Annotated in this window: 55 protein-coding genes (2 of these 55 only partly in view); 30 read left to right on the forward strand and 25 right to left on the reverse strand. The window is 59.4% G+C overall.

The window, feature by feature from the left end; translation table 11 throughout:
* Window positions 1-189 carry the 3' end of a LysR family transcriptional regulator gene (locus KB892_RS14610; RefSeq protein WP_002901720.1) on the forward strand. The gene continues 720 nt to the left of window position 1, outside the view, so only the last 189 of its 909 coding nucleotides appear in the window; its start codon lies beyond the left edge, outside the window; the stop codon is at window positions 187-189.
* A 42-nt stretch (window positions 190-231) separates the two neighbouring features.
* Here KB892_RS14610 and KB892_RS14615 read toward each other — a convergent pair whose 3' ends face one another.
* Complete coding sequence (locus tag KB892_RS14615; protein ID WP_002901718.1) at window positions 232-690, reverse strand: MarR family winged helix-turn-helix transcriptional regulator; 459 nt, start codon at window positions 688-690, stop codon at window positions 232-234.
* 74 nt (window positions 691-764) lie between these two features.
* Here KB892_RS14615 and KB892_RS14620 point away from each other — a divergent pair, with 74 nt between their 5' ends.
* Entirely contained in the window at window positions 765-1,712 is a 948-nt protein-coding gene (locus KB892_RS14620) for a quinone oxidoreductase family protein (protein WP_211778015.1), read from the forward strand.
* Between the two features lie 108 nt (window positions 1,713-1,820).
* Here KB892_RS14620 and KB892_RS14625 read toward each other — a convergent pair whose 3' ends face one another.
* Window positions 1,821-2,021 (reverse strand): hypothetical protein, encoded by a 201-nt coding sequence (locus KB892_RS14625; protein ID WP_004151911.1) that lies wholly within the window; start codon window positions 2,019-2,021, stop codon window positions 1,821-1,823.
* A gap of 118 nt (window positions 2,022-2,139) precedes the next feature.
* Here KB892_RS14625 and KB892_RS14630 point away from each other — a divergent pair, with 118 nt between their 5' ends.
* The 3 genes from KB892_RS14630 to ybiX all read left to right on the forward strand — a co-directional run bounded on the left by KB892_RS14630 (window position 2,140) and on the right by ybiX (window position 6,168).
* Window positions 2,140-2,847, forward strand: a complete 708-nt coding sequence (locus tag KB892_RS14630) for an SDR family NAD(P)-dependent oxidoreductase (protein WP_004151912.1) — start codon at window positions 2,140-2,142, stop codon at window positions 2,845-2,847.
* A 309-nt stretch (window positions 2,848-3,156) separates the two neighbouring features.
* A complete protein-coding gene (locus tag KB892_RS14635) occupies window positions 3,157-5,442 on the forward strand; it encodes a catecholate siderophore receptor Fiu (protein WP_004151913.1) in 2,286 nt (761 codons plus the stop codon).
* A 48-nt stretch (window positions 5,443-5,490) separates the two neighbouring features.
* The gene (ybiX, locus tag KB892_RS14640) at window positions 5,491-6,168 is read left to right on the forward strand and encodes a PKHD-type hydroxylase YbiX (protein WP_004151914.1); all 678 of its coding nucleotides are present in this window, start codon (window positions 5,491-5,493) and stop codon (window positions 6,166-6,168) included.
* An 84-nt stretch (window positions 6,169-6,252) separates the two neighbouring features.
* On the opposite strand, the gene ompW is transcribed toward ybiX, so the two are convergent.
* Complete coding sequence (gene ompW, locus KB892_RS14645; RefSeq protein WP_002901634.1) at window positions 6,253-6,891, reverse strand: outer membrane protein OmpW; 639 nt, start codon at window positions 6,889-6,891, stop codon at window positions 6,253-6,255.
* Between the two features lie 269 nt (window positions 6,892-7,160).
* Here ompW and KB892_RS14650 point away from each other — a divergent pair, with 269 nt between their 5' ends.
* The 5 genes from KB892_RS14650 to yciA all read left to right on the forward strand — a co-directional run bounded on the left by KB892_RS14650 (window position 7,161) and on the right by yciA (window position 11,890).
* A complete protein-coding gene (locus tag KB892_RS14650; protein ID WP_002901633.1) occupies window positions 7,161-7,574 on the forward strand; it encodes a YkgJ family cysteine cluster protein in 414 nt (137 codons plus the stop codon).
* Between the two features lie 25 nt (window positions 7,575-7,599).
* A complete protein-coding gene (locus tag KB892_RS14655; protein WP_002901632.1) occupies window positions 7,600-8,343 on the forward strand; it encodes a YciC family protein in 744 nt (247 codons plus the stop codon).
* Window positions 8,344-8,397: 54 nt separating this feature from the next.
* Window positions 8,398-8,937 (forward strand): septation protein A, encoded by a 540-nt coding sequence (locus KB892_RS14660; RefSeq protein WP_062955098.1) that lies wholly within the window; start codon window positions 8,398-8,400, stop codon window positions 8,935-8,937.
* A gap of 271 nt (window positions 8,938-9,208) precedes the next feature.
* Window positions 9,209-11,392, forward strand: coding sequence for a TonB-dependent siderophore receptor (locus KB892_RS14665; RefSeq protein WP_002901630.1), 2,184 nt, complete (start codon window positions 9,209-9,211; stop codon window positions 11,390-11,392).
* Between the two features lie 99 nt (window positions 11,393-11,491).
* The gene (gene yciA / locus KB892_RS14670; protein WP_002901629.1) at window positions 11,492-11,890 is read left to right on the forward strand and encodes an acyl-CoA thioester hydrolase YciA; all 399 of its coding nucleotides are present in this window, start codon (window positions 11,492-11,494) and stop codon (window positions 11,888-11,890) included.
* Between the two features lie 29 nt (window positions 11,891-11,919).
* Here yciA and KB892_RS14675 read toward each other — a convergent pair whose 3' ends face one another.
* Window positions 11,920-12,456, reverse strand: coding sequence for a YniB family protein (locus KB892_RS14675; RefSeq protein ID WP_002901627.1), 537 nt, complete (start codon window positions 12,454-12,456; stop codon window positions 11,920-11,922).
* Window positions 12,457-12,644: 188 nt separating this feature from the next.
* On the opposite strand from KB892_RS14675, the gene hxpB reads away from it, so the two are divergent.
* From hxpB to KB892_RS14695, 4 genes are all read left to right on the forward strand, one after another.
* Window positions 12,645-13,313, forward strand: coding sequence for a hexitol phosphatase HxpB (gene hxpB, locus KB892_RS14680; RefSeq protein WP_004140335.1), 669 nt, complete (start codon window positions 12,645-12,647; stop codon window positions 13,311-13,313).
* A 149-nt stretch (window positions 13,314-13,462) separates the two neighbouring features.
* A complete protein-coding gene (gene kduD, locus KB892_RS14685; RefSeq protein WP_002901621.1) occupies window positions 13,463-14,224 on the forward strand; it encodes a 2-dehydro-3-deoxy-D-gluconate 5-dehydrogenase KduD in 762 nt (253 codons plus the stop codon).
* A 91-nt stretch (window positions 14,225-14,315) separates the two neighbouring features.
* Entirely contained in the window at window positions 14,316-14,906 is a 591-nt protein-coding gene (locus tag KB892_RS14690) for a metal-dependent hydrolase (protein ID WP_002901611.1), read from the forward strand.
* A 135-nt stretch (window positions 14,907-15,041) separates the two neighbouring features.
* Window positions 15,042-16,433, forward strand: a complete 1,392-nt coding sequence (locus KB892_RS14695) for an L-cystine transporter (protein ID WP_004151918.1) — start codon at window positions 15,042-15,044, stop codon at window positions 16,431-16,433.
* A 59-nt stretch (window positions 16,434-16,492) separates the two neighbouring features.
* Here KB892_RS14695 and cedA read toward each other — a convergent pair whose 3' ends face one another.
* Entirely contained in the window at window positions 16,493-16,732 is a 240-nt protein-coding gene (gene cedA, locus KB892_RS14700) for a cell division activator CedA (protein ID WP_004151919.1), read from the reverse strand.
* A gap of 205 nt (window positions 16,733-16,937) precedes the next feature.
* On the opposite strand from cedA, the gene katE reads away from it, so the two are divergent.
* Entirely contained in the window at window positions 16,938-19,196 is a 2,259-nt protein-coding gene (gene katE, locus KB892_RS14705) for a catalase HPII (protein ID WP_002901554.1), read from the forward strand.
* Between the two features lie 57 nt (window positions 19,197-19,253).
* Here the strand turns inward: katE and chbG are convergent, their stop codons facing one another.
* From chbG to osmE, 8 genes are all read right to left on the reverse strand, one after another.
* The gene (chbG, locus tag KB892_RS14710) at window positions 19,254-20,012 is read right to left on the reverse strand and encodes a chitin disaccharide deacetylase (RefSeq protein WP_004151920.1); all 759 of its coding nucleotides are present in this window, start codon (window positions 20,010-20,012) and stop codon (window positions 19,254-19,256) included.
* 12 nt (window positions 20,013-20,024) lie between these two features.
* Window positions 20,025-21,371 (reverse strand): 6-phospho-beta-glucosidase, encoded by a 1,347-nt coding sequence (locus KB892_RS14715; RefSeq protein WP_004148093.1) that lies wholly within the window; start codon window positions 21,369-21,371, stop codon window positions 20,025-20,027.
* A 110-nt stretch (window positions 21,372-21,481) separates the two neighbouring features.
* The gene (chbR, locus tag KB892_RS14720; RefSeq protein ID WP_002901552.1) at window positions 21,482-22,306 is read right to left on the reverse strand and encodes a transcriptional regulator ChbR; all 825 of its coding nucleotides are present in this window, start codon (window positions 22,304-22,306) and stop codon (window positions 21,482-21,484) included.
* Between the two features lie 27 nt (window positions 22,307-22,333).
* Window positions 22,334-22,681 (reverse strand): PTS N,N'-diacetylchitobiose transporter subunit IIA, encoded by a 348-nt coding sequence (chbA, locus tag KB892_RS14725; RefSeq protein WP_002901550.1) that lies wholly within the window; start codon window positions 22,679-22,681, stop codon window positions 22,334-22,336.
* 53 nt (window positions 22,682-22,734) lie between these two features.
* Window positions 22,735-24,093 (reverse strand): PTS N,N'-diacetylchitobiose transporter subunit IIC, encoded by a 1,359-nt coding sequence (gene chbC / locus KB892_RS14730; RefSeq protein ID WP_004148091.1) that lies wholly within the window; start codon window positions 24,091-24,093, stop codon window positions 22,735-22,737.
* Window positions 24,094-24,104: 11 nt separating this feature from the next.
* Window positions 24,105-24,221 (reverse strand): hypothetical protein, encoded by a 117-nt coding sequence (locus KB892_RS14735; RefSeq protein ID WP_004217133.1) that lies wholly within the window; start codon window positions 24,219-24,221, stop codon window positions 24,105-24,107.
* 19 nt (window positions 24,222-24,240) lie between these two features.
* The gene (chbB, locus tag KB892_RS14740; RefSeq protein ID WP_002901547.1) at window positions 24,241-24,561 is read right to left on the reverse strand and encodes a PTS N,N'-diacetylchitobiose transporter subunit IIB; all 321 of its coding nucleotides are present in this window, start codon (window positions 24,559-24,561) and stop codon (window positions 24,241-24,243) included.
* 278 nt (window positions 24,562-24,839) lie between these two features.
* Window positions 24,840-25,178 carry an osmotically-inducible lipoprotein OsmE gene (osmE, locus tag KB892_RS14745; protein WP_002901544.1) on the reverse strand — a complete coding sequence of 113 codons (339 nt, stop codon included), beginning with the start codon at window positions 25,176-25,178 and terminating at the stop codon, window positions 24,840-24,842.
* A gap of 282 nt (window positions 25,179-25,460) precedes the next feature.
* Between osmE and nadE the strand changes: the two genes are divergently transcribed.
* Both nadE and cho read left to right on the forward strand, forming a co-directional pair.
* On the forward strand, window positions 25,461-26,288 hold the full coding sequence (nadE, locus tag KB892_RS14750; RefSeq protein ID WP_004151921.1) for an ammonia-dependent NAD(+) synthetase: 828 nt from the start codon (window positions 25,461-25,463) through the stop codon (window positions 26,286-26,288).
* Window positions 26,289-26,388: 100 nt separating this feature from the next.
* Complete coding sequence (cho, locus tag KB892_RS14755) at window positions 26,389-27,252, forward strand: excinuclease Cho (protein WP_002901541.1); 864 nt, start codon at window positions 26,389-26,391, stop codon at window positions 27,250-27,252.
* An 87-nt stretch (window positions 27,253-27,339) separates the two neighbouring features.
* On the opposite strand, the gene spy is transcribed toward cho, so the two are convergent.
* The 6 genes from spy to KB892_RS14785 form a co-directional block, all read right to left on the reverse strand.
* Window positions 27,340-27,825, reverse strand: coding sequence for an ATP-independent periplasmic protein-refolding chaperone Spy (gene spy, locus KB892_RS14760; RefSeq protein WP_004217130.1), 486 nt, complete (start codon window positions 27,823-27,825; stop codon window positions 27,340-27,342).
* A gap of 343 nt (window positions 27,826-28,168) precedes the next feature.
* On the reverse strand, window positions 28,169-29,134 hold the full coding sequence (gene astE / locus KB892_RS14765) for a succinylglutamate desuccinylase (protein WP_002901538.1): 966 nt from the start codon (window positions 29,132-29,134) through the stop codon (window positions 28,169-28,171).
* Between the two features lie 9 nt (window positions 29,135-29,143).
* Entirely contained in the window at window positions 29,144-30,469 is a 1,326-nt protein-coding gene (gene astB, locus KB892_RS14770) for an N-succinylarginine dihydrolase (RefSeq protein ID WP_002901534.1), read from the reverse strand.
* Window positions 30,466-31,944: a succinylglutamate-semialdehyde dehydrogenase gene (astD, locus tag KB892_RS14775; protein ID WP_004151922.1), complete on the reverse strand. Its 1,479-nt coding sequence runs from the start codon at window positions 31,942-31,944 to the stop codon at window positions 30,466-30,468. Before astD ends, astB begins: the two co-directional genes overlap by 4 nt.
* On the reverse strand, window positions 31,941-32,975 hold the full coding sequence (gene astA / locus KB892_RS14780; protein WP_002901491.1) for an arginine N-succinyltransferase: 1,035 nt from the start codon (window positions 32,973-32,975) through the stop codon (window positions 31,941-31,943). Before astA ends, astD begins: the two co-directional genes overlap by 4 nt.
* Complete coding sequence (locus KB892_RS14785) at window positions 32,972-34,192, reverse strand: succinylornithine/acetylornithine transaminase (protein WP_002901489.1); 1,221 nt, start codon at window positions 34,190-34,192, stop codon at window positions 32,972-32,974. The genes astA and KB892_RS14785 overlap by 4 nt, the downstream gene beginning before the upstream one ends.
* 438 nt (window positions 34,193-34,630) lie before the next feature.
* Between KB892_RS14785 and xthA the strand changes: the two genes are divergently transcribed.
* From xthA to KB892_RS14825, 8 genes are all read left to right on the forward strand, one after another.
* Entirely contained in the window at window positions 34,631-35,437 is an 807-nt protein-coding gene (gene xthA / locus KB892_RS14790; RefSeq protein WP_002901486.1) for an exodeoxyribonuclease III, read from the forward strand.
* A 213-nt stretch (window positions 35,438-35,650) separates the two neighbouring features.
* Window positions 35,651-36,307: a TVP38/TMEM64 family protein gene (locus KB892_RS14795; RefSeq protein ID WP_004140389.1), complete on the forward strand. Its 657-nt coding sequence runs from the start codon at window positions 35,651-35,653 to the stop codon at window positions 36,305-36,307.
* Window positions 36,294-37,004 carry a TVP38/TMEM64 family protein gene (locus KB892_RS14800; RefSeq protein WP_004151923.1) on the forward strand — a complete coding sequence of 237 codons (711 nt, stop codon included), beginning with the start codon at window positions 36,294-36,296 and terminating at the stop codon, window positions 37,002-37,004. The genes KB892_RS14795 and KB892_RS14800 overlap by 14 nt, the downstream gene beginning before the upstream one ends.
* Window positions 37,001-37,561: a carboxymuconolactone decarboxylase family protein gene (locus tag KB892_RS14805; RefSeq protein WP_002901475.1), complete on the forward strand. Its 561-nt coding sequence runs from the start codon at window positions 37,001-37,003 to the stop codon at window positions 37,559-37,561. Before KB892_RS14800 ends, KB892_RS14805 begins: the two co-directional genes overlap by 4 nt.
* Window positions 37,562-37,563: 2 nt before the next feature.
* A complete protein-coding gene (locus KB892_RS14810) occupies window positions 37,564-38,742 on the forward strand; it encodes an ABC transporter substrate-binding protein (protein ID WP_004151924.1) in 1,179 nt (392 codons plus the stop codon).
* Window positions 38,715-40,250, forward strand: a complete 1,536-nt coding sequence (locus KB892_RS14815) for an ABC transporter permease subunit (protein WP_004151925.1) — start codon at window positions 38,715-38,717, stop codon at window positions 40,248-40,250. Before KB892_RS14810 ends, KB892_RS14815 begins: the two co-directional genes overlap by 28 nt.
* Window positions 40,250-40,882: an ATP-binding cassette domain-containing protein gene (locus KB892_RS14820; protein WP_004151926.1), complete on the forward strand. Its 633-nt coding sequence runs from the start codon at window positions 40,250-40,252 to the stop codon at window positions 40,880-40,882. Before KB892_RS14815 ends, KB892_RS14820 begins: the two co-directional genes overlap by 1 nt.
* A gap of 93 nt (window positions 40,883-40,975) precedes the next feature.
* Window positions 40,976-42,283, forward strand: coding sequence for a sulfurtransferase (locus tag KB892_RS14825; RefSeq protein WP_004199787.1), 1,308 nt, complete (start codon window positions 40,976-40,978; stop codon window positions 42,281-42,283).
* 51 nt (window positions 42,284-42,334) lie between these two features.
* On the opposite strand, the gene KB892_RS14830 is transcribed toward KB892_RS14825, so the two are convergent.
* On the reverse strand, window positions 42,335-42,958 hold the full coding sequence (locus tag KB892_RS14830) for a CDP-alcohol phosphatidyltransferase family protein (protein ID WP_002901398.1): 624 nt from the start codon (window positions 42,956-42,958) through the stop codon (window positions 42,335-42,337).
* 86 nt (window positions 42,959-43,044) lie between these two features.
* On the opposite strand from KB892_RS14830, the gene KB892_RS14835 reads away from it, so the two are divergent.
* Both KB892_RS14835 and gdhA read left to right on the forward strand, forming a co-directional pair.
* Complete coding sequence (locus KB892_RS14835) at window positions 43,045-43,455, forward strand: pyrimidine (deoxy)nucleoside triphosphate diphosphatase (protein ID WP_002901395.1); 411 nt, start codon at window positions 43,045-43,047, stop codon at window positions 43,453-43,455.
* Window positions 43,456-43,637: 182 nt separating this feature from the next.
* Window positions 43,638-44,981: an NADP-specific glutamate dehydrogenase gene (gene gdhA / locus KB892_RS14840; RefSeq protein WP_002901393.1), complete on the forward strand. Its 1,344-nt coding sequence runs from the start codon at window positions 43,638-43,640 to the stop codon at window positions 44,979-44,981.
* 43 nt (window positions 44,982-45,024) lie between these two features.
* Here the strand turns inward: gdhA and KB892_RS14845 are convergent, their stop codons facing one another.
* The 3 genes from KB892_RS14845 to selD all read right to left on the reverse strand — a co-directional run bounded on the left by KB892_RS14845 (window position 45,025) and on the right by selD (window position 49,179).
* Window positions 45,025-46,005: an NAD(P)H-quinone oxidoreductase gene (locus KB892_RS14845; protein ID WP_004140406.1), complete on the reverse strand. Its 981-nt coding sequence runs from the start codon at window positions 46,003-46,005 to the stop codon at window positions 45,025-45,027.
* A 179-nt stretch (window positions 46,006-46,184) separates the two neighbouring features.
* Window positions 46,185-48,131, reverse strand: coding sequence for a DNA topoisomerase III (locus KB892_RS14850; protein WP_002901390.1), 1,947 nt, complete (start codon window positions 48,129-48,131; stop codon window positions 46,185-46,187).
* Between the two features lie 4 nt (window positions 48,132-48,135).
* Window positions 48,136-49,179 carry a selenide, water dikinase SelD gene (gene selD / locus KB892_RS14855; RefSeq protein WP_002901388.1) on the reverse strand — a complete coding sequence of 348 codons (1,044 nt, stop codon included), beginning with the start codon at window positions 49,177-49,179 and terminating at the stop codon, window positions 48,136-48,138.
* Between the two features lie 225 nt (window positions 49,180-49,404).
* Here selD and phoC point away from each other — a divergent pair, with 225 nt between their 5' ends.
* The gene (phoC, locus tag KB892_RS14860; RefSeq protein ID WP_002901387.1) at window positions 49,405-50,151 is read left to right on the forward strand and encodes an acid phosphatase PhoC; all 747 of its coding nucleotides are present in this window, start codon (window positions 49,405-49,407) and stop codon (window positions 50,149-50,151) included.
* Window positions 50,152-50,834: 683 nt separating this feature from the next.
* Here the strand turns inward: phoC and KB892_RS14865 are convergent.
* Window positions 50,835-52,198, reverse strand: a protein-coding gene (locus tag KB892_RS14865) for an IS3-like element ISKpn1 family transposase (RefSeq protein WP_085955203.1) whose coding sequence is annotated in 2 segments (ribosomal slippage) — window positions 50,835-51,730 and window positions 51,730-52,198 — 1,365 coding nt in all. Because the reading frame shifts where the segments join, the coding sequence is not laid out codon by codon here.
* A 136-nt stretch (window positions 52,199-52,334) separates the two neighbouring features.
* A complete protein-coding gene (locus KB892_RS14870; RefSeq protein ID WP_004152372.1) occupies window positions 52,335-52,886 on the reverse strand; it encodes an NAD(P)H nitroreductase in 552 nt (183 codons plus the stop codon).
* Window positions 52,887-53,051: 165 nt separating this feature from the next.
* Here KB892_RS14870 and sppA point away from each other — a divergent pair, with 165 nt between their 5' ends.
* Together sppA and ansA are read left to right on the forward strand one after the other, a co-directional pair.
* Entirely contained in the window at window positions 53,052-54,905 is a 1,854-nt protein-coding gene (gene sppA / locus KB892_RS14875) for a signal peptide peptidase SppA (RefSeq protein ID WP_004140411.1), read from the forward strand.
* A gap of 138 nt (window positions 54,906-55,043) precedes the next feature.
* Window positions 55,044-55,860 carry the 5' portion of an asparaginase gene (ansA, locus tag KB892_RS14880; protein WP_002901285.1) on the forward strand. It continues 203 nt past the right edge of the window, so 817 of the gene's 1,020 nt are visible here — the first part of the coding sequence; it begins with the start codon at window positions 55,044-55,046; its stop codon lies beyond the right edge, outside the window.

A 55,860-nucleotide genomic window follows, 5' to 3' on the forward strand; every position in this document is an offset into this window, starting at 1 on the left:
GCTCTGGTGCCAGCGTCCTATAAAGACATGAATGCCGACGGCGTGAAATACCTTGCGCTCACGCCGAAAAAGCATGTCGAAGGGCTCCCCCTCAGCGCGATGTGGCATCAGGGAAACAACACTCTCTATGTGAGATCCCTGCTGGAGATACTTTCCGACAACATCGACGAACTGACCCGTGAGTTGTGACGCAAAAGCTGATTGTTGCGCCAGGCGGCAACACACGAGAATTTAGCCTGGTTGCTGCAAACTGTCGGCGTATTTGCGCGTTAAGCGAAACAGCGCCTGCACTTCATCTTCCGGCCACTGCGCCAGCACCTGATTCATTAACCGCCGCCGCGCTACCGCAATACTGTCGATCATCTGTTGTCCGCTGGCGCTAAGCGTCACTTCGCTGATCCGTCGATCATGACGGTTCGGTTGCTTACAGGCGAGTCCCTGGGCTTCCAGTTTTTTCACCTGGCGGCTGACGGTGGTGTAATCGCGCCCTAAATGATCCGCCAGCTCAACCACCCCCACCGGGCCATGGCGCCCTACTGCCACAAGCAGCGGAAACAGCATCTGTTCCAGCTGGATGCCGGCTGCCTGCAGGATCTGCTCATCGCGCAGCGGCTGGTTCATTACGCTGATGATATCCAGCAGCGCGCCGTGAAAGTCGGTAATGTCGTAGTCATTATGTGCATCTTGCATATATTAATTTTCCGCGTATAGTGCTGCAAAACAATATGTGTATTTTACACATAATTCCCGACAGGAGATAATTTATGAAAGCAGCCGTGGTTTTTAATCTCGCAGAAGGCCCGGTTTGGGCCGATTTTATCGACCCGCAGCCCGCGCCCGGCCAGACGCTCATTGACGTCCGCGCCGCCGCGATAAGCCATGTGGTTAAGGCCCGGGCATCCGGACGCCATTACAGCTTCGACGGCAATCTGCCCTTTGTGCCCGGTATCGATGGCGTCGGCACCACACCTCAGGGCCAGCGCGTCTACTTCGCCTTCCCCACCGCCCCCTTCGGCAGTATGGCGCAGCGGGCGCCGGTCGCCCTGCAGAATTGTCTGCCGCTGCCGGATGCGCTCGATGATATCCAGGCGGCGGCGATGGCCAACCCCGGTATGTCCGCGTGGGCATCGCTGGTGACACGCGCCCAGCTTCAGGCCGGCGAAACGGTGCTGATTAACGGCGCCACCGGCAGCGCCGGTCAGTTGGCGGTGCAGATTGCCCGCTATCTGGGGGCGAAAAAAATCATTGCAACCGGGCGCAATGCGCAGTCGCTGGCGGCGCTGGACGCCGATGAGTGTATTCAGTTAACCGCTGATGATAAAAACTTGAGCGGGCAATTTTCAGCGGTCAGCGCCGCGCAGATCGATGTGGTCATCGATTACCTGTGGGGACACAGCGCGGAATTATTATTGCCGGCACTGGCGAAATATACCCCTGCCGGCAGTCCGGTGCGCTATGTGCAGGTGGGTTCCCTGGCTGGCGCCGATATCGCGTTAAATGGCGCAGTGCTGCGTTCCGCCCCGCTCCTGCTGATGGGCAGCGGGATCGGTAGCCTGTCGGTATCGCAGCTGCTGGCGGCGACCGGTGAAATGCTGCAGGCGGCGGTGCCGGGGAAATTGACCATCGCCACCACCCCGCGGCCACTGCAGGAGATCGCGGCGGCCTGGCCGCAGGACGACAGCCAGAAGCGCACGGTTTTCACCCTCGGATAAAAAATCGCTTCCGCACAAAAGATGGGGTTGATATCTTAAATGAGAAATATTATCTTTCTCATCACTGAATAGTTGAGTAAATCACTCAGGTATTCAGTACGACATTGCTCACATTGCTTCCAGTATTTTTGCCCGCACTTGTGCGGGCTTTTTTTTACTCGCGACACACCTCACGCACCCGCTGCCGCAGCCAGCGGTGGCCGGGGCCTGCTCCAGACGCGGATGCCACGCCTGCGAAACCGTAATCACCTCGGTACTGACCGGCAGCGGATCGAGAGCCGCCAGCAAATTAAAATCGGGATCGTTCATTATCGCTCCAGTCGCCAGACAGGGCGTTTGCTGCAAGATATGAGTGCACTGGCGGCGTCTTCCGCCCGATCTCGGGCCTGATTATAGTGAAGACCTCCTTTCTGCAGCGAGAGACATCATGAAATCCGATCAGCACAACACTATCCTCATCGTCGGCGCCTCGCGCGGCCTTGGCCATGCTATGGCGGCGACGTTCCTCCAGCACGGCTGGGAGGTCATCGGCACCGTGCGCGATTTATCATCCCACACGCCGCTCCACGACCTGGCCAAGACGCATCCCCTGCGGCTACGCCTGGCGACGCTCGACATTCGCGATGAAGCCCAGCTGGCCGCGCTGCAGGCGACGCTTCCCCCGGCAAGCCTCGATATGCTGTTTGTCAATGCTGGCACCACCAATCGTGACCCATCGCAGACCATTGGCGACGTCTCCACCGAGGAGTTTTACCAGGTGATGCTCACCAATGCCCTGGCGCCGATGCGGGTTATCGAGCGCCTGCAGCAGGCCGTTAAACCGCAGGGGCTGCTCGGCGTGATGTCCTCCGGCCAGGGGAGCGTGACCAATAACCTTACCGGCCAGCGGGAACTCTACCGCGGGAGTAAAGCTGCGCTGAATATGTTCATGCGCAGCTTCGCCGCTCGCCCCTCCTCGGCCTCCCATCCGCTGGTGGTGATGGCCCCGGGATGGATCCGCACCGAGCTCGGCGGGGCAGATGCCCCGCTGACCATCGAAGAGACGATCCCACGCCTGGTGAACGTCCTGCTCGACAAACGGCAACGTCCGGGACTGGAGTATCTGGATTACCAGGGCCGTACCGTGCCCTGGTGATCCGTGCCGGAACAACCATCATATGGCCGCCCGGAAGTTAACCCCGCCCGGCGCGGCTTGCTACCGACCTTATTCTGCAGCACTTTCCCTATATTCCCGCTTTATCGTTCAAAAAATGTGAATTATGTAAATCGAAGTGAAGAAAGTTGTTTTAAGGTTAACTTTTCTATGTAAATATTAAGGCAAATGATAACTATTCTTTTTATCATTTATAGAATCACACCGGGTCAGCGCAAGCCAGACGACGAATAACGTCGCTTTTGCGCGGTGTGATATGTGCTCATAACAAAAAATAAGCCTGCATTTATCATGGAAAAAAACGCTTCTCTGCCTTTCGGCAGTTTCAACTCATTGGCATTGTTTACAGGTCTGTGTCTGGGAGCCTCGCCGGCAGCAGGCATCACAGCGGAAAATTCGGTCAAAAATAGTGAAGAGACGCTGGTAGTGGAAGCCGCTCCGCCTTCACTCTACTCCCCCGGCGCTTCCGCCGATCCCAAGTTCAATAAACCGCTGGTCGATACCACCCGCACCATCACCGTGATCCCGGAACAGGTGATTAAAGATCAGGGCGTCACCAACCTGACTGACGCCCTCAAAAACGTTCCCGGCGTCGGGGCGTTTTATGCCGGGGAGAATGGCAGCTCAACCACCGGGGATGCCATCTTTATGCGCGGCGTGGATACCTCTAACAGCATCTATGTGGACGGCATTCGCGACATCGGCAGCGTGACGCGCGATACCTTCAATACCCAGCAGGTGGAAGTCATCAAAGGGCCCGCCGGCACGGACTATGGCCGCAGCGCGCCCTCCGGCTCGATCAATATGATCAGCAAGCAGCCGCGCCTTGACTCCGGGATCGACGGCTCGGCCAGCATCGGCAGCGCCTGGTCGCGCCGGGGCACTCTCGACCTGAACCAGGCGTTTAGCGACAACGCTGCGTTCCGTCTGAACCTGATGGGGGAAAAAACCCATGACGCTGGTCGGGACCGCATTGAAAACGAACGCTATGGCATCGCACCGTCGCTAGCCTTCGGCCTTGATACCCCAACTCGTCTGTATCTGAACTATCTGCACGTCCGGCAGAACAACACCCCGGATGGCGGGATCCCTACCGTCGGCCTGCCGGGCTATTCGGCGCCTTCGCCGAAGTATGCCGCACTCAACTCCACCGGGAAGGTCGATACCAGCAATTTCTATGGCACCGACTCCGATTACGATAAATCTACTACCGACAGCGGTACCCTGCGCTTCGAACACGATCTGACGGAGAATACCACCGTGCGCAATACCACCCGCTGGTCGCGAGTGAAACAGGAGTATCTTTTGACCGCGGTGATGGGCGGCGCGAACAATATCACCGCCCCCGATATCAATGACGTCAACACCTGGAGCTGGTCGCGTCTGGTTAATACCAAAGATGTCAGCAACCGCATTCTGACCAACCAGACCAATATCACCTCGACCTTCGATACTGGCTCGATAGGCCATGACGTCAGCGCCGGCGTGGAGTTTACCCGGGAAAACCAGACCAACTATGGCGTTAACGCCAGGACCGCGCCGGCGGTGAATCTCTACCATCCGGTGAGCAACCTGTCGATTGGCGGGCTGGACAGAAACGGGGCGAACGCCAACGGCCAGACCGATACCTTCGGGATTTATGCCTTTGATACGCTGACGCTGACCGAGCGGATTGAGATCAACGGCGGGCTGCGTCTCGACAATTACCATACCAAATATGACAGCGCCACCGCCTGCGGCGGCAGCGGACGCGGGGCTATCGCCTGCCCGCCCGGACAGTCGACCGGCAGCCCGGTCACCACTGTCGATACCGCTAAATCCGGCAATCTGGTTAACTGGAAAGCCGGGGCGCTGTACCGCTTAACCGAGCAGGGCAATGTCTACGTCAACTACGCCATCTCACAGCAGCCGCCGGGAGGCAGCAGCTTCGCCCTGGCCGCCAGCGGCAGCGGCAACAGCGCTAACCGAACCGACTTTAAGCCGCAGAAGGCAAAATCCAGCGAGCTGGGCACCAAGTGGCAAATCTTCGACAACCGTCTGCTGCTCAGCGCGGCATTATTCCGCACCGATATTGAAAACGAAGTGGCCGCCAACGATGACGGAACCTGGTCGCAGTACGGCAAAAAGCGCGTGGAGGGGTATGAACTCTCCGCGACCGGAAACCTGACCCCGGACTGGACGATTATCGCCGGCTACACTCAGCAGCATGCGACAGTGACGGAGGGACAGAACGTTGCACAGGATGGATCTTCCGCCCTGGCCTACACCCCGAAACATGCCTTTACGCTGTGGACGCAGTATCAGGCCACCAGCGATCTGTCCGTCGGCGGCGGTGTGCGCTATGTCGGAAGCCTGCGCCGGGGCAGCGATGGTGCGGTCGGTACCCCGGATCACACCGAGGGCTACTGGGTTGCCGACGCCAAACTGGGCTATCGGGTCAACAGAAACCTCGATCTGCAGCTCAATATGTATAACCTGTTTGATACCGATTACGTGGCCTCCATCAACAAGAGCGGCTATCGCTATCATCCGGGCGAACCCCGGACCTTTATGCTGACGGCGAACGTCCATTTCTGAGTCTGCGCGTGGGGCCGTTGCGCCCCACCTTTTAGAGAGAACACCGCGATGATGTATCACATTCCTGACGTGCTATCGACAGACCAGGTGGCGGAATTTACCCGGCAGCTGGCGCAGGCCGAGTGGGTCGACGGGCGGGTTACGGTGGGTAGCCAGGGGGCGGCCGTCAAACAGAACCAGCAGATCGATACCCGAACGCCGCTGTATGCCCGCCTGCAGGCCACTGTGCTCGATATGCTGCGCGGCCATCCGCAGTTTTTTTCCGCCGCGCTGCCGCGGACGATTTCCGCGCCGTTGTTTAACCGCTATGGGCCAGGGGAGACCTATGGTTTTCACGTCGATGGCGCCGTTCGCCAGAACGGCGAGGCTGGCTGGATGCGCACTGATCTGTCAGCGACGCTGTTCCTTTGCGATCCGGAGAGCTATGAGGGTGGCGAACTGGTGATTGAAGACACCTATGGCCAACATCGGGTGAAGCTCCCGGCCGGGCATCTGGTGCTCTATCCCGCCAGCAGCCTGCACTGCGTCACCCCGGTCACCCGCGGCGTCCGCCAGGCCTCTTTCCTGTGGATCCAGTCGATGGTCCGCGACGATAAGCAGCGTGCGATGCTTTACGACCTGGACCGCACCATCCAGTCTCTGAAGGCCCGCTTTGGCGACGGAGAAGAGGTCCTCTCCCTGCTCAACATGTATCACAACCTGCTGCGCCAGTGGACGGAAGTGTGATCCGCTGTTGATGACAGAGGCTTGCGGCAGACAGGTGTGACGAGACAATGAACTGGCCATCCGTTGGCCAGTTTACAGAAGAATTTAGAACCGATAGCCTGCGGAGAACATAAACACCCACGGATCCAGACGGGTGCTGACTTTCTGGTCCACACCGCCGGCTTTGAATTTCACATCGGTATCGATATCCATGTACCACACCGACATATTCAGCAGCCAGTCGCGGTTAATCAGATAATCGAGGCCGACCTGCCCCGCCGCGCCCCAGGAGTCCTTCAGGCTCAGATCGGAAAGCCCGGCCGCCTTGCCGGTGTCGTTAAAGTCTTCATTAAAGAAGGTGGTGTAGTTGATACCGGCCCCCACGTACGGGCGCACCTTGCTTTGCGCATCGCCAAAGTACCACTGCGCCATCAGGGTGGGCGGCAGCTGATGGACGGTGGCGATAGTCCCGGTTGGCCCGGTGCCGACCTTATGGCGGAACGGCGTCGCGGCAAGCAACTCCACGCCAATGTTATCGGTCGCCATATAGGTAAAGGTTAAACCCAGCTGGGTATTGTTACTGACGTTGAAACTGCCAAGGCTGCCTAACACATTGTCAGAGCCCTCCGTCGGTCGGACGGTGGCGGTCCCGGCACGAATGAAAAACTCCCCCGCCTCATGCGCCCAGACGCTGCCGGTAGAAAGCGTGCCAAGAATCAATGCCGCCGCTGCTAACTTCTTCATATCCACTTCCTCATTATGGTTTTTCAGCGCGGCCAAATATACCTATAACGAGTTACGTTTGATCTGTTTTAGATCACACTAAGTCCTCAGATTTAACATTTATTGATCCAGATTAATTTTTGCTACCGATCGCAATGCCTTGAATTGTTCGCACATCAATTTTCACTTTTCGCGCAAAAATTTATTTCTGCCCCTCTTGCCGTCGCTGAGGCGGCTGGATAAGTTAACTGCCGACAATCTGTGTTGATGCGTTTTTTTCAGGTGTAATTATGAGTGAAATCAACCCGTGCATGACGTGCGGTGCCTGTTGTGCGTATTTTCGAGTCTCTTTCTACTGGGCGGAAGCCGACGATGCAGGCGGCCTGGTGCCCTCCGCGCTGACCGAACCGCTGACCCCTTTCCTGCGCTGCATGAGCGGCACCAATCAGCGCCAGAGCCGCTGCGCGGCCCTGTCTGGCGATATCGGCGACGCCGTTCACTGCACTATTTATGAAAACCGGCCTTCGCCGTGTCGCGAATTCGCCATGTCCGGGGAAAATGGCGAGGAAAACGATGCCTGCAACCGGGCGCGGGCGCGCTACGGCCTGCCACCATTGCGGCCTCTTTACAAAGATATACCTGCCCTGACCGGCGCAGAGAGTGCTACGACGGAACGATTTGCGGTACAATCGCCGGCTAGTTAACACCTGCGACACTCAAGGAGAATGCATGTCTATCACGGCGAAGTCCGTCTACCGTGACACCGGGAATTTTTTTCGTAATCAGTTCATTACTATTTTACTGATTGCGCTGTTGTGCGCGTTTATTACGGTAGTACTTGGCCATGCCTTTTCACCCAGCGACGAGCAGCTGTCGATACTCAGCGAAGGCGATAACCTCGCCGGTAGCGCCGGGCTGTTCGAGCTGGTGCAGAACATGACGCCGGAGCAGCAGCAGGTTCTGCTGCGCGCCTCGGCGGCATCAACCTTCTCGGGTCTGGTAGGTAATGCGATCCTCGTCGGCGGCGTCCTGCTGCTGATCCAGCTGGTCTCCGCCGGTCATCGCGTTAGCGCCCTACGCGCCATCGGCGCCTCGGCGCCGGTGCTGCCCAAGCTGCTGCTGCTGATCCTGTTCACCACCTTCCTGGTGCAGATGGGGATGATGCTGGTGCTGGTGCCCGGCGTGCTGCTGGCCATCGTGCTGGCCTTTGCGCCGATCATGCTGGTACAGGACAAAATGGGCATCCTCGGCGCCATGCGCAGCAGCATGCGCCTGGCGTGGGCCAATCTGCGGCTGGTGGCGCCGGCTATTATCGGTTGGCTGGTGGCGAAAACCCTGCTGTTACTGTTTGCTTCCAGCTTTGCCGCCCTGACGCCAAACGTCGGCGCGGTGGTGATTAATACCATCAGCAACCTGATTTCCGCCCTGTTGCTGATCTATTTATTTCGCGTGTATATGCTTATCCGCAGCTAATTTTAACCAGGACCGGGGCCTTCCCCGGTCCGTCCTGAAAGACGGGATCGATGTATGAAGCAGTTTCTGGATTTTTTACCGCTGGTGGTCTTCTTTGCCTTTTATAAGCTTTACGATATCTACGCCGCCACCACGGCGCTGATTGTGGCGACCGCCGTCGTGCTGATCTACAGCTGGGTGCGCTACCGGAAAGTGGAAAAAATGGCGCTGATCACCTTCGTGCTGGTGGCCGTCTTCGGCGGGTTAACCATCTTCTTCCATAATGATGAGTTTATTAAATGGAAGGTGACGGTGATCTATGCCCTGTTCGCCGGCGCGCTGCTGTTCAGCCAGTGGGTGATGAAAAAGCCGCTGATCCAGCGCATGCTGGGTAAAGAGCTGAGCCTGCCGCAGCAGGTCTGGTCGCGACTTAACCTGGCCTGGGCGGTGTTCTTTATTCTCTGCGGGCTGGCCAATATCTATATCGCCTTCTGGCTGCCGCAGAATATCTGGGTTAACTTTAAGGTCTTTGGTTTAACCGCCCTCACGCTGGTCTTTACCTTGCTGAGCGGGATCTACATCTACCGTCATATGCCGCAGGACGACTACCACTAACCCCTCCGCCGGCGCGCCATCGCGCGCCGCGCTCGCCCCCTATAAGCTTACTGCACTGGCAAACATTCCCTGCAACCACACAACCTCAGCGCATACGCTGACAGCTTCCCGGCCACACTGTGCAGGCTCTCTTCACGATTTCTCTCAACTGCATAAAAAGTTGCGGTAATTGTGAGGATTTTATGGAGATTCATCTCGTTACATTGTAATGATAATTGTTATCATTAATATTCTCGATCTCATTTTGCATTGTTTTGAAAAGGATATTTACATGAGATCGCCGCAATATTCTGTGCCCACGACCCTGGCGCTGGTCATATCCAGTCTCCTCGCCCCTAACGCCTTTGCTGAAGAATCAGAACAAGATACCGAAACGATGATTGTGCGCAGTACGGCGGAAGAGGCGCTTAAGCAACAGCCCGGGGTGTCGATTATCACGGCTGAGGATATTGCTAAGCAGTCGCCGGTCAACGATCTCTCAGACATCATCCGTAAAATGCCCGGGGTGAACTTGACCGGCAACAGCGCCAGCGGCAGTCGGGGCAACAACCGCCAGATTGATATCCGCGGCATGGGGCCGGAGAACACCCTGATCCTGATAGATGGGGTACCGGTCACGTCACGTAACGCGGTTCGCTATAGCTGGCGCGGCGAACGCGATACCCGGGGCGACAGCAACTGGGTACCTGCCGAAATGGTCGAACGGATTGAAGTTCTCCGCGGTCCGGCAGCCGCGCGCTATGGTTCCGGCGCGGCGGGCGGAGTGGTCAATATCATTACCAAACGTCCGACCAACACCTGGCACGGTTCGCTGTCTTTCTTCACCAACCAGCCGGAAAACAACAAAGAAGGCACGACCAATCGCGCTAACTTCAATCTCAGCGGCCCACTGGCCGGCGAGGCGCTGACGATGCGCCTGTATGGCAATATCAATAAAACGGAACCCGACGCCTGGGATATTAACCATGCGCAAAACGGCTCTTACGCTGCGGGACGCGAAGGGGTCCGCAATAAAGATATTAACACCTTGCTGTCATGGAAAATGACCCCGCAACAGATCCTCGATTTCAGCTACGCCTATAGCCGTCAGGGGAATATCTATGCTGGTGATACCCAGTACAGCAACGGCAATCTTAGCCCGAGCGGGCTGGTGGACTCCCTGTACGGCCACGAAACTAATCGCCTCTATCGCCAGTCCTGGGGACTCACCTACAACGGTCTATGGGATTGGGGCCAGTCCAAAGCCGGTGTTTACTACGAGAAAACCAACAATACCCGCCTGCAGGAAGGCTCTACCGGCCGCGTCGAAGGCATGATCAACAGTGAAGATTATGCCACCAGCCGTCTGGAATCCTGGCGTACTACCTCGGAATTAAATGTGCCTTTCTTCTGGCTGGCGGACCAGACGCTGACGCTGGGAATGGAATGGAACCATGATCAGCTTGACGACCCGGCATCAATGCAGGCCACTAACAGCAACGGCGAGACTATCCCTGGGACCTCGGGCGACCCTACGCAACGCAGTACCAAAAACAGCGCCACCCTCACCGGTATCTATCTGGAAGATAATATCGAAGCCGTGCCCGGCACCAACCTGATCCCCGGCATTCGCTTCGATTATCATAATCAGTTTGGCAGTAACTGGAGCCCCAGCCTCAATCTGTCTCAGGAGCTCGGCGATATGTTCACGCTGAAGGCCGGTATCGCGCGCGTGTTTAAAGCGCCAAACCTCTATCAATCCAGTAAAGGCTATTTGCTCTCCACCCGCGGCAACGGTTGTCCAAACACGATCGCTGAAGGCAGCTGCTACCTGCTGGGTAACCCTGACCTCGACCCGGAGATCAGTATCAACAAAGAGATCGGTATCGAATTTAACCTTAATGGTTACGCTGCCGGAGTCACCTGGTTTCGCAACGATTACAAAAACAAAATCGTCTCCGGAACAGAGGTACTGGGCTATACCTCCAGCGGCAATAATATTTTGCAATGGCAGAACGGCGGCAAAGCCGTGGTCGAGGGGCTGGAAGGAAATCTGCTGATCCCGGTGCTGAGAGATGTCCTCAGCTGGCGGACCAATGCCACCTGGATGCTCAAATCTGAAAGTAAAGAGACTGGCAACCCGCTGTCGGTTATCCCGAAATATACCGTTAACACGATGCTCGACTGGCAGGTAAACGACGCCCTGTCTGCGAATGTGAACTGGACGCTTTATGGCCGTCAGAAGCCGCGTCAGTATGCGGAGATCCGCAACGAAACCGGGACCCTTGCCACCACCGAGGTTGGCGCCTATTCCATCGTGGGTATTGGTACTCAGTATCAGCTAAACCGGGATATTCGCCTGAATGCCGGAATAAGTAATCTATTTGATAAACAACTGTATCGCGAAAATGCCGGCGCCTCGACCTACAATGAGCCTGGCCGCGCGTATTACGCCGGCGTTACCCTCTCCTTCTGAACCACCGCGCCCGCGCCAGCGGGCGTATTCCCCTATTCTCACTGCGCTATTTTCATAGTAGCATCCCGCTGATCGTCTTTGACCACAACAGAGTAGAGCATGACAACAACAGATCTCGCCCCAAAGGGCGAAATGGTTTTACGCACCCTGGCAATGCCGGCGGATACCAATGCCAACGGGGATATTTTTGGCGGCTGGCTGATGTCGCAGATGGATATTGGCGGCGCCATTATGGCCAAAGAGATCGCCCAGGGTCGCGTGGTGACCGTGCGGGTGGATGGGATGACCTTTTTACGCCCGGTCGCCGTTGGCGACGTGGTGTGCTGCTACGCCCGCTGCGTGAAGCGCGGCAACACCTCGGTGACAATCAATATCGAAGTGTGGGTGAAAAAAGTTTCTTCAGAACCGATTGGCCAGCGCTACAAGGCGACGGAAGCGCTGTTTATCTACGTTGCCGTTGATAATCAGGGAAAACCACGTCCTCTGCCAGCGGAATAAGAAGGTGCCCGGCTTGCCGGGCACCTGACTTACAGAAAGCCCAGCAGCGAAAAGAAGAAGTAACCGATGACAATCACGATCACCGGCAGCACGTACAGTGGGAAATACTGCACCAGGATCGTATGGCGCGGTACCACAATGCGTTCAGCGAGCTGCTCGCGGGTTAACCCATCTGCGCCTTTGGCCTGTTCGAGGATCAGCTGATCCTCAATCCCCTCGCGGAGAAATTTCGCCTGCCGCGCCATTCGCGCGCCGGAAGCCTGCAGGGCCATGCCGACGAACACCAGAATGAAGATGATCCAGAAGCCGATGTTCAGGCTATGGTGAAAATCCGGCAGCGGCGAGTTGTACCAGAAAAAGTTCAGGAACGGCGTGTTAAAGCGCATCATCTCAATCATCACGTGCGCAAAATCCATCATTACCGCATCAATGCCGGGTTTCTTTTCACTGTGCTCATACATAAATTTGAGCACAGAAATCAGCGTCGACAGCACGGCGGGAATAAAGATAACCCATCCTAAAATGCGTTTGATAACCGCTATGCGTCCAGCTTGTTGGTACGTCATGAGTTCCCCTTGTTAAAGACGCGTTGGTGGTTCGCCTGCTGCCTGTTGCGTGGCGCTGGCTTCCCTCGCTCCCCCGAGTATGTCGGGTATAAGTCTATCTGCCACGGCGAATTTCGCCCAATAATGCGCGGTATGATATACCATGATTGCCGATTCGTTTATCTGATTACGCAACAGGAGAAGGACATATGTCAGCGAAGCGCCGCATTGAGGCCGCGATATTTGATATGGACGGGTTGCTGATTGACTCGGAGCCGCTCTGGGATCAGGCGGAGGTCGAGGTCATGGAGAGCCTGGGAGTGGATACCCGTCGCCGCGATGAACTGCCCGACCTGCTCGGTCTGCGAATCGACCTGGTGGTGGATCTGTGGTACGCGCAGCAGCCGTGGCACGGCGTAGACCGGGCGGAAGCTACCGCGCGCATTATTCGTCGCGCCATTGAGCTGGTGGAAGCCTCACGCCCGCTGCTGCCGGGCGTACGCGAGGCAGTGGCCCTGTGTAAAGCTCAGGGCTTAAAGGTGGGCCTGGCCTCGGCCTCGCCGCTGATGATGCTGGAGAAAGTGCTCGATATGTTTGAACTGCGCGACCAGTTTGATGCTCTCGCCTCCGCGGAGCATTTACCCTGGAGCAAACCGCACCCGCAGGTCTACCTCAACTGCGCCGCTGCCCTGGGAGTCGACCCGCAGCGCTGCGTCGCGCTGGAGGATTCGGTCAACGGCATGATCGCCAGCAAAGCCGCGCGCATGCGGTCTATCGTGGTGCCGGAAGCGGAGAACAGCCGCGACCCGCGCTTTGCGCTGGCGGACGTCAAGCTTCCGTCACTGCTGGCACTCACTGCTGAGAACTTGCTCGGCTAAGACCGCTGGCGGGTGCAACAATCGCTGTCACGCCGCCAGCAACAAAATCAAAACATTGTTTCATTTTAATTGTAATTTTGTTTTCCTCCCTCTATGCTGGTCACAGGTGGCGTCATCGTACGCCAGTAGATCAGCTGACAGAGGTGAATATGGTACTGAACGCCTTCGACCTGACGGGTAAGGTCGCCATCGTGACCGGTTGCGATACCGGCCTGGGACAGGGAATGACGCTGGGCCTGGCGCAGGCCGGGTGCGATATCGTCGGCATCAACCGTAAAATTCCCCATGATACGGCCGCCCAGGTGCTGGCGCTGGGCCGCCGCTTTCACGCCATTCAGGCGGATCTCAGCCAAGAGAATGATATGAGCGGTCTGGTCGACCAGGCGGTGGCAGCGATGGGCCGGGTCGATATTCTGGTCAACAACGCCGGAATTATACGCCGCCATGATGCCCTGACCTTCACGGAAAGCGACTGGGACGCGGTGATCGACCTGAATCTCAAAGCGGTTTTCTTTCTCAGCCAGGCGGTCGCCAGGCAGTTCATTCGCCAGGGGGAAGGCGGGAAAATCATTAACATCGCCTCGATGCTGTCGTTTCAGGGCGGGATCCGCGTCCCCTCCTACACCGCCTCGAAAAGCGGCGTGCTGGGTTTGACCCGTCTGCTGGCCAACGAATGGGCTGGCCAGGGTATCAACGTCAACGCCATAGCGCCCGGGTATATGGCCACCAACAACACCCAGGCGCTGCGCGAAGATGAAGAGCGTAACCAGGCGATCCTCGAGCGCATTCCCGCTGGTCGCTGGGGAGTGCCGAAAGACCTGCAGGGGCCGGTGGTGTTTCTCGCCTCATCAGCGGCCGACTATATTAACGGCTATACGCTGGCCGTCGATGGCGGATGGCTGGCGCGCTGAGAGTTTGTGACAAAGAGTTACACCGTCACCTCTTCCGTACACTGTATAAAAACCCTATACTGTATGAATCGACAGTTTAGGGTGTGTTATCATGACGGCGGAAGGCCATCTCTTCTTTTCAATCGCCTGCGCAGTATTTGCCAAAAACGCAGAGTTAACGCCGGTGCTGGCGCAGGGCGACTGGTGGCATATTGTGCCCTCGGCGGTATTGACCTGCCTGCTGCCGGACATCGATCACCCAAAGTCGTTTCTTGGCCAACGGCTGAGCTGGATCTCAAAGCCCGTGGCGCGGGCCTTTGGCCACCGCGGCTTCACCCACAGCCTGCTGGCCGTCTTTGGCGCGCTGACGCTGTTCTATCTGAAAGTGCCTGACAGCTGGATTGTCCCGGCAGACGCTCTCCAGGGCCTGGTGCTGGGCTATCTCAGCCACATTCTCGCCGATATGCTCACCCCCGCCGGTGTGCCGCTGCTGTGGCCCTGTCGCTGGCGCTTCCGGCTGCCGATCCTTGCGCCGCGCAAGGGCAATCAGCTCGAACGCGCCTTGTGTATGGCGCTGTTCGTCTATGCCGTCTGGATGCCGCAGACGCTGGCGGACAACAGCGCGATACGCTGGTCATCCGGGGTGATCAATTCCCTGCAGATCACCTTCAATCGCTTTATAAGTCACCAGAGTGGGCGATAAAGCGGCGGAAAACGCCATTTGGTTATAACCCATTCCATTTGAATATAAGTCCTTGATAACGCCTTCTGCTAACCTTGCCGTCATAAGAGCTGGTTATCCACCAGCCCAGGTTATAAAAATATCAGGAGAACGGGGATGAACTTTCCATTAATAGCGAACGTAGTCGTGTTCGCCGTATTACTGTTTGCGCTGGGGCAAACACGTCATAAACAGTGGAGCCTGGCCAGAAAAGTGCTGGTCGGTCTGGCGACTGGCGTGGTCTTTGGTCTGGCGCTGCAGCTAATCTACGGGTCTGACAGCCAGGTGCTGAAGGATTCCATCCAGTGGTTCAATATCGTCGGCAACGGTTACGTCCAGCTGCTGCAAATGATTGTTATGCCGCTGGTCTTCGCCTCCATCCTTAGCGCGGTGGCCCGCCTGCACAATGCCTCGCAGCTGGGGAAAATTAGCTTCCTGAGCATCGGTACTCTGTTGTTCACCACCCTGATCGCCGCCCTGGTTGGCGTGCTGGTGACCAATATGTTCGGCCTCACCGCCGAGGGTCTGGTCCAGGGCAGCGCGGAGACCGCCCGTTTGAACGCCATCCAGAGCAACTATGTGGGGAAAGTAGCGGATCTCAGCGTCCCGCAGCTGATCCTTTCCTTCGTGCCGAAGAACCCGTTTGCTGACCTGACCGGGGCTAACCCAACCTCCATCATCAGCATCGTCATTTTCTCGGCGTTCCTCGGCGTCGCAGCGCTTAAGTTGCTGAAAGAGGATGTGGAAAAAGGCCAGCGCGTGCTGACCGCGATCGATACCCTGCAGGGCTGGGTAATGAAGCTGGTTCGTCTGGTCATGCAGCTGACCCCTTACGGTGTGCTGGCCCTGATGACCAAAGTGGTTGCCGGGTCGAATTTGCAGGACATCATCAAGCTTGGCGGCTTCGTGGTAGCCTCGTACATTGCGCTGGGTATTATGTTTGTCGTCCACGGCCTGCTGCTGGCGATTAACGGCGTCAGCCCGCTGAAGTACTTCCGTAAAGTCTGGCCGGTGATCACCTTCGCCTTTACCAGCCGCTCCAGCGCCGCCTCCATTCCGCTGAACGTTGAGGCGCAAACCCGTCGTCTCGGCGTACCGGAGTCGATTGCCAGCTTCTCCGCCTCCTTTGGTGCCACCATCGGCCAGAACGGCTGCGCCGGTATCTATCCGGCAATGTTGGCGGTGATGGTCGCGCCGACCGTGGGCATCAACCCGCTGGATCCGATGTGGATTGCCACCCTCGTGGGCATCGTCACCGTCAGCTCGGCGGGCGTCGCCGGGGTGGGCGGCGGCGCGACCTTCGCCGCGCTGATCGTCCTGCCGGCGATGGGCCTGCCGGTGACCCTGGTAGCCCTGCTCATCTCCGTCGAACCGCTGATCGATATGGGGCGTACCGCGCTGAACGTTAACGGCTCAATGACCGCCGGGACGCTGACCAGCCAGTGGCTGCGCCAGACCGACAAGTCGATCTTCGATAGCGAGGAAGAAGCCGAACTGGCGCATCGCTAAACGGCAAGCACAAAAAAAACCGCTGATCATTCAGCGGTTTTTTTATTTCTGCAGCCGACTCAGGCTTCAATCTCACCTTCCTGACGCACCTGGTTAGCCCAGCGCTGCGCCGACTCCGGCACGCTGAATGCCGGTGAGCGACGGAAATGCTCCCCCATCAGCAGAAAAGCGACATACTTCCCGCGCAAAATCCAGACATCGCGAAAATGGTCCATTTTCACGGCATGTTCCGGGGGCGCAGGCTCCACGCGCGGCACGTAGCTAATGACAGGGCGATTTTGTTGGCGCAATGGTTTCATAACAAATGGATTCACTAAACATAGCGGGAAACAGAAACCTCTATCATAGCCGATTGTGGCCCCGTTCGTCGCCCCTTCGCCGCCGATGCGCATTTTAGGATAACTCCCTGCCCCCTCGCCGGGCGCAGACAGCGTAATGTTCTATAGTTAGAAGGGTTTTGGTCTATCAACGACCACTTTTAGCAATGAAAGCAGGAGACGAGTAATGTCTGATAAGCACCCGAACCCTCACCAACAGCAGGCACCGGTCCACGACAGCGAGGAAGCGCAGCCGGGTCTCGATTCGCTGGCGCCGGACGATCGGGAGTGGCGCCCCACGCCGAAACCTACCGCTCCGGGCGTCGAACCCACCGCCCCAGGCAGCCTGAAAGCGCCCGATACTCATAACAGCAAACTGGATTCCCTGGAGGCGCAACGCAAAGGGGGGGAAGATTTTCCGCTGACCACCAACCAGGGCGTGCGCATTGCTGACGATCAGAATTCGCTGCGCGCCGGTAGCCGCGGCCCAACGCTGCTGGAAGATTTTATCCTGCGGGAGAAGATCACCCACTTTGACCACGAGCGTATTCCGGAGCGTATCGTTCATGCCCGCGGCTCTGCCGCCCACGGCTACTTCCAGCCCTACAAAAGCCTGGCTGCGTTGACTAAAGCCGATTTTCTTTCGTCAGCCGATAAAATCACCCCGGTGTTTGTACGCTTTTCCACCGTGCAGGGCGGCGCGGGGTCGGCGGACACCGTCCGCGATATTCGCGGCTTCGCTACCAAGTTTTACACTGACGAAGGGATTTTTGACCTGGTGGGCAACAACACACCGGTCTTCTTCATCCAGGACGCGATGAAGTTCCCCGACTTTGTCCACGCCGTGAAGCCTGAACCCCACTGGGCCATCCCACAAGGGCAGAGCGCCCACGATACTTTCTGGGACTATGTTTCCCTGCAGCCGGAAACGCTGCACAACGTGATGTGGGCGATGTCGGATCGCGGCATCCCGCGCAGCTATCGCACCATGGAAGGCTTCGGGATCCACACCTTCCGTCTGATTAATGCCGAGGGCAAAGCCACCTTCGTTCGTTTTCACTGGAAACCGGTCGCCGGCAAGGCGTCGCTGGTGTGGGATGAAGCGCAGAAGCTGACCGGCCGCGACCCCGATTTTCATCGCCGCGATCTATGGGAGGCCATCGAAGCCGGGGACTACCCGGAATTTGAGCTTGGCCTGCAATTGATCCCCGAAGAGAATGAATTTGCTTTTGACTTCGACCTGCTCGATCCCACCAAGCTGATCCCCGAGGCGCTGGTGCCGGTGCAGCGGGTTGGCAGAATGGTCCTCAACCGCAACCCGGATAACTTCTTTGCCGAAAATGAACAGGCGGCCTTCCATCCCGGACATATCGTCCCGGGCATTGATTTCAGCAACGATCCGCTGCTGCAGGGGCGTCTCTTCTCTTACACCGATACGCAAATTAGCCGCCTGGGTGGGCCGAACTTCCATGAAATCCCCATCAACCGTCCGACCTGCCCGTATCATAATTTCCAGCGTGACGGGATGCACCGGATGGACATTGACACCAATCCGGCCAACTACGAGCCCAACTCGATTAACGACAACTGGCCGCGCGAGACGCCGCCTGCCGCCAAACGCGGTGGCTTTGAGTCCCTCGCCGAGCGCGTCGACGGCGAAAAAATCCGCCAGCGCAGCCCTTCGTTCGGCGAATATTACGCCCAGCCGCGTCTGTTCTGGCTGAGCCAGACGCCGATTGAACAGCAGCATATTATCGATGGTTTCAGCTTCGAACTCAGCAAAGTGGTCCGCACCTGGATCCGCGAGCGGGTGGTCGATCATCTGGCCCACATTGATACTAAGCTTGCGGAAGCGGTTGGGGCGAACTTAGGCATCGAACTGAGCGACGATCAGCGCAACATTACCCTGCCCGCCCCGGTCAATGGCGTGGAGAAAGATCCCAGCCTCAGCCTCTACGCCGACGCCGAAGGAGATGTGAAAGGTCGCGTGGTGGCAGTCCTGCTCAACGAACGCACCTCAGCGCAGGATCTGGTTCAGCTCCTGCAGGCGCTGCAGGCCCAGGGCGTGCACAGCAAGCTGCTCTACTCGCGAATGGGCGAAGTCATTGCCGACGATGGTTCTCCGCTGCCGATCGCCGGCACCTTCGCCGGTTCCCCGTCGCTGACGGTGGATGCGGTGGTGGTGCCCGGCGGCGACCTCAGCGCCCTGAGTCAGAGCGGTGACGCGCGCTATTACCTGCTGGAAGCCTATAAACATCTGAAGCCGATCCTGCTGGCAGGGGATGCGCGGCAGCTGACGTCCGTTCTGCATGTTCCGACCCAGGGTGAAGAGGGGGTCATCGTCACCGATGCGCTCGACACGCCAGCGGCGGACAAACTGCTCGCCCTGATGACGGCCCACCGCGTGTGGTCGAGAAGCCCGAAAATCGCCGCTATTCCGGCGTAGTAAAAAGCCCGGCACGCTGTGCCGGGCTTGATTCACTTTCCCTTTCCCCCGTCGGGCTTACACGTCGCGGTAGGTTCCCAGACGATAACCCCGGTCGGCCACCGCCGCTTTCAGCGAGGCAGATGTCAGCACATCAAGCTCATCCAGTCGCGGATAGCAGTAGGCGCTGCCCATAATGATCCGATCGACATAAGCCGGATGACACATCACCTCCAGGGAGCGCTCCCCGCGGGCGATGGAGGCATCCAGCGTCTGCAGAAACAGTTCCTCAGAGACCGCTTCGCCGTAAAACTCGCTGCTGAAGCCGGCGCTGCTGCGCGCCGCCTGCTGGTCGAGCCCACTCTGCGCCGCCACCTGGCGGTCAATGCGTAACGCAATGCCCTTCTCGCGGGCAAAGGCCGCGACGATGGGATAAATCTGGGCGAACATATGCACATGGTGATGGCTGTCGATATGCGTCGGCTCGTGGCCGAAGAGTTCGACAAAACGACGGTACTGACACGCCAGCTCGTGGGCGATCTCTTCCAGCGGCAGGATATCTTCTTCCGCCTGCTGCCAGATCCATTTGCCCAGCCGGCCATCGCGGGTTAATCCCGGCATGGCCGACAGCGGCTCGCCCAGCGTCAGTACAAAGTGCATACCGACCGCCAGCTCCGGAGTACTGCGGCTCAGCTGGGCGGCGTGGTCAATGGCTGCGCCGTTGACCAGCGCGGTGGTCGATGTCACCACGCCGTTGCGACAGGCCTCGATAATGCCGTAGTTCTGCCCTTTACTGAGGCCGAAGTCGTCGGCATTGACGATCAATACGCGTTCCATTTGCTACTCCCGTTACGATTTTAGTTTTTCGATCGTCGCCGCAAAGTTCGGCAGCCATTTTTCATGCGCCAGAATCATCTCCCGCGCCAGCTGTTCGGCGTCACGATCGGAATGGATCAGCGGGCTTAAGTTCAGCGCCAACAGGACATCGTTCAGCTCACCGCTGATCGCCGCCTGGCTGGCCGCCACTTCGAACCCCTTGATGGTGTAGATAAGCCCTAACACCTTCTCATCGAAATGAGTAATGCGCGGCGTCGGCTTCGCGCCGTCGCGGCCTAAGGTGCAGCTCATCTCTACCGCCCAGTCCGCCGGGATATTATCGACATGACCATGATGCGGGATATTCACATAGTGCTCAGTCTGCTTGTCGTTATAGATGGCATTGATTACTTCGCAAGCGGCATCAGAGTAATAGGCCCCGCCGCGCTGCTCCAGCTCCTTCGGCTTAACGTTAAGATCCGGGTTTTTATACAGCTCGAACAGCTGTTTCTCCACCTTCTGCACCACCTGGGCGCGCGCACCGCCTTTGTAGTACTCGCCCATCTCAATCGCCAGCATCTCTTTTGGCTTAAAGTAGTAGAGCAGGTAAGAGCATGGGATCAGGCGCAGGGAGCGGATCAGCCCTTCGCTAAACGGCAGGTCGAAGATGTTTTTCACCGAGTTCGCGGTCAGACGGCCGGAGGCCACGCCGTCCAGCAGTTCATCGAAGCGCGAGACGCCGTTAACCAGCACGTCGCGGACGAACACCAGGTGGTTCAGACCAAACAGGTCGATATTCAGCTCATCGCTCGGGCTCAGCTGCAGCACGTCGGTGATGAACATCTTCATGCCGATAGGAATGTTGCACACCCCGATAAAGCGTTTGAAATTGGTGTGGCGATAGACCGCCTCGGTGACCATGCCCGCCGGGTTGGTAAAGTTGATGATCCATGCGTCGGGGCAAATTTCCTGCACATCTTTCACGATGTCGAAAATCACCGGGATGGTGCGCAGTCCTTTAAACAACCCGCCCGCCCCGTTGGTCTCCTGGCCCAGGTAGCCGTGACTCAGCGGGATGCGCTCATCTTTTTCACGCGCCTTCAGCTGGCCCACGCGCAGCTGGGTGGTGACGAAATCTGCGCCCTGCAGCGCTGCGCGGCGATCCAGCGTTTTATAGACTTTCATCGGCACGCCGGCTTTTTCCACCATCCGCTGGCACAGCGCGTGGATAATATCGAGCTTCTCCTGTCCCTCTTCGACGTCTACCAACCACAGTTCGCTTACCGGCAGTTCATGATAACGTTTCAGAAATCCTTCCAGTAATTCCGGGGTATAGCTGCTGCCGCCGCCAATAGTGACTACTTTTAATTTCTGGCTCATCTTTTTCTCCCTTAGGCGCTGCGCCTGGACGCAGGCCGCTCTCCGCAACAATGCGGACAGTTAACTTGAATGATTTTCGGTATAAACCTGGCGGCGAACGCCGCGCGGGTTTAATTAATACTGGTCAAATGTTTGCGATAACTGCTCGGCGTAAACGACGTCAGTTTTTTAAAGGTTTTAATAAACAAGCTCGGGCTGCTGTAACCTGATTCATACGCAATATCCGTCACCGAATAATTGGTAATTTCCAGCTGTTTTTTGGCAAAGTTGATACGGATATCATTAATTATCTGCATCGGCGTTTTACCATAATAGCGCTGGGTCGCCCGGGTTAAATATTCCTGCGTTTTTCCGGATAAGCGAACCATATTTTCAAGAGCGCCTTCACCGAATTTCAGCTTATCATGCATGGCTTCCACGGTATTTTTTAACCATTGCGGCGTCACGTCGGCAACCGGCTCTTCACGATAGTGGCGTAAACGGTTAATGACATAAAAGGAGACCAGCTCGATAAATTCGTCAAATTCCGTTTCGCGAAAATTGAGTGAGGCGATGACCGACTCAACGTAGCCGAGAAAAGCGCTCTGCACGGCGTAGACTTGCGAAGCCACCAGACCAAACGGCAGCAGCGGCAGGTAGTGTTTCTCAAAGAAGCGTCTGCTGATGCCGACGTTAAGGATGCGCGTCGCCCCGAACTCGTAAAAGCTCTGGTGGTGCGAGCCCATCGGGATAAAGACGAAATCCCCGCGCTCCAGCAGCACCCGTTTGCCATTGATCTCCTGGTAATAGCGCCCGGTTAACACCACGGTAAATTCGTAGTAATCATGCTGGTGAAGCCCGCTCACGCTTTCCGTTTTGTTATAGATGACCACATGAAAGTTCTTCCCGTTGAACAGCTGTTGTTCTCTGGCGGTACTGATCTCGGTGGTCATCATTCTGGGCTGCCTCATCGTCGCGATGGCCTATTGTACCTTCTCGTGCAGCTCAATCAATTCGGCCACCAGCTCACGAGCCAGCATGGAGGTCATCAGATGGTCCTGGGCATGCACCAGCACCAGGCTGACCTTCATTTTCCCTTCGCCCTCGTCGCTTTCGATAAGCTGGGTCTGCACGCGATGCGCCTCGCTCAGCGCCTGGCGCGACTGCTCCATCATCGCTTTCGCTGCGGCAAAGTCGCCCTGCTTCGCCTGCTTCAGCGCGGCATAGGCCAGGCTGCGGGCTTGTCCGGAGTTGATAATCAGCCCCATCACTACCTCTTCGAGGTCATTTTCCGGGGTCTCTACCGCGTTGATGTTGTCCAGATCAAACATAATATTTCCCTCATTTATCAGGCGGTACGGGACGCTGCCCGTACCGCGCGGTATCAGAATTTCAGTGCGTTAGCGATGTCTTCTTCGCTCTCTTCCTGCTCGATAACGGTCTGCGCTTTATTCGACAGCACCACAAACGGCAGGTAGACCAGGGTAGCGACGCCAAGGTTGAACAGGGCCACCAGCAGGGCGGCAACGCTGCCGTTACTGTTAAAGAACGCTCCCAAACCGGTCGGCATAGTCCACGGCGCCAGGTTGGTCACCGGTGGGATAATCCCCAGGCTGTAGGCCGCCAGCGTAATGGCCGCCAGAATCGGCTGAACCAGCACGAACGGGATGAACATCACCGGGTTCATGATGATCGGCAGACCAAACAGAATCGGTTCGTTAATCTGGAAGATGCCTGACGGCAGCGCCAGCTTAGCAACCTGACGATGGTCAGCGCGGCGAGAAGCGATAAAGATGGCGATAATCAGACCCAGCGTCGCCCCGGAGCCACCCAGCAGGATGTAGGAGTCGAGCATCGGCTTAGCCCAGAAGTGGAACTGTTTGCCCGCTTCGATGGCCGCATCAACAGAGCCGTACTGGTTGTACAGCGCGATGTTTTCCAGCGCCCACGGCGTCATGATGCCGTTATCCAGGGCGGTAAGCGCCAGAGAACCGTGCACACCGAAGAACCACAGCAGAGAGTTAAAAATAACGTATGCCCAGCCAACCACGCTGCCCATCGCCGCCAGCGGCGTCGAGATAGAGTCCATGATGATCTGGTGGAAGTTGCTGCCATAGCTCGCCAGGGCCCACGAGATAATGCCGAAGATGGAGAGGATCAAGAAGCCCGGGATCAGCGCTGAGAAAGAGCGTGATACCGACCCCGGCACGCTGTCCGGCAGTCTAATCACCCAGTTGCGACGGATCACGAAGGTGAACAGTTCCGCAACGACCAGACCGATAATCATCCCGGAGATGATGTTCTGCCCGCCCAACCAGTTGGCGCCCACCGCATAGGCTTCGCCCACGCTATACGGGGTCACGGTCATGAAGGCCGCCACCGCCAGCAGGCCAGCTGCCATCGGGTCAACTTTGCGCTCTTCCGCCAGCGCGGAGCCGATAAAGAACGGCGCCATTAGCGACATAATCCCGAGGGTGCCGTTATAGACGTTTCCGCCGATAGCCTTAAAGCCGTTTAAGGTTTCAATGGTGGAGGCATCCAGGCGAATGCCCATGGAATAAAAGAAAGAGCCTTCGCCGAAGCTCAGAAAAACGTTGTTAATTAACACAAACATGGCCCCGGCGAGGGTCAACGGCATTAATTTAATAAATCCATTTTTTATTGCATTAATATGCGGCTGCTTTCCTATTTTCACTGCAAAAGGAAGGAGTACCTTTTCAAGCGAATCGATCACTTTACTCATAGTCAATACCCTTAAAAGCCGCAATAAACTATTACGGCGATGATGTATGAAATTACTCTTTGACGGGAAAATAAACTCATTATTTTTTGACGTCCGGCAACAGTCAGCCGCCAGGCGTCAAAATACATCGAGTTTTAAAAGTTAAAATTATTGTGCTGCAGCTTTCTTAATAGCCGCGACGGCGGCTTTCAATACCCCTAAACCATCAACTTTGCCATAGAGAAGGGAGTCGATAACTTCAACCGGTTTATTCGGCAGCAGGCGCTGAATTTCCGGTAACATATACGCAATTTGTGGCCCTAATAATACTACGTCGGCTTCCGGCCCTTTTTCGCCCGCGAGGGTTTCGGGATAGGCTTCAATAATGACCGGGACTTCATATTTTTCCGCCTGCGCCCGCATTTTGGAGACCAGCAGTGACGTGGACATGCCTGCCGAGCAGAAGAGATAAATGTGTTTCTTTTCCATGAACGCTTCCTCAATGTGTGAGACCAGGGCCTTCAGTAACCGCTGAGAGCCGGTAAGACTGGTAACATCCGGTTAATTCTGTTTATGAGTTGAGTATACGGCAAGCTGAGCCGCCAGGATAATTCGCTGTTGAACAGAATTGTCTCTCATTGACCTCCGGTTTTGACTACCCTCACATTTTCATCCAAATAATTCGCGCAATTAAATAAGCATCATTACTCACAAAAAAGCCCGACCAGTGGTCGGGCTTACGTAGAAGTCAGTAAACAGTAGGAAGCTTACCTGGCGTTGCGCGGGTCGGTATCATACTCGGCGCAGGTCTGGTAGCCGGAGTTCATGACGTGACCCGTTTCGTCGAGGGCCACAAAGTAGGTTTCAACTTTACCATCTCGTTGACCGAGGATATAGGTCTGGCAGGTGCCGCGGGCATGGACCATGGTGACTTCCGTTGAAGGTTTGCCGGCGATCTGCATCACCTGCTGACGCGACATCCCTTTCTTCACATCTTTCACCACCGGCTGGGTAAACTGGTCTTTGGTACGATCGTAAGCGGTACAGCCCGCCAGTAAGGTTAACGCGACGGTGACGCCCAGTATTCCTGCTAAGCTTTTGTTCATTTTGGTTCCTCTTTTCTACTGTGTAACGATAAGCCTGGAATAAATAGTGTTATTTTTCAAGCCGAACAGCGAAATCATGTCAGGTTATGTTATTGCGTAAACAGGATTGATCTGCCGACGTCGGACGGCGGCGCAATGCGCGGTACAGCATCTATAATGAAAACCTATGTCATTGATTGCCTTCTTTTCCGGCAGTCAAAACCACGGTCCTTGTCGTTTCAGCGGCAAAGAGGTAGCTTTAAGCCAACAGCTTGCCAAACAGATTCACTTTCGGAGGGCGCGATGACGCTACAACAAGAGATTATTCAGGCGCTGGGCGCAAAGCCGCAGATTGATGTCGCAGGCGAGATCCGCCGCAGCGTCGATTTCCTGAAGTCATACCTGCAGACCTACCCGTTTATTAAATCGCTGGTGCTGGGTATCAGCGGCGGTCAGGACTCCACCCTGACGGGAAAACTGTGCCAGATAGCGATAAACGAACTGCGTGCCGAAACCGGCGACAGTAGCCTGCAGTTTATCGCCGTCCGTTTACCCTATGGCGTGCAGGCTGATGAGCAGGACTGCCAGGACGCCATCGCATTTATCCAGCCTGACCGGGTGTTGACAGTCAATATTAAAGCTGCGGTGCTGGCCAGCGAACAGGCGCTGCGCGAAGCAGGCATCGAACTGAGCGACTTCGTTCGCGGAAATGAAAAAGCCCGTGAGCGAATGAAGGCCCAGTACAGCATCGCCGGAATGACCAAAGGAGTTGTGGTCGGTACCGACCATGCGGCGGAAGCGATTACCGGCTTTTTCACCAAATATGGCGACGGCGGCACCGACATCAACCCAATTTTCCGCCTGAACAAACGTCAGGGCAAACAGCTGCTGGCCCATCTCGGCTGCCCGGAACATCTGTATAAGAAGCTGCCCACCGCCGACCTGGAAGACGATCGCCCCTCCCTGCCGGATGAAGTGGCCCTGGGTGTCACCTACGAGAACATCGACGATTATCTGGAAGGCAAAACGCTGGACCCGAGCATCGCCAAAACGATCGAGGGCTGGTATCTGAAAACCGAACACAAGCGTCGGCCGCCGATCACCGTCTTTGACGATTTCTGGAAAAAATAGTCTCTCCCCCCGCCCCGGCCTGCGCCGGGGTTATTTTTTGTCCTTTTCGCCGCAAAAATGGCCTGCTATACTGGATGGATAGACAGTACCAGGAGTTATTGTGGCCAGAAAGCAATCAGCCCCGCGTCTCGAGTTTGAGGCGGCGGCGATCTATGAATATCCCGAACATCTTCGCCCGTGGCTGGAGGCGCTGCCGAAGCTGCCGGGCGTCTATCAGTTTCACGGCGACAGCGACACGATGCCGCTCTATATCGGTAAGAGCGTCAACCTCCGCAGCCGGGTGTTATCCCACCTGCGCACCCCTGAAGAGGCCGCGATGCTGCGTCAGTCGCGGCGTATCACCTGGCAGCGCACCGCTGGCGAGCTGGGAGCGCTGCTGCTGGAGGCGCGGTTGATTAAAGAGCAGCAGCCGCTGTTTAACAAGCGGCTACGGCGTAACAAGCAGCTCTGCGCCTGGCTACTTGCGGACGACCGGCCGCAGATTGTCTATGCCCGTGAGGTTGATTTCTCGCACCAGCAGCATCTCTATGGCCTGTTCGCCAACCGGCGGGCGGCGCTGCAGATGCTGCAGAGCCTCGCTGACGAACAGCGCCTCTGTTATGGCCTGCTTGGTCTGGAACCGCTCAGCCGCGGCCGCGCCTGCTTTCGCTCCGCGCTGGGCCGCTGCGCCGGGGCCTGCTGTGGAAAGGAGAGCGTGGAGGCGCACAAAGAGCGCCTGCTGGCGCAGATGAGCAGACTGCAGCTGGTGTGCTGGCCGTGGGCGGGGCCCGTGGCGCTGGAGGAGCGCGGCCCGGACATGACGCAGTATCACGTCATTCATAACTGGCTGTGGCTGGGCGCCGTTGAATCGCTCGACCAGGCGGCGGAGTTGACCCGTCTGCCCGCCGGATTTGACCAGGATGGTTACAAGATCCTCTGTAAGCCTTTGCTCAGCGGAGACTATCCGCTGCATCCGCTTGGCTGAGAAGCCACCAATAAAAAACCGCCGGCCCTGCCCAACGCCTGATGGCATTATTGGGCAAGACCGGCGGTCTTGATTCAGTGCGCTACATTATTCAGCAGGTGCAGGCATTTTACCTGCCGGCGCGTTGCGTTCTGTCAGATGCTTCTCAAAATTAGCATTGAACTGTTTTTTCTGCTCTGGGGTCAGAATGTTGTAGATCTTGTTCTGCGTTTCCAGGCGGGACAGCGCCATCGCTTTATGCTGCGCTTCCATCTTATCGATCTGCGCTTCCGCCTTCGCCTTATCGAAGGTGTCGCTGGCGATCAGATCGTGCATCGCGCGGCGTTCTTCAAGGGACGGACGTTTCATATTTTCGCGCTGGCTCTTCATGATGTCGCGGATCTGCTGCTTCTGCGCATCGGTCAGGTTCAGGCCTTTAAACATCATGTCATGCTGACCCGGGCCGCCTTTATGATGCATCATCATCGGCTTGCTGTCGCTCGGCGCGGTGGTGGTATCGGCGGCGTGTGCCAGGTTAGCCGCGCCCAGAGCCAGAGTAGAGGCAACAAACAGTGCAGTGAGTTTCTTCATCATTCAATCCTTACTTTACGTTATTCTTACGGCGCGTTGCCGTGTTGACGAGATTAACTTTACGACGTTAATCGTCAATTAGTCAGAGCAAGAGTAAAACAATGAAAGTGTAAAAAACAGTTTCTCGCCAATTATGGAGAAAATAAGGAATTTAGCCGAAGAATTGCAATAAAAAATAAATAAATTACTGTTTTGCAGAGAAATTATGGAGAGTATAAAGGAGGGGAGATTAAAAACAAAGCATTTTACCAGGAATAATCTGCAAATTTATACTGGGGCACGAAAAAATAAGATGGCGAAAAAAGACGCGCGAAATAAAGCAGGCCGCCCGGCGGACGGCTTGCCCTCAGGATAATTTCTCCAGCATCAGGCCGGCGCGCAGTCCTTTCGCCACCGTCGGGTTAGGAAACAGAACATACTCCGTCTCAGGCCCCACCACATACCGCCTCTCGCCCTCCTCCGCCAGCAGCGTGCCGGGTTCGAAGGGGGTGAAGTTCAGCGTCTGATCCGCCATATGCAAGCGGAAATCATCACTATGGCGGGTTAGCTGCTGTACCACCCGGTAGCGCAGCGGCGCTGGGGCGTCGGCAATGGCCAGATCCCCCACCAGCAGCCGGGAGAGCGCCCGCTGGACGGCGGCAAACTGCGTCAGATCGTTTTCCCCCAACGGCAGAGCTTTGCCCAGCTCAAGGGTGCAGGCCAGCGCCGCGAACCGTTCGCAGCTGAAGTGGGTGAAGGTCCCGCCGGGCTGGCGATGAAACACCAGTGCCTCCAGCCCGGCGCCGCCCAGCCAGTGAAGAAAATCCTCCTCCCACGGCGTATCGCGGGCCGGGAGCACGCCGAAGCGCGGATGTAGCGACCCGCGGATCGCGGTATGCAGATCGAGGTGCCAGCGCGGGCCATCGTGGTCGCGATAAAAGCGGGCCACCGCCTGCTCCAGCCGCTGCGCCCGCTGCGTCTCCTCACTGAGCGGAAACTGCCGCCAGCGCTCGCCAAACATGCGGTTCATATCGCTGTGCAGATAGCGCTTATTCGCCCGCAGCGCTGGTGGGTTGCCGACGATCACCAGCAGCCGCCAGCGCAGCGGGAGCGCCTCCCGGACCAGTCGCTGCACCAGCTGGTCGACTATCTCCACCGGCGCCGTTTCGTTGCCATGAATGGCGCAGGAAAGTACCAGCCCGCGCTCGCAGCGCGCATGCGGCGTCAGCTCAAGGATCCCTTCCCCGAGCCAGTGCCAGCGGGAATGAGCCGTCTCGCCGTGAAAGTGATGGGGCAATCGCCCCGCCAGGGTTAATGCCAGAAAATGTTCCACCGCGCCCCCTTATTGCTGAAATGGATAAACCGAACCGAGCTGCAGGATCTGGGTCAACCGATCCAGCGCGTCGCGCCCTTCCCGCAGCAGCTGCGGGTCGGCGAGGTCGGTCTGGGTGAGACGATCGCGATAGTAGCGATCCACCCAGTCATTGAGGGTGGCAAACAGCGTATCGTTCATCAGGACGTGCGGATTGACCGCCTGATACTCCTCGGCCGTCAACACCACCCGCAGGCGCAGGCACGCCGGACCGCCGCCGTTGGCCATGCTCTCGCGCAGATCGAACACCCGCAGGTCGGCGATAGGGTTATCCCCGGCCAGCAGCTCATTGAGGTATTCCCAGACGCCGGCATGCTCCTGCGCTTCCTGAGGCAGGATAAGCGCCATGCTGCCATCCGCCCGGCTCAACAGCTGGCTGTTGAACAGATAGGTGGCAACCGCCTCTGCCACCAAGACCCGGCTGGCGGGAACCACCAGCGGCGTAAAACCCGGCACCCGCTGCGCCAGCTGCTGGAGAAGCGCGGTCTGGTCGGCAAAGGCCTGCTCATGGCAGAACAGGACCTGACGGTTGCTCACCGCGATGACGTCGTTATGAAAAACCCCCGTGTCGATCGCCGCCGGATGCTGGCGGGCGAAGATCAGCTGGCGGGGATTGACCTGATTGAGGCGCGCTACCGCCTGGCTGGCCTCAAGGGTTTGCCGCGCCGGATAGCGACGCGGCGCCTCCTCGCTCCCCCGGCGGCGGCCATAGACAAAGAGCTGGACGCCGGGAGCGCCATACTCGCCGCCGAGACGATTATGGTTCGCCGCCCCTTCGTCGCCAAACCAGGCCGAGGCGGGCAGCGCCGGGTGGATAGCAAATCGCGTGCGGTCGGGGAAAATCGCCTGCAGCAGCGCCTCTGTAGTCGGTGCTTCGCTGGCGCGGTGGAATTTATCCTGCAGATTCGCCACCGTCAGATGCACCAGGCCATCCAGCGAATCGGCGGAGGGACACACCGTCGCCGCGTTCGCCACCCACATCGCCGAGGCCGAACTCACCGCCGACAGCAGATCCGGCTCCTGCTGCGCCACCCGGGCCACCACCTGCTCATCGCTGCCGCTAAAGCCCAGCTGGCGCAGAAGCGGCACGTTGGGACGCTCCTGCGGCGGGATCACCGCCTGCGGGTAGCCAGCGTCGGCGAGGGCTTTCATTTTTTTCAGCCCCTGCTTTGCCGCCAGCTGCGGGTTAGACACCCGATAGCGATGCCGGGTGGAAGCCTCATTGCCAAAGGAGAGTCCGGCGTAGTGATGGGTCAGCCCGGGCAGACCGTCAAAGTTGACTTCGCGGGCGGTCATGACGCCTCCCCCGCCAGAAAGTCGAGCCCCGGGCTCAGGCTGGCGGGCAGCGTCAGGGTCGGCGATTCAAGGCTGGCCATCGGCCAGGCGCAATAATCGGCGGCATACCAGGCCCCCGGACGATGGTTACCGGACGCCCCGGTGCCGCCGAACGGCGCGGTACTCGCCGCCCCGGTCAGCGGTTTGTTCCAGTTAACTATCCCTGCCCGCGCCTCAAGCAGCAGTCGATCGAACTTCTCCCGTTCCGGGGAGATTAACCCACAGGAGAGGCCGAAGCGGGTAGCGTTGGCTAAGGCAATCGCCTCCTCGAACGTGTCGTAGCGCCAGACCCCAAGCAGCGGGCCAAACACCTCTTCATCCTCGACATTGGCCACGTCGCTCATGTCGACAATCCCCGGCGTTAGCAGCGACGTCCCGGCCTGCAATAACCGCGGCTCCAGCAGGGTGACCGCGCCAGCGGCGACCCGCTGCAGCCAGGCCTGATGCACTTTCTGCGCGGCTTGTTCAGAGATAAGCCCGCCGAGAAACGGCTGCGGCTCGGCGTCCCACGCCGCCGGGATCAGCCGCTGGCTCACCGTCACCAGCCGGGAGAGGAAGGCATCGCCCGCCTCGCCGCGCCGGACCAGCAGACGGCGGGCGCAGGTGCAGCGCTGGCCGGCGGTAATAAAGGCGGACTGGATGGTCAGATGCACCGCGGCATCCACGTCCCTCGGATCGTCGACGATCAGCGGGTTATTGCCGCCCATCTCCAGCGCGAGGATCTTCTGCGGCTGCCCGGCCAGCTGGCGATGCAGATGAAAACCGGTGGTTGAGCTGCCGGTAAACAGCAGTCCGTCGATATCCGCCTGGCCGCTAAGCGCCTCGCCGGTTTCCCGACCGCCCTGCACCAGGTTGAGCACCCCGGCGGGCAGGCCGGCCTGCTGCCATAGTTTCACCACCGCTTCGCCGCTGCGCGGGGTGAGTTCGCTGGGTTTAAAAACCACGGTATTGCCCGCCAGCAGCGCCGGCACGATGTGCCCGTTCGGCAGATGGCCGGGAAAGTTATAGGGGCCAAACACCGCCAGTACGCCGTGCGGCCGGTGACGCAGCGTGGCGGCGCCGTCGGGCAGGTCGCTGTGCTGTTCGCCGGTGCGGACGTGGTAGGCCTTCACCGAGATCGCCACCTTGTTGATCATCGCCGTCACTTCCCCGGCCGCCTCCCAGCGCGGCTTTCCGGTCTCGGCGCCGATAACCGCCGTCAGCTCCGCCTTACTGGCTTCCAGCAGAGCGGCAAACTTTTCAACGATCGCCTGACGGGCGGCAAACGGCAGCCGCGCCCAGGACGGGAACGCCTGGCGGGCAGCCGCCACCGCCTCGGCAACCTGCCCGGCATCCGCCGCCTCGCCCTGCCAGACAACCTTCAGGTTAACCGGATCCTGTTTACTGAAACCTGGCCCACGGCCGGGCCGCCACTCGCCGTTAATCCACAGACTCATGCAGTTTTCTCCTCAGGGATCAGGCGCACCATGCGCACCTGGTCGCCGGCATGACACTTCAGCATATCCAGTTCGCGGGCGCTGAGGGTCAGGGTGTCGCCATCCGGATCGGCATGCACCAGCAGAGCGCGGAACTGGTGATACTGTTCATTCGCCACCAGGCACAGCGGCCAGTCACCGGGCGGGGTTTCACCTGCCTCGGTAGTCACCAGACGGCTTTTGCGGATCGCCCGCACCCGGTCGATGTCGCACTCCAGAGTCGGGCCGCCGTCGAAAATATCGATGTAGTTCAGGTAGCGGAACCCCTCTTTCTCCAGCACCGTCCGGGCCGGGGCGGTCTGCGGATGAACCTTGCCGATCACCGCCTGTGCCTCAGGGGAAAGGAAATCGATATACAGCGGATGCTTGGGCATCAGGGCGGCAATGAAAGCCTTCTGTCCGGTGCCGCACAGGTAGTCGGCACGGGAAAACTCCATGGCGAAAAAGCGTTTGCCCAGGCTCTCCCAGAACGGCGAGTAGCCCTGCTCGTCAATCACCCCGCGCATCTCGGCGACCACCTTCTCATTGAAGCGCTCGCGAAAGGCGGCCATAAATAAGAAGCGTGATTTCGACAGCAGATAGCCATTGCCCTCTTTGCGCCACTGCGGGTCGAGGAACAGGGTGCACAGCTCGCTGCTGCCGGTATGATCGTTGCTGAGAAACAGCGTCGGCAGCGCCTGATAGACGTTGAGCTCCTTCGAGGCATGGACCTGGGTGCCGACCCGGTAGTTATACCAGGGATCGTTGAGCCCCACCGCCACCTCGATCGCGCAGATGCCCACCACCGCGCCGCTTTCGCTCTCCTCCAGCACAAAGACATAGCCCTGCTCGCTTTTCGGTAGCTCGCCGCGCCAGGTCTGCTGCGAGCGGGCGATCCGTGCCGCGAGGGTCGCTTCATCCACCGGCAGCGAGGTCAGCCCGCCGCCGGTCTCCGCTGCCAGCTTCAGCAGCCCGGGCAAATCGCCCGGCTCCACCGGTCGAATAACCATCATGATGAGACTCCTGCCACGAAACGCGCGCAGGCCCGCTCGACGCGATCCAGCCCGCTGTTCACCTCTTCTTCACTGACGTTCAGCGCCGGCGCGAAACGCACCACGTTGGCGCCGGCGATCAGAATCATCACCCCCTCTTCCGCCGCCAGGTTACTGAGGGTTTTCGCCTTCCCGGCCCAGGCGTCGTTTAGCACGCAGCCGAGCAGCAGTCCCAGGCCGCGGATCTCCTTGAACAGGCCATAGCGGGCGTTAATTGCCTGCAGGCGTTCACAAAACCACTGATGGCGCTGTCTGACGCCGGAGAGCACTTCCGGGGTGTTGACGATCGACAGCAGTTCGCCGGCCACCGCCCCGGCCAGCGGGTTACCGCCGTAGGTGGTGCCGTGGGTGCCGACGGTCATCACGCTGGCGCAGGCCTCTGTCGCCAGCAGCGCGCCAATAGGGAAACCACCGCCCAGCGCTTTGGCGGTGGTCAGCACATCGGGCGTCACGCCGTAGTGCATATAGGCATACAGCTCGCCGGTGCGCCCGACCCCGGTCTGCACTTCATCGAAAATCAGCAGGGCGTTGTGCTGGTCGCAAAGCTGACGCAGGCCGCGTAAAAACTCGACGCTGGCCGGCACCACGCCCCCTTCGCCCTGCACCGGCTCGACGATCACCGCGCAGGTCTGGTCATTGATTAAGGCCTTTGCCGACTCGAGATCGTTAAATACGGCATGCTGGATCTGCGGCGGCAGCGGGGCGAAATCCCGGGAATAGGCCGGCTGACCGCCCGCCGAGACGGTGAACAGCGTCCGCCCGTGGAAAGCGTTCTGAAAGGCGACGATGCCACTTTTCTCGCTGCCAAAGCGATCGTGGGCATATTTACGCGCCAGCTTGAGCGCTGCCTCATTGGCCTCGGCGCCGGAGTTACAGAAGAAGACCCGGTCGGCGAAGGTAGCATCGATAAGCATTTTGGCCAGACGCAGGATCGGCTCATTGGTGTAGCCGTTGCCGGTATGCCAGAACTTGCCGGCCTGGTCGGTCAGGGCTTGCACCAGACGCGGATGGGCATGCCCCAGCGCGTTCACGGCGATGCCGCCGGCAAAATCGATATACTCTTTGCCCTGCTGATCCCACAGCCGTGACCCGGCGCCCCGCACCGGAATAAACGCCGCTGGCGCGTAGACCGGCATCATCCATTCATCAAAGTGGTTACGCGTAATTGACTGAGACATATCGACCTCTTCCGGTAAATTAAAAGTAGCAATAATGTTAATAAATATGAGTTATTACGCTGTAAATGTAGATTGCACGGTTCGTGCCAGCCAGCGATAAAAATGCATAAATCGGATGAGATAACGCAGAATCAATGAGTTACAGCTGAACGCCATTCACATAAAATGCATATTTAGTGAATAAGTATCCGACAAAGGGGGATAAACAGTGATTAAAGAAGATAAATTATGCAACGGTAAGATATAATTCTGTAATTGTGATCCTCTGCGAAATTTATCGTATCTATTTGCCCTTTTTTGGCGCGGCATGCCCGCAAAAGGGGCACCCACGGCACGCTCATGCGCAGCGATTGGCAGAATGACGCATCCGGTGGCAGCCAGCCTGGCGAATTTCTGCTACCATCCCTGCACTATTCACCTTGCACAGTGGCAGCGACTATGAAATTCGTCTCTTTTAATATCAACGGCCTGCGTGCCCGCCCACACCAACTGGCCGCCATCGTCGAAAAACACCAGCCGGACGTGATTGGCCTGCAGGAAACCAAAGTTCACGACGACATGTTCCCTCTCGAAGAGGTTGCCAGGCTCGGCTATAACGTCTTTTATCACGGGCAGAAAGGCCATTATGGCGTCGCGCTGCTGACCAAAGAGACGCCGATTGCCGTCCGCCGCGGTTTCCCGGACGATGGCGAAGAGGCTCAGCGCCGCATCATTATGGCGGAGATCCCGTCGCCCTTCGGCAACGTCACAGTGATTAACGGCTATTTCCCTCAGGGTGAAAGCCGCGATCATGAAACCAAATTCCCGGCCAAAGCGGCGTTCTATCAGAATCTGCAGAACTATCTGGAGACCGAGCTCAACAAAGAGAATCCGGTGCTGATCATGGGCGATATGAACATCAGTCCTACCGATCTGGACATCGGTATCGGTGAAGAGAACCGCAAACGCTGGCTGCGCACCGGCAAATGTTCCTTCCTGCCGGAAGAACGGGAATGGATGGACCGCCTGCTGGGCTGGGGCCTGGTGGATACCTGGCGTCAGGCTAACCCCGACAATCATGAGCATTTCTCGTGGTTTGATTACCGCTCCAAAGGCTTCGACGATAACCGTGGGCTGCGCATCGATCTGCTGCTGGCCAGCCAGCCTCTGGCGCAGCGCTGCGTGGAAACCGGGATCGATTACGAGATCCGCGGGATGGAAAAACCGTCCGACCACGCGCCGGTGTGGGCCACCTTCCGGCCATAATTCACGCCCTTCTCTCGCCTCCCGCTGTGCGGGGGGCAGAATTTCCTGAGCAAAATCAACAAAGCGACGGTAAACCATTGTGACGGTCGTCGGAACAGGATACTGTCGCGCGCACTTTTTGATGTCCACTGCGTCCAGACTGTACAGGAGCACCTCTCATGCAAAAGAAGCCGTCATCCGGCCATTGGTAAAGGGCTGGGACTTCTCGCGCTGGTGGCCACGCTGGCCGTTATCAGCCACCGCGTCGGTCTCCACGATCTGCTGACTCATCTGCATCTGCTTCAGGACACCCTCCGCCATCAGGGCGCCTGGGGATATCTGGTCTATGCTGCGCTGTTTATCATTGCCACCCTGTGTCTGATCCCCGGCAGCCTGCTGGTGATCGCCGGCGGGATGCTCTTCGGCCCGCTAACAGGCTCCCTGCTCTCGTTTGCCGCCGCCACCCTCGCCTCTTCGCTGTCGTTTTTAATCGCCCGCTGGCTTGGGCGCGATCTGCTGCAGCGCTATGTGGGCCATACCACCGTCTTTCAGGCGATTGAGCGCGGTATCGCCCGCAGTGGCTGCGATTTCCTGATCCTCACCCGCCTGGTGCCGCTCTTTCCCTACAATATTCAGAATTACGCCTACGGCCTGACGGCGATCCGCTTCTGGCCCTTTACCCTGATCTCGGCCGTGACCACCCTGCCGGGTCTGGTCATCTATTCGGTGATGGCCAGCGAACTGGCCCGCGAGGGGGTGACCCTCGCCTTCGCGCTAAAACTGAGCCTCGCCGGCGGGCTGCTGTTTGCCCTGGTGCAGATAGGCAAACGGTTTGCCCGCGCCCGTCGCGTGGCGGCGTGCAGTGAGGAGGTGCGCCATGACCCAACCTGATCGCCGTCACCTGCGCCGCGCCCGGCTGGCCCTTGCCGTCGTGGTCGCCGCCGCTCTGGCCGCCTGGCTGTGGTTCCCTGGCGGGCGTACCTTTCTGCAGCAGAGTCTGACGGCGTTAGCCTCCCTGGATCCGCAGCAGGTCAGAGGGTTTATCGCCGCCTGGGGGCCGCAGGCCGCGCTGGTCTCATTTGCGCTGATGATCCTCCAGGCGATCGTCGCTCCGCTGCCGGCTTTCCTGATTACCCTGGCGAACGCCGCCCTGTTCGGCGCCTTCTGGGGCGGGGCGCTGTCGTGGTTCAGCGCTATGGTCGGGGCCGGGCTCTGCTTCTGCATCGCCAGAGCGCTGGGGCGCGAAGTGGTGGAGAAACTCACCGGCCGCGCGGTGCTGCGCAGTGCCGACGGCTATTTCACCCGCTTTGGCCCGCAGACGATCCTGGTCTGCCGCCTGCTGCCGTTTGTCCCGTTTGACCCGGTCAGCTATGCCGCCGGACTAACCTCGCTGCGCTTCTGGCCCTTTATGCTGGCCACCGGCGTGGGCCAGCTCCCGGCGACTATCGTTTATTCCTGGGCCGGGAGTCTGCTCACCGGGGGCACCTTCTGGCTGGCCACCGGGCTTTCGCTGCTTTTTGCCCTGGCGGTGGTCATCTCTATCGCCAAAAATATTTACCGTGAACGTCATAAGAGATCGTCGCCATGAGCTTACCCCCGCTGGATTCTGTCCCCCTGATCCTTCGTCCGCAGGTGTGGCTGCACCGCCGGCATTACGGCCAGGTGCTGAGCCCCATTCGCTGGTGGGGTCGGATCCCGTGGCTGTTTTACCTGGTTTCGCTGTTCGTGGGCTATATTGAACGCCGCCGCTCGCCGCTGGATCCTGTGCTGCGCTCGCTGGTCAGCGCCCGCATCGCCCAGCTGTGCCACTGCGAATTCTGTATCGATATCACCAGCATGATCCTCGCGGCGCGGAGCGGTAGCCAGGACAAGCTGCTGGCGGTCGCCGACTGGCGCAGCAGTACGCTGTTCAGCGAAAAAGAGCGCCTGGCGCTGGCCTATGCCGAAGCCGCCACCCAGACGCCGCCGGCGTTGGATGATGCCCTGCGTAGCGCGATGGCCGCGCATTTTGACGCCCGGGCGCTCACCGAGCTGACCGCCCTGATCGGCCTGCAAAATTTATCAGCGCGGTTCAATGCCGCGATGGCGATCCCGGCTCAGGGGTTGTGCCAGATACCCACCTCTTCCTCGCAGAATAAGGAGTAACGATGCGCCGTTTGCGTGATTACAGCCTCTGTCTGTGCCTGCTGCTGCTCTGGCCGCTGGCGGTTAATGCCGACGACAGCTGGCGGCAGATTCAGACGGAAGCCCACGGACAGACCGTCTGGTTTAACGCCTGGGGCGGCGACCCGGCCGTCAATCGCTATCTGGCGTGGGTCAGCGAAGAGGTCAAACGCTATTACGCAATCGACCTGCGTATTGTGCCTGTCGCCGACGCCGCCGACGCAGTGAAACGCATCCAGACCGAGGCGCAGGCCGGTCGTCGCCAGGGCGGGTCAGTGGATCTGCTGTGGATCAACGGCGAAAACTTTCGCACGCTTAAACAGGCCAACCTGCTGCTCACCGGCTGGGCCGAATCGCTGCCCAACTGGCGCTATGTCGATCTGCAAAAGCCGGTACGGGAAGATTTTTCAGTCGCCACCGAGGGCGCGGAGTCGCCGTGGGGCAGCGCCCAGCTGACGTTTATCGCCCGCCGCGGGCAAACGCCGCAGCCGCCCACCAGCCCGCAGGCGCTGCTGGCCTTCGCCAGAGCCCATCCGGGCAGCGTAACCTACCCGCGGCCGCCGGACTTCACCGGTACCGCCCTGCTGGAGCAACTGCTGATCGCGCTCACCGACCAGCCAGCCGCCCTGCGCCAGCCGCCGCAGCCAACGACCTTCGCGGCGGTCACCGCCCCGCTGTGGCGCTATCTCGATGCGCTGCACCCGGCCCTGTGGCGGGCGGGCAAGGATTTCCCGGCGTCGCCGGCGCGGATGGACGCCATGCTCAACCAGGGCACCCTCCGCCTGTCGCTGACGTTTAACCCCCTGCACGCCCGGCAGAAAGCCGCCAGCGGCGAATTACCGACGGACAGCTACAGCTTCGGCTTTACCGCGGGGACCCTCGGCAACGTCCATTTCGTTACCATCCCGGCTAACGCCCGCGCTGTCGCTGGCGCCAAAGTAGTGGCCAATTTCCTGCTCTCCCCTGAGGCGCAATTGCGCAAGGCCGATGCCGCCGTCTGGGGCGATCCGAGCGTACTGGATCCGCAGCGTCTGCCTGACGGCCAGCGCCAGGCGCTGGCGGCAGCCCTGCCGCAGGATCTGCCGCCGGTGCTTGCCGAGCCTCACGCGGCATGGGTTGACGCGCTGGAGCAGGAATGGCTGCGCCGCTACGGTACCCACTGATCCTGCTGGCCTGGGGGGCGATGGCGGCGATCTATCTGCCGCTGCTCCCCGCCGCCGGGGAACTGGTGGGCGCTGCGCGCTCCCCGGCCAACTGGCGGGCGCTGTTCGCCGACCCGCAGCTGAGCCAGGCGCTGGCCGCCACCCTCGTCTCCACGCTGTTATCCGTCGGCGGCGCGCTGCTGATCGCCCTGACCATCGTCGCCGCCCTCTGGCCTTCGGCCCGCTGGCGGCGGCTGGCTTCCCGTCTGCCGCTGCTGCTGGCGGTGCCCCATCTCGCCCTGGCGACGGCGGCGCTGCTGCTGTTCGCCGAAGGGGGTTGGCTCTGGCAGCGGCTGCCGTTTCTGACGCCGCCGGTTGACCGGTACGGCATCGGGCTTGGCCTGACGATGGCCCTGAAAGAGAGCGCCTTTGTGCTGTGGGTGATCTATGGCCTGCTGGGAGAGAAACGCCTCGCCGACCAGGCGACCGCCCTGAAGAGCCTCGGCTACGGCCGCTGGCAGTGCCTGCGTTGGCTGGTGCTGCCCGCCCTGCTGCCCGCCCTCGGCATGGTGCTGCTGGCCACCACCGCCTGGAGCCTGTCGGCGGTAGACGTCGCCCTGGTGCTGGGGCCCGGCAATCCGCCCACCCTCGCCGTGCTGGCGTGGCAATGGTTAAGCCAGGGCGATGAGCTGCAGCAGGCCAAAGGGGCGCTGGCCAGCCTGCTGCTGATGGCGATCCTCGGCGGGCTGGCGCTGGTCGCCTGGGGCGGATGGCGGCTACAGCGCCAGTACCAGCCCGATCTGCGCGGTGTTCGTCACCCGCATCCTCATGCCCTGCCCGGCCGCCTGCTGGCGGCGCTGCTGCCGCTGAGCGGTCTGCTGGGCGCGCTATTGCTGGCGGGGCTGGCGCGCTCGGCGCCGCCGCAGATGGATGCTCTGGGCAACAGCCTTGGGCTGGCGCTGGCGGCCTGCGCCCTCGGCGCGGCTGTCTGCCTGCTGTGGCTGGCCTGCGGCCCGGCGCGAGGCGATGGCTGGGTCTGGCTACCGCTGGTCCTGCCGGCCCTGCCGCTGGCCGACGGCCAGTACCGGTTGGCGCTGTATGCCTGGCTTGACGGTGACTGGTGGACCGTCCTGTGGGGCCATCTGCTGTGGGTGGTGCCCTGGATGCTGTTTATTTTGCGCCCGGCCTGGCGCCAGCGCGATCCGCGGCTGACGGTTGTCGCCCGCACGCTCGGCTGGGGATCCACGCGTATTTTCTGGTTGCTGACCCTGCCTTCGCTAACTCGCCCACTGCTGACCGCCCTGGCGGTGGGCTTCTCAGTGAGCATCGCGCAGTATCTGCCAACGCTATGGCTGGGGGCTGGCCGAATTCCGACGCTCACCAGCCAGGCGGTGGCGCTCAGCAGCGGCGGCGAGGCGCAGACGCTCGCCGCTCAGGCGCTGTGGCAATTACTGCTGCCGGCGGTATGCTTTACCCTGACCGCTCTGCTGGCCTGGCTGGCAGGCCGCTATCGACGAGGACTTCGCTAGTGCTAACCGTAAACCATCTGACCCTGAGCGTGAGACGCCAGCCGCTGCTGCAGGAGGTCGCCTTTTCGGTAGCCCCGGGGGAGGTGCTGACGCTGATGGGCCCCTCCGGTAGCGGGAAATCAACGCTGTTTGCCTGGATGATTGGCGCCCTGTCCGGCGATTTTCGCGCCCGAGGCGAGCTGTGGCTCAACGAACGGCGTTGCGATACGCTGCCGACAGAGCATCGGCGCATCGGCATTCTGTTTCAGGACCCGTTACTGTTCGACCATTTCAGCGTCGGGCAAAATTTACAGCTGGCGCTGCCGGAGAACGTGCGCGGCGAGGCGCGAAAAACCGCGGTGGAGGAAGCGCTTAGCCGCGCCGGGCTGGCGGGCTTCGCCCCGCGCGATCCGGCCACGCTCTCCGGCGGGCAGCGGGCGCGGGTGAGCCTGCTGCGCGCCCTGCTGGCGCGCCCCGAGGCATTGCTGCTTGATGAGCCCTTCAGCCGCCTGGATGCCAGCCTGCGCGCCGGGTTCCGCCGCTGGGTCTTTGAAGAACTGGCCCGCCAGGCCATTCCGGCGATCCTGGTGACCCACGATCGCGAGGACTGCCCGCCGACGGGGCGCTGCCTGGCGATGGAGCGCTGGCAATGAAGGACAATAGCGTGCAAACCTGCGTTACCGCAAAGAAATCGGCGCCTGGCGAGTGGAGAATACGCCCTCCACTTTTTACCGTCGGGCATTTCGATGAAACGTGTTTCTCAATTGACCGCACTCGCCCTGCTCATGGGGCTTGCTGCTTCCACTACCTGCGCCGCTGAAACCATGCCAGCGCTCACTCTCTCCCACCTGCAACAGCAGCACGGCGTGGCCATCGACACCCGGCTGAGCGCTTATTACAACGGCTGGCCGCAGCGCGCCAACGGCCCGGAAGGCCATGAGCCGCAGGCCCTCAATCTTTCCGCCCGCTGGCTCGGCGCCATGAGCGACGATCAGCTGCGCGCCTGGGCTAAGCAGCACCAGCTCCAGTCCGATACCCCCATCGCGCTGTACGGCAGCCCGGAGGATAACGTCAGCGTCGCGGCGCGGCTGAAACAAACGGGTTTCACCCGGCTCAGCACCCTGAGCGATGCGCTGAGCCAGACCGACCGTCTGCAAAAGCTGCCGCACTTTGAACAGCTGGTCTACCCCCAGTGGCTGCACGACCTACAGCAAGGGAAAGCGGTCGCCGCCGCCCCGGCAGGCGACTGGAAAGTGTTTGAAGCCGCCTGGGGAGCGCCGAAGCTCTATCTGCTGAGCCATATCCCTGGCGCGGGCTATATCGATACCAATGAGGTGGAGAGCGAACCGCTGTGGAATAAAGTGTCCGACGCGCAGCTGAAGGCGATGCTGGCGAAGCACGGCATCCGGCATGACACCACGGTGATCCTCTATGGTCGCGACGTCTACGCCGCAGCGCGGGTGGCGCAGATCATGCTGTACGCCGGGGTCAAAGACGTGCGCCTGCTTGACGGCGGCTGGCAGACCTGGTCCGACGCCGGGCTGCCGGTAGAGCGCGGTATGCCACCGGCGCAGCAGCCGGCGCCTGATTTCGGCGCGCCGATCCCCGGCCAGCCGCAGCTGATGCTGGATACCGAACAAGCCCGCGGGCTGCTGCATCGTCAGGACGCCTCGCTGGTCAGCGTCCGCTCGTGGCCGGAGTTTATCGGCACCACCAGCGGCTACAGCTATATCAATCCGAAGGGCGACATCGCTGGCGCCCGCTGGGGCCACGCCGGGAGCGACTCCACGCACATGGAGGATTTCCATAACCCGGACGGCACCATGCGCAGCGCCGACGATATCGCTGCCCTGTGGCGCCAGTGGAACATTCTGCCGAGCCAGCAAGTGGCATTCTATTGCGGGACCGGCTGGCGGGCCTCGGAAACCTTTATGTATGCCCGCGCCATGGGCTGGCCGCACGTCGCGGTGTACGACGGCGGCTGGTACGAATGGAGCAGCAACCCGCACAATCCGGTGGCCCGCGGAGAGCGCGGCCCGGAAAGCAGTCAGTAACTCGCCCCGCCTCAGCGCGTCGCCCTTTGTCGGCGACGCGCGATACCCCGTTTACGCTGTGGTCGTTACCCGCTTTAAGGTCTGGTAGCCACTGCAGATGCGCGTCGCCGTCGTCAGCCAGCACAGCGCGCCAAACAGCCACGCCAGCCAGGCGAAATGCGCCGGAAACAGGCAGCCGAGGACAAACAACAGGATGGTCTCCGTCCCCTCCGTCAGTCCCCCGAGATAGTACAGCGATTTATGGGCGTAGCCGGGATTGGCGATCTGGTGCCTGGCCGCCAGGGCGGCAAAAGCGAGAAAGCTGCTGCCGGTGCCGATAAAGGCAAACAGCAGCCAGCCGCCCGCCAGGGCATTGTTCAGCGGATCCGCCAGAATAAAGCCGAACGGCACCAGGGCGTAAAAGAGAAAATCCAGCGCAATATCGAGAAAGCCGCCCGCATCCGTGAGCCCGCGCCGCCGCGCCAGAGCGCCGTCCAGGCCATCCAGCAGGCGGTTAAGGAGAATGGCCGCCAGCGCCGCGCCATACCACCCCAGCGCCAGAAAGGGCAGAGCCAGCACGCCGATGGCAAAACCGACCAGCGTCAGCCCGTCCGGTGAGATGCCGGGGCGGTCAAGGGCGCCGGCGACAGCGTTTAGCAGGGGTTTAAGGCGCGGATGCAGGTGGCTATCAAGCACGAAGGTCTCCAGCAGGGTTGGCGGTTGTCAGTTACGGTCTATGGCGGTGATAATAGGCCATATTCGTCTTATTAACCTTGATGCTTATGCTAAAAATGATTGATGTTGTCGCCGCCATTATTGAACAGGATGGCCAGATTCTGCTGGCGCAGCGTCCGCCCCACGCCGACCAGCCGGGGATGTGGGAGTTCGCCGGCGGCAAAGTGGAGCCGGGTGAAAGCCAGCCGCAGGCGCTGGTCCGCGAACTGCAGGAGGAGATGGGCATCATCGCCCGCCCGGCTTGCTATATCGCTAGCCATCAGCGGGAGGTCTCCGGCCGCCGGATCCATCTTCACGCCTGGTGGGTGCCGCACTTTCAGGGCACGCCGCTGGCCCACTATCACACTCAGCTGCGCTGGTGCCTTCCCACAGAAGCGCTGGCCCTCGATCTCGCCCCGGCCGATATTCCTCTGCTGCACGCCTTTATCGCCCAGCGCCCCACCCTTTCCGTCCGCTGATCCGCCCGCCGCCTCGTCATCGCTTTTAGTTATGACGAGCGGGCAATTATAAATTTTGTTGTCGGCTCAATTTTTCCTTGCTTGCCTAAGGATTAGCGGTGTTATAGTCGGAAAATCGGTTTTTTCAAGGACCGAATCATAATAAATACATGCAACCACAACCATAAGGGGAACTGATATCTATGGATCAGACGTGCACTCTGGAAGGCTTTCTCACCCGCGTTCAACAGCGCGATCCTCATCAAACCGAATTTGCTCAAGCCGTCCGGGAGGTGATGACCACCCTGTGGCCTTTCCTTGAGGAAAATCCGCGCTATCGTCAGCTTGCTTTGCTGGAACGTCTGGTGGAACCGGAGCGCGTGATCCAGTTCCGCGTGGTGTGGGTGGACGACCGCAATCAGGTCCAGGTCAACCGCGCGTGGCGCGTGCAGTTCAACTCGGCCATCGGCCCGTATAAAGGCGGGATGCGTTTTCACCCGTCGGTTAACCTGTCGATTCTCAAATTCCTTGGCTTCGAGCAGACCTTCAAAAACGCCCTGACCACTCTGCCGATGGGCGGCGGGAAAGGCGGCAGCGATTTCGATCCTAAAGGCAAGAGCGATGGCGAAGTGATGCGTTTCTGCCAGGCGCTGATGACCGAACTCTATCGCCACCTTGGCCCGGATACCGACGTACCGGCGGGCGATATCGGCGTCGGCGGTCGCGAAGTCGGCTTTATGGCAGGAATGATGCGCAAGCTCTCCAACAACAGCGCCTGCGTCTTCACCGGTAAAGGACTCTCCTTTGGCGGCAGCTTGATCCGTCCGGAAGCCACTGGTTACGGCCTGATCTACTTCACCGAAGCGATGCTCAAACGTCACGGCCTCGGCTTCGAAGGCGCTCGCGTGGCGGTCTCCGGCTCCGGCAACGTCGCGCAATACGCCATTGAGAAAGCGATGGAGCTTGGCGCGCGGGTGGTGACGGCCTCCGACTCCAACGGCACCGTCGTTGACGAAGCGGGCTTCACCAAAGAAAAACTGACCCGCCTGATCGACATTAAAGAGCGTGCCCACGGCCGCGTGGCCGATTACGCCCGCGAATTTGGCCTCACCTATCTTGAAGGCCAGCAGCCGTGGTCAGTGCCGGTGGATATTGCCCTGCCTTGCGCGACCCAGAACGAACTGGACGTCGATGCCGCCCGCCAGCTGATTGCCAATGGCGTCAAGGCCGTGGCGGAAGGCGCCAACATGCCGACCACCATCGCCGCAACCGACCTGTTCCTGGAAGCTGGCGTGCTGTTTGCCCCGGGCAAAGCGGCCAACGCCGGCGGCGTGGCGACTTCCGGTCTGGAGATGGCGCAGAACGCCGCGCGCATGGGCTGGAAAGCGGAAAAAGTGGATGCCCGCCTGCATCACATCATGCTGGATATCCACCACGCTTGCGTGCAGTACGGCGGCGAAGCGAAGCAGACCAACTACGTGCGCGGCGCGAATATCGCCGGTTTCGTGAAGGTTGCGGATGCTATGCTGGCCCAGGGCGTGATTTAACCTCCCCTAACTCCATCCCGGCGGCAGCCCGCCGGGATGCGTCTCACGACGTCATCGTGATCACAACTTTCCCCAGATGCTGACCACTGTCCAGACAGGCATGGGCCTCGGCAATCTCCGCCATCGGGTAGCTGGCGTAGATCAGCGGCTTGCATTTCCCTGCCTCTAGCAGCGGCCAGACGTGGCGGCGCAGCGCCTCGGCAATCTGTTGTTTCTCCGCCGCCGTCCGGCCGCGCATGGTCGAGCCGGTGACGGTGGCTCGCTTGAGCATCAGAGTCTGAATATCAACCTCATGAGCGATTCGCCCGCCCATAAAGCCGATGATGACCAGTCGTCCATCCTTTTTCAGTAGCCCAAGGTTGCGGTTAAAGTAAGGGCCGCCAACAATATCCAGAATGACGTCCACCCCTTCATCGTTGGTCAGCTGGCCGATTTTCTCGGCAAAATCATCGGTTTTGTAGTTAATCGCCGTAGCATAGGGACGTAGCGCAGCAATTTTTTCGTCCTGGCCGACGGTGGCATAGACGGTCATCCCCAGCGCGTGGCACAGCAGGACCGCGGTGGTGCCAATCCCGCTGGCGCCGCCGTGGACCAGAATGCTTTCGCCAGGCTGCAGCTTACCCAGCTGGAAGACGTTCGCCCAGACGGTGAAGAAGGTTTCCGGAATGGCGGCCGCTTCGCTAAAGCTGAGGCCCGCCGGGATCGGCAACGTCTGGCCTGCCGGCACGGCGCAGTATTCGGCATAGCCGCCGCCGTTGGTCAGCGCGCAAACGCGATCGCCGGGCGTAAACGCTGTGACCTGCGCGCCGACCTTAACAACCACGCCCGCCACCTCGAGGCCGGGCACGGGGGTGACGCCCTCAGGCATCGGATACAGACCCTGGCGCTGCAGAATATCCGGCCGGTTGACGCCCGCCGCCTTCACCTCAATGAGCACCTCATGCTCCCCGATGGTGGGGATCTCCCCTTCGCGGATCTGCAATACCTCCGGGCCGCCCGGTTGGCTGATAGCAATATATTTCACGGGTCCTCCTTATCGCCTGTGAGAGAAATGGGGCATCGGCATCAGGAAAAGCGCAGCGGGCATCCCCTGCTCAGGGGCCCCGCGTCCAGGCTCTTCCCGGCTGTTTAGTGTAGACCATTGGCCTGACTGGCGGAGAAGCGGTGGCCGTGGGGTAACGCATCCTCGCGACCACCGGCGGGTTACTGCGGCGGCGGCGCGGTATCGTCTGCCGCTTTTTTGCCTTTCGGCTTCCCTTTACCTTTGCTGAACGACTTCTTCGCCCCGCCCGGCGCCACCAGGCCGCGGAACTGACGCACCGGCGTGCTGCGCGCCTGATCGATCAGTTGATACAGCGTCCCCACCAGCGGCTGCATAAAGTCCTGATAGCGGCACTGTTTCTCGCTGATCTGCGTCAACACCGACTCCCAGTGGGCGGTCATGTCCGGTCGCCCGGCCATCTCCGGCAGGGAATGAATGAGCGCCCTGCCGGCCTCCGAGGAGTGGATATAGCGCCCCTTTTTGCTCAGGAAACCACGCTTGAACAGCAGCTCGATAATCCCTGCGCGGGTCGCTTCCGTGCCGAGGCCGTCGGTGGCGCGGAGGATCTTCTTCAGATCTTTATCCTGCACGAAGCGGGCAATCCCGGTCATCGCCGACAGCAGCGTGGCGTCGGTAAAGTGGCGCGGCGGCTGGGTCTGACGCTCCACCACCTCGCCCCTCTCGCACAGCAGTTCATCGCCTTTGGCCACCACCGGCAGCGGCGTGCCGTCGTTCTCTTCATCGCGCTCTTTGCTGCCAAGCAGCGTCCGCCAGCCCGCCTCGGCCAGAAAACGCGCCTTGGCGACAAACTTGCCGTTGGCGATCTCAAGATCAATCTGGCATTTGCGGAACACTGCGTCAGGGCAGAACTGCATCAGATACTGGCGGGCGATCAGGGTGTACACCTTCGCTTCGTTATCGGTGAGCTTCACCTGGCTGCTGCGGACGGTTGGGATAATCGCATGGTGCGCGTCGACCTTTTTATCATCCCAGCAGCGGTTGCGGATCTCCGGATCCACTACCGGCTGCGGCAGCAGGTCCGCCGCATGGACGGCAATCGCATTCAACACCGCATGGCGGCCAGCGAAGTGCTCTTCCGGCAGATAGCGGCTGTCCGAACGCGGATAGGTGATGAGTTTGTGGGTTTCGTACAGCTTCTGGCAGATATCCAGCACGTTCTGCGCGCTGAAGCCGAAACGTTTGGCCGCCTCAATCTGCAGCGCCGACAGCGAGAACGGCAGCGGCGCGGGTTCGGAATCGCGCTTATCGTTATAGCCGGTCACGATTGCCGGCTGGCCTTCGATGCGCTTAACCACATGCTCGGCCAGCGGACGATGCAGCAGGCGCCCTTCTTCATCCTGGTAAGGTTCGCAGGCTTCGCTCGGCACCCAGGTGGCGACAAAACGCTCCTCCTGCGGCGTGACGATATGCGCCTTCACGTCGAAGAAATCTTTGGCGACGAAATTTTCAATCTCTTCATCGCGACGGACCACCAGGCCAAGTACCGGGGTCTGCACCCGCCCCACCGAGAGCACCCCCTGATAGCCGGCGTTGCGCCCCAGCAGGGTGTAGGCGCGGGTCATATTGATGCCGTACAGCCAGTCGGCGCGGGCCCGCGCCAGCGCCGACACGCAGAGCGGCACGAACTCGCTGTTGGCGCGCAGACGGTTGATCGCCCGCTCCACCGCCTGCGGGTTGAGATCGTTAATCAGACAGCGCTGCACCTGCTGACGCTTCTCCGGCGCCAGCTGCAGGTAGTCGAGTACTTCGTCCACCAGCAGCTGCCCTTCTCTGTCCGGGTCGCCGGCGTGGATAACCTCCTCGGCGTCGCCGAGCAGGCGCTTGATGACATTCAGCTGTTTGGTGACCGAGGGCTTTGGCTGCAGCTGCCATTTCTCCGGCACAATCGGCAGATCGTTGAGATTCCACCGGGCATAGCGGCTGTCGTAGATGTCCGGCTGCGCCTGCTCCAGCAGGTGGCCGATACACCAGGTGACCACCTGCCCGTTGCCGCACTCAATATAGCCATCGCCTTTGCGGTGCGGTTTAGGCAACACATCGGCGATAGCCCGACCGAGACTCGGTTTTTCTGCAATAAACAACCGCATCGAATCAACGGATCTCGATCATGGGTCGCCCGCCGCGGGCGGTCACCAGCTCGCCGATGGCGGCCAGCTTAATGCCGAACTCCGCCGCGGCGGCCTGAACTTCCGCCTCCGCCTCCGGGGTCACCGCCAGCAGCAGACCGCCGGAGGTCTGCGGATCGCACAGCAGATCCCGCCACTCCGTCGGCATCTCGCCCATGAGATGGCCGTAGCTGGCAAAGTTGCGCCCGGTGCCGCCCGGCACCGCGCCGGCGGCGATATAGTCCTCCACCCCCGGCAGTTTTGGGATATCGGCATAGCGCAGCTGCGCCTGCACGCCGGCCCCGCGGCACACCTCGCTGAGGTGGCCGAGCAGGCCAAAGCCGGTGACGTCGGTCATCGCCTTCACCCCGTCGATGGTGGCAAACGCGGCGCCGGCGAGGTTCATCTGGCACATGGTCTCCGTCGCTAACCCTTGATGCTCTGGCTTGAGCAGCGATTTTTTCTCTGCAGTGGTCAGTACGCCGATCCCCAGCGGTTTAGTAAGATACAGTTTGCAACCCGCCTGGGCGGTGCTGTTTTTCTTGATGCGCTCGGTGGGCACCACGCCGGTGACCGCCAGACCGAAGATCGGCTCCGGGGCGTCAATGGAGTGGCCGCCCGCCAGCGCGATCCCCGCCTGCTGGCAGGCAAAGCGCCCGCCCTCCACCACTTCGCGAGCGATTTCCGGCGCCAGGGTGTTGATCGGCCAGCCGAGGATGGCAATCGCCATAATCGGTTTCCCGCCCATAGCGAAAATATCGCTGATGGCGTTGGTAGCGGCGATGCGGCCAAAGTCGAACGGGTTATCGACAATCGGCATAAAGAAATCGGTGGTGCTGACGATCGAGGTGCCATTACCGAGATCGTAAACGGCGGCATCATCGCTGGTTTCGTTGCCGACAAGCAGGTTTGGGTCGACAAACTTCGCCTGCTCGCTATGCAGGATAGTTTCCAGCACTTTCGGGGAAATTTTACAACCACAACCGGCTCCGTGGCTGTATTGCGTTAAACGAATGGCTTGCTCGCTCATGGACATCTCCTGTCATTGCAATCCCGCTATGTTAGCGCCCAAACGCCAGGGTGGTAAGTACGACAGTCTGAAATCGCGTATGGTTGCTCATTAAGCAGACAAAAAGCCGTTTTTGCGAGACACGGCAATTTTTTCCCGACCATTTTCACTTTTACTTAAAGATGACAGAAATGTGACAGCACAGGACTGTCTTCTCTGGAATGATTATGACGTAAGGAAATTCTAATGAAAAAGCGTGTTCTTGCCCTTTGCCTGGCCAGTTTCTTCTCCGTTAACGCCTTTGCTCTGGTTCCCCCCGGGAACGATGTCACCACCAAGCCCGATCTCTACTATCTGACCAATGCCCAGGCCATCGACAGCCTGGCGCTGTTGCCACCACCGCCGGCGGTGGGCAGTATCGCATTTTTAAACGATCAGGCGATGTATGAGCAAGGACGTCTGCTGCGCAATACCGAGCGCGGGAAGCTGGCGGCAGAGGATGCCAACCTCAGCGCGGGCGGCGTGGCCAACGCCTTCTCCAGCGCCTTTGGTTCGCCGATCACCGAGAAAGACGCGCCGCAGCTTCACAAACTGCTGACCAATATGATTGAAGACGCCGGCGACCTGGCGACCCGCAGCGCGAAAGAGAAATACATGCGCATTCGCCCGTTTGCGTTCTATGGCGTCTCCACCTGCAATACCACCGAACAGGACAAGCTGGCGAAAAACGGCTCTTACCCGTCCGGGCATACCTCTATCGGCTGGGCCACCGCCCTGGTGCTGGCGGAGATCAACCCGCAGCGGCAAAACGAAATTTTGAAGCGCGGCTATGAGCTCGGCGAGAGCCGGGTGATCTGCGGCTATCACTGGCAGAGCGATGTCGATGCGGCGCGCATCGTCGGCTCCGCGGTGGTCGCTACGCTGCACACCAACCCGGCCTTCCAGCAGCAGTTGCAGAAAGCCAAAGATGAATTCGCGAAAAGGCAGAAGTAACGTCATCGCCGTTGCATTCCCGGATGCGGCGCCTGGCGCGCCTTGTCCGGGCTACAAAAACCGCGATTGATTCGAATGGTAGGGGTTGTAGGCCGGGTCAGGCGCGAGCCGCCACCCGGCATAGATGCGGCTCCGAGCCTGCTGCCATCGCCCGGCGGCGCTGCGCTTGCGCGGCCAGCCGGACGGTTCCCTCTCCCTCCGGGAGAGGGCCAGGGTGAGGGGAAGCACTGCAGTGTGGTTGTTTATGTTATCTGTGGCTTCAGCGTAGTTTGCGCTCCCGGTTAATCGTCTGCGTTATGTCACTCATGGCGCCGGGAGCGCACAGGGGGCGGCCAGTCACCGTCGCCCCCTGTACCCCCGGGCTCTGGCCAGCAAAATCGCCGCTGCGCGGTCCCTTCGACTTATCCCTGCAGGCTTCGGGTCGGGCCGAGGCAGCGTCCCTGCAAAACACGGCCCTCAGCCCGCATCCATGCGGGCTGCCCCGGCCTGCCGGGAACGTCTCAGCGATTTTGAGGCCGTCAGCACCGGCAGTTTCAGCAAGAAAAGTGAATAAATTAACGACAGGTCGTACGAACGTAGGCCGGGTAAGGCGCAGCCGCCACCCGGCACAAAATCGGCTCCGTGCCCGCTGTCCTTGCCCGGCGGCGCTGCTGGACTGACCCCATAAAGTTGGATGGTTCATATTAAGCGGCTCTCAGAGCCTGGGTTCGGTACTCTACCGGACTCAGGCCTTTTAATTTCAGGCTTATCCGCTCGTTGTTGTAGTAATGGATATAGTCCTCTACGGCTTTTCTTAGCGCACTGACACTCCTGAACTCCCTCAGATAAAAACACTCCGATTTCAGGGTCCCGAAGAAGTTTTCCATCACTGCATTATCCAGGCAGTTTCCTTTACGCGACATACTCTGCGTCATCCCATGCGCCTTTAAACGTTCCTGATAGCTCCTCATCCTGTAATGCCAGCCCTGATCCGAGTGCAGCAGCGGAGCATCTCCCGGTCTGAGCTTCGGGAACGCACCGTCCAGCATCGTATTCACCATCTCCATCACCGGCCTTTCCGACAGGCTGTAGGCGATAACCTCCCGGTTAAACAGATCGAGAACTGACGACAGGTAAAGCTTTTTTCCCTGTACCGGGAACTCTGTCACATCTGTTACCCATTTTTCGTTGGCTTTTGACGCACCGAAGTTCCGGCTCAGGATATTGGGCGCGGCCTCGCCCGTTCTCCCTTTCCAGGCACGATATTTTTTCGCCCTTATCACAGACCGGAGTGACAGTTCTGCCATCAGCCGCTGCACTGTTTTATGGTTTATCCGGAGCCCCTGTTTTCTCAGTGCGAGCGTGATCCTGCGGTAGCCATAACGACCTTTGTGATAGTGGTATATCTTCCTGATGTTCTCTTTAAGACCCGCATACCTGTCCCCTTGCTTCAGTGCATTCATATTGTAATACCACGTGCTACGGGACATACCGGCCGCCCGCAGAAGGTCCCGCAGAGCGTGTTCATGCCTTAGTTCACTGATTATCAGGGCTTTTTGCCATTTTTTTCGCTCTGAACCAAGGCTTTCAACTTTTTTAGATAGGCATTCTCTGCCCGCAGATAACGCAGTTCGGCCCTGAGCTCTTCGGGGGAGAGTTTTTCCAGCTCTTTATCTGTCAGTGGTGGGATATTTTTTGGCTTTGTCATTTGTCCGGGCCGTCCGCATTGCATGTTTAAAAGACCTTCCGCTCCGGCATCGTTGTACACGTCGAGCCAGCGCCGGACAAGTATTTCTGCGGAGAGATTAAACCGGGCAGCCGCTTCACGCATCGTCAGGCGGTCACTGATAACCGCCCGGACGACCACGAGTTTAAATTCATCGGAATAATGATTATTTTTTGCAGTCAGGCCTTCTGCACCGTGGAACTGCCATGCCCTGACCCAGCGACGGACAGATGTTCTTTCAATACCAAAAAGGTCGGCTGTACTCTGTTCTCCGTCTTTACCGGACAAATAATGATTAACCACAGCCAGTTTTGTTTCAGGGGAATACTTTGGTTTAGCCATAAAATTGCACCTTACTCAGTTGGGTGTCCAACTTTTGGGGTGCAGTCCATGCGCTTGCGCGGGCCTACAGACAGTCAGAGCCGGATGCGTTGGCCGGGTAAGGCGCCAGCCGCCACCCGGCATAATAAGCACCGACTCAGAATCGCGTCACAAACGGCGCGGTATCCGGCAGGGCAATGGTGGTTGAGGCTTTTAGCTGCGGCGTCCCCAGATAGAGGAAGCCGACAATTTTATCCTGTTCGCGGCACTCGAAGCCGGCCCGCACCACCGGACTCTCGGTCAATGCTCCGCTGCGCCAGATACCGTTGAATCCCTGAGCCAGGGCCGCCATCTGCATCACCATCACCGCGCAGCCAGCGGACATCTCCTGCTCCCAGCGCGGCACCTTAGGGTGGTCTTCACAGCGCGCGACCACGGTAATAATCAGCGGCGCGCGGAACGGCGCATTGCGGGCTTTCTCAATTCCCTTCTCATCCTGGCCGGCCTCTCTGGCCCCTTTTTCCAGCAACTGGCTGAAGCGCTCGCGGCCGTCATCGGCGATAATAAAGAAGCGCCACGGCTGCAGGGTGCCATGATCCGGGGCGCGCAGCCCGGCGCGCAGAATGTTTTCCAGCTGTTCGCCCGCCGGGGCAGGTTCCGCCAGGCGGGAAGCGCTCCGGCGATTAAGCAGTAGATCGAGAGCATCCATCTGTATAACTCCTGTGATGTCATTTTTCATAAAATTAACATGCACAAGGATTTTGTTACAGCGCGGTCGGTGATTCCTGCTGACAACCGACGGCTCACTCTTTAGGATAGCCAGACGCGGCGGCCCCTGCGGCCTGCCCTTTTTAGATAACGTTAGGGAGAAGACATGCGAACCCTTTGGCGACTGATTGCCAGCTTTTTTAAATGGACGTGGCGGATACTCAACTTTATTCGCAAACTGGCCCTCAATGCGATCTTCCTGGTGCTGGTGCTGGTGTGTATCGGCATCTGGAGCCAGTTCAGCAGCACCACCAGCGAACATGCCGCGCGCGGCGCGCTGTTGCTGGATATTACCGGCGTGGTGGTGGATAAACCATCCGCCAGCAGCAAGCTCGGCGTGATTGGCCGCCAGCTGTTTGGCGCCAGCTCGGACCGTCTGCAGGAGAATTCCCTGTTCGATATCGTGCAGACCATTCGCCAGGCGAAGGATGACCGCAATATCACCGGTATTGTACTGGATTTGAAAAACTTCGTCGGCGGCGACCAGCCATCCATGCAGTACATCGGCAAAGCGCTGCGCGAATTCCGCGATAGCGGCAAACCGGTGTATGCCGTCGGCAGCAGCTACAGCCAGGGCCAGTACTACCTGGCGAGCTTCGCCAACAAAATCTGGCTCTCGCCGCAGGGCGAGGTAGACCTGCACGGCTTCGCTACCAACGGGCTATATTACAAATCGCTGCTGGATAAGCTGAAGGTCTCCACCCATGTCTTCCGCGTCGGCACCTATAAATCCGCCGTCGAGCCATTCATCCGCGATGATATGTCCCCTGCCGCCCGCGAAGCGGATAGCCGCTGGATTGGCGAACTGTGGCAGAACTACCTCAACACCATTGCCGCCAACCGCCAGATCACCGCCCAGCAGCTCTTCCCGGGCGCCCAGGGCATCATCGATGGCCTGCGTAAGGTGGGCGGCGATACGGCGAAATATGCGCTGGACAATAAGCTGGTGGATGAGCTGGCGACCTCCACGGAAGTGGAAAAGGCGCTGACCAAACAGTTTGGCTGGAGCAAAGCGGATAACAATTACCGGGCGATCAGCTATTACGACTACAACGTGAAGACGCCGTCTGACCAGGGTTCCGCCATCGCGGTAATCTTCGCCAACGGCGCCATCATGGACGGTGAAGAGACCCCGGGCAACGTCGGCGGCGATACCACCGCAGCGCAAATTCGCGATGCGCGCCTCGATCCGAAAATTAAGGCCATCGTTCTGCGCGTAAACAGCCCGGGCGGCAGCGTAACCGCTTCGGAAATCATTCGTGAAGAGCTGGCGGCAGCCAAAGCCGCCGGTAAACCGGTAGTGGTCTCGATGGGCGGCATGGCGGCGTCCGGCGGCTACTGGATCTCCACCCCAGCGGATTACATCGTGGCGAACCCAAGCACCCTCACCGGCTCCATTGGCATCTTTGGGGTGATCAACACCGTGGAAAATACCCTCGGGTCGATTGGCGTCCACACCGACGGCGTCGCCACGTCGCCGCTGGCGGATGTCTCCAGCACCAAAGCGCTGCCGCCGGAAGTGCAGCAGCTGATGCAGTTGAGCATTGAGAATGGCTATCAGCGCTTTATCACCCTGGTGGCTAACGCCCGTAAGAGCACGCCGGAGAAAATCGACCAGATCGCCCAGGGCCACGTCTGGACCGGGGAAGATGCCAAAGCCAACGGCCTGGTCGACAGCCTCGGCGACTTCGACGACGCGGTGGCCAAAGCCGCCGAGCTGGCGAAGCTGAAAACCTGGCACCTCAACTACTATCAGGAAGAGCCGACCTTCTTCTCGATGGTGCTGGATAGCCTGACCGGCTCGGTACGCGCCTCGCTGCCGGCGGCCATTCAGGCCTGGCTGCCTGCGCCGGTCGCCGCGGCGGCCGAGACGGTGAAAGCGGAGAGCGACAAGCTGGCGGCGTTTAACGACCCGCAGAATCGCTATGCCTTCTGCCTGACCTGCGCTAACATCCGTTAATACGCAGCGGCTGCCCCGTCTCCCGGGGCAGCCTTTTTCCCTCTCCTGCCAACACTGCCACAAAGCCCGCGACCGACGCTGTATTTTTTCCTGCGTCTCTTTATACTGCGCCTGTCTACGACCAACCTAAGCGATGCTATGCAAAAAAAATCGATTTACGTTGCCTACACCGGTGGGACCATCGGTATGCAGCGCTCTGAACACGGCTATGTACCCGTTTCCGGCCATCTGCAGCGTCAGCTGGCGCTGATGCCGGAGTTCCATCGTCCGGAGATGCCGGACTTCACGATCCATGAATACCATCCGCTGATGGATTCATCCGATATGACCCCCGAGGACTGGCAGCACATCGCCGACGATATCCGCAGCCATTATGAGGAGTATGATGGCTTTGTGATCCTCCACGGAACCGACACCATGGCGTTTACCGCCTCGGCGCTGTCGTTCATGCTGGAAAACCTTGGCAAGCCGGTCATTGTGACAGGGTCACAAATTCCGCTGGCCGAGCTGCGTTCCGATGGTCAGATTAACCTGCTCAACGCCCTGTACGTCGCCGCCAACTATCCGATTAACGAAGTGGCGCTGTTCTTCAACAATCGACTGTTCCGCGGCAACCGCACCACCAAAGCCCATGCCGACGGCTTCGACGCTTTCGCCTCGCCAAACCTTGCCCCGCTGCTGGAGGCCGGGATCCATATTCGCCGTCTCGGTACTCCGCCGGCGCCGCAGGGCAGCGGAGATCTTATCGTGCACCCCATCACTCCGCAGCCGATTGGCGTGGTGACGATTTACCCCGGCATCTCCGCCGACGTGGTGCGTAATTTTCTGCGCCAACCGGTGAAAGCGCTGATCCTCCGCTCCTATGGCGTCGGCAATGCCCCACAGAATGGCGAGTTTATTCAGGTGCTGGCGGAAGCCAGCCAGCGCGGTATTGTGGTGGTCAATCTGACGCAGT

Origin of the sequence: Klebsiella sp. P1927 (assembly GCF_018204675.1) — a bacterium.
In the GTDB taxonomy this organism is placed as follows: domain Bacteria; phylum Pseudomonadota; class Gammaproteobacteria; order Enterobacterales; family Enterobacteriaceae; genus Klebsiella; species Klebsiella pneumoniae.

Excerpts from the sequence above, each read along its gene's own strand:
- osmE (WP_002901544.1), bottom strand. The coding sequence starts at position 25,178 with ATGAACAAAAGCTTAGCAGGAATACTGGGCGTCACCGTCGCGTTAACC.
- xthA (WP_002901486.1), top strand. The coding sequence starts at position 34,631 with ATGAAATTCGTCTCTTTTAATATCAACGGCCTGCGTGCCCGCCCACAC.
- KB892_RS14870 (WP_004152372.1), bottom strand. The coding sequence starts at position 52,886 with ATGGATGCTCTCGATCTACTGCTTAATCGCCGGAGCGCTTCCCGCCTG.
- katE (WP_002901554.1), top strand. The coding sequence starts at position 16,938 with ATGTCTGATAAGCACCCGAACCCTCACCAACAGCAGGCACCGGTCCAC.
- KB892_RS14825 (WP_004199787.1), top strand. The coding sequence starts at position 40,976 with ATGAAACGTGTTTCTCAATTGACCGCACTCGCCCTGCTCATGGGGCTT.
- KB892_RS14835 (WP_002901395.1), top strand. The coding sequence starts at position 43,045 with ATGCTAAAAATGATTGATGTTGTCGCCGCCATTATTGAACAGGATGGC.
- ompW (WP_002901634.1), bottom strand. The coding sequence starts at position 6,891 with ATGAAGAAGTTAGCAGCGGCGGCATTGATTCTTGGCACGCTTTCTACC.
- KB892_RS14660 (WP_062955098.1), top strand. The coding sequence starts at position 8,398 with ATGAAGCAGTTTCTGGATTTTTTACCGCTGGTGGTCTTCTTTGCCTTT.
- sppA (WP_004140411.1), top strand. The coding sequence starts at position 53,052 with ATGCGAACCCTTTGGCGACTGATTGCCAGCTTTTTTAAATGGACGTGG.
- astD (WP_004151922.1), bottom strand. The coding sequence starts at position 31,944 with ATGAGTCTGTGGATTAACGGCGAGTGGCGGCCCGGCCGTGGGCCAGGT.
- KB892_RS14655 (WP_002901632.1), top strand. The coding sequence starts at position 7,600 with ATGTCTATCACGGCGAAGTCCGTCTACCGTGACACCGGGAATTTTTTT.
- KB892_RS14675 (WP_002901627.1), bottom strand. The coding sequence starts at position 12,456 with ATGACGTACCAACAAGCTGGACGCATAGCGGTTATCAAACGCATTTTA.
- KB892_RS14615 (WP_002901718.1), bottom strand. The coding sequence starts at position 690 with ATGCAAGATGCACATAATGACTACGACATTACCGACTTTCACGGCGCG.
- KB892_RS14850 (WP_002901390.1), bottom strand. The coding sequence starts at position 48,131 with ATGCGGTTGTTTATTGCAGAAAAACCGAGTCTCGGTCGGGCTATCGCC.
- chbA (WP_002901550.1), bottom strand. The coding sequence starts at position 22,681 with ATGTTTGATCTGGACAACATCAACGCGGTAGAGACCCCGGAAAATGAC.
- yciA (WP_002901629.1), top strand. The coding sequence starts at position 11,492 with ATGACAACAACAGATCTCGCCCCAAAGGGCGAAATGGTTTTACGCACC.
- cedA (WP_004151919.1), bottom strand. The coding sequence starts at position 16,732 with ATGAAACCATTGCGCCAACAAAATCGCCCTGTCATTAGCTACGTGCCG.
- ybiX (WP_004151914.1), top strand. The coding sequence starts at position 5,491 with ATGATGTATCACATTCCTGACGTGCTATCGACAGACCAGGTGGCGGAA.
- KB892_RS14625 (WP_004151911.1), bottom strand. The coding sequence starts at position 2,021 with ATGAACGATCCCGATTTTAATTTGCTGGCGGCTCTCGATCCGCTGCCG.
- chbC (WP_004148091.1), bottom strand. The coding sequence starts at position 24,093 with ATGAGTAAAGTGATCGATTCGCTTGAAAAGGTACTCCTTCCTTTTGCA.
- kduD (WP_002901621.1), top strand. The coding sequence starts at position 13,463 with ATGGTACTGAACGCCTTCGACCTGACGGGTAAGGTCGCCATCGTGACC.
- KB892_RS14805 (WP_002901475.1), top strand. The coding sequence starts at position 37,001 with ATGAGCTTACCCCCGCTGGATTCTGTCCCCCTGATCCTTCGTCCGCAG.
- astB (WP_002901534.1), bottom strand. The coding sequence starts at position 30,469 with ATGACCGCCCGCGAAGTCAACTTTGACGGTCTGCCCGGGCTGACCCAT.
- KB892_RS14810 (WP_004151924.1), top strand. The coding sequence starts at position 37,564 with ATGCGCCGTTTGCGTGATTACAGCCTCTGTCTGTGCCTGCTGCTGCTC.
- chbB (WP_002901547.1), bottom strand. The coding sequence starts at position 24,561 with ATGGAAAAGAAACACATTTATCTCTTCTGCTCGGCAGGCATGTCCACG.
- hxpB (WP_004140335.1), top strand. The coding sequence starts at position 12,645 with ATGTCAGCGAAGCGCCGCATTGAGGCCGCGATATTTGATATGGACGGG.
- KB892_RS14630 (WP_004151912.1), top strand. The coding sequence starts at position 2,140 with ATGAAATCCGATCAGCACAACACTATCCTCATCGTCGGCGCCTCGCGC.
- KB892_RS14800 (WP_004151923.1), top strand. The coding sequence starts at position 36,294 with ATGACCCAACCTGATCGCCGTCACCTGCGCCGCGCCCGGCTGGCCCTT.
- astA (WP_002901491.1), bottom strand. The coding sequence starts at position 32,975 with ATGATGGTTATTCGACCGGTGGAGCCGGGCGATTTGCCCGGGCTGCTG.
- KB892_RS14650 (WP_002901633.1), top strand. The coding sequence starts at position 7,161 with ATGAGTGAAATCAACCCGTGCATGACGTGCGGTGCCTGTTGTGCGTAT.
- KB892_RS14815 (WP_004151925.1), top strand. The coding sequence starts at position 38,715 with ATGGCTGCGCCGCTACGGTACCCACTGATCCTGCTGGCCTGGGGGGCG.
- KB892_RS14690 (WP_002901611.1), top strand. The coding sequence starts at position 14,316 with ATGACGGCGGAAGGCCATCTCTTCTTTTCAATCGCCTGCGCAGTATTT.
- chbG (WP_004151920.1), bottom strand. The coding sequence starts at position 20,012 with ATGGAACGCGTATTGATCGTCAATGCCGACGACTTCGGCCTCAGTAAA.
- KB892_RS14620 (WP_211778015.1), top strand. The coding sequence starts at position 765 with ATGAAAGCAGCCGTGGTTTTTAATCTCGCAGAAGGCCCGGTTTGGGCC.
- KB892_RS14695 (WP_004151918.1), top strand. The coding sequence starts at position 15,042 with ATGAACTTTCCATTAATAGCGAACGTAGTCGTGTTCGCCGTATTACTG.
- phoC (WP_002901387.1), top strand. The coding sequence starts at position 49,405 with ATGAAAAAGCGTGTTCTTGCCCTTTGCCTGGCCAGTTTCTTCTCCGTT.
- nadE (WP_004151921.1), top strand. The coding sequence starts at position 25,461 with ATGACGCTACAACAAGAGATTATTCAGGCGCTGGGCGCAAAGCCGCAG.
- spy (WP_004217130.1), bottom strand. The coding sequence starts at position 27,825 with ATGATGAAGAAACTCACTGCACTGTTTGTTGCCTCTACTCTGGCTCTG.
- chbR (WP_002901552.1), bottom strand. The coding sequence starts at position 22,306 with ATGATGACCACCGAGATCAGTACCGCCAGAGAACAACAGCTGTTCAAC.
- selD (WP_002901388.1), bottom strand. The coding sequence starts at position 49,179 with ATGAGCGAGCAAGCCATTCGTTTAACGCAATACAGCCACGGAGCCGGT.
- KB892_RS14665 (WP_002901630.1), top strand. The coding sequence starts at position 9,209 with ATGAGATCGCCGCAATATTCTGTGCCCACGACCCTGGCGCTGGTCATA.
- KB892_RS14715 (WP_004148093.1), bottom strand. The coding sequence starts at position 21,371 with ATGAGCCAGAAATTAAAAGTAGTCACTATTGGCGGCGGCAGCAGCTAT.
- KB892_RS14735 (WP_004217133.1), bottom strand. The coding sequence starts at position 24,221 with ATGTATTTTGACGCCTGGCGGCTGACTGTTGCCGGACGTCAAAAAATA.
- gdhA (WP_002901393.1), top strand. The coding sequence starts at position 43,638 with ATGGATCAGACGTGCACTCTGGAAGGCTTTCTCACCCGCGTTCAACAG.
- KB892_RS14785 (WP_002901489.1), bottom strand. The coding sequence starts at position 34,192 with ATGTCTCAGTCAATTACGCGTAACCACTTTGATGAATGGATGATGCCG.
- KB892_RS14635 (WP_004151913.1), top strand. The coding sequence starts at position 3,157 with ATGGAAAAAAACGCTTCTCTGCCTTTCGGCAGTTTCAACTCATTGGCA.